This is a genomic window from Alteromonas sp. 009811495, from assembly GCF_028865455.1.
In the GTDB taxonomy this organism is placed as follows: Bacteria; Pseudomonadota; Gammaproteobacteria; order Enterobacterales; family Alteromonadaceae; genus Alteromonas.
Genome location: NZ_CP113972.1, coordinates 3,574,694 through 3,632,364, shown reverse-complemented (window position 1 = coordinate 3,632,364; position 57,671 = coordinate 3,574,694). Strand labels below are relative to the sequence as shown.

At 43.7% G+C, this 57,671-nt stretch carries 44 protein-coding genes, 2 tRNA genes and 3 rRNA genes (2 of these 49 running past the window's edge); 25 read left to right on the top strand and 24 right to left on the bottom strand.

The window, feature by feature from the left end; translation table 11 throughout:
• The 3 genes in view from OZ660_RS16355 to OZ660_RS16345 are tightly spaced (at most 15 nt apart) and all read right to left on the bottom strand, a layout consistent with a single transcriptional unit that may run on beyond the window.
• Positions 1 to 23 carry the beginning of a Rab family GTPase gene (locus OZ660_RS16355; RefSeq protein ID WP_274741657.1) on the bottom strand. Its footprint begins 463 nt before the window's first position, so the window shows 23 of its 486 coding nt (coding positions 1-23); its start codon is at positions 21 to 23; its stop codon lies beyond the left edge, outside the window.
• 15 nt (positions 24 to 38) lie between these two features.
• Positions 39 to 1,799 carry an OmpA family protein gene (locus OZ660_RS16350; protein WP_274741656.1) on the bottom strand — a complete coding sequence of 587 codons (1,761 nt, stop codon included), beginning with the start codon at positions 1,797 to 1,799 and terminating at the stop codon, positions 39 to 41.
• Between the two features lie 3 nt (positions 1,800 to 1,802).
• Positions 1,803 to 2,345 carry a hypothetical protein gene (locus tag OZ660_RS16345; protein WP_274741655.1) on the bottom strand — a complete coding sequence of 181 codons (543 nt, stop codon included), beginning with the start codon at positions 2,343 to 2,345 and terminating at the stop codon, positions 1,803 to 1,805.
• Positions 2,346 to 2,724: 379 nt separating this feature from the next.
• Between OZ660_RS16345 and dusA the strand changes: the two genes are divergently transcribed.
• Positions 2,725 to 3,741: a tRNA dihydrouridine(20/20a) synthase DusA gene (dusA, locus tag OZ660_RS16340; protein WP_274741654.1), complete on the top strand. Its 1,017-nt coding sequence runs from the start codon at positions 2,725 to 2,727 to the stop codon at positions 3,739 to 3,741.
• 193 nt (positions 3,742 to 3,934) lie between these two features.
• Entirely contained in the window at positions 3,935 to 4,222 is a 288-nt protein-coding gene (locus OZ660_RS16335) for a hypothetical protein (RefSeq protein ID WP_202262494.1), read from the top strand.
• Positions 4,223 to 4,246: 24 nt separating this feature from the next.
• Here the strand turns inward: OZ660_RS16335 and OZ660_RS16330 are convergent, their stop codons facing one another.
• On the bottom strand, positions 4,247 to 5,479 hold the full coding sequence (locus tag OZ660_RS16330) for an FG-GAP repeat protein (RefSeq protein WP_274741653.1): 1,233 nt from the start codon (positions 5,477 to 5,479) through the stop codon (positions 4,247 to 4,249).
• A 401-nt stretch (positions 5,480 to 5,880) separates the two neighbouring features.
• On the opposite strand from OZ660_RS16330, the gene pspA reads away from it, so the two are divergent.
• The 8 genes from pspA to OZ660_RS16290 all read left to right on the top strand — a co-directional run bounded on the left by pspA (position 5,881) and on the right by OZ660_RS16290 (position 13,529).
• Positions 5,881 to 6,549, top strand: a complete 669-nt coding sequence (pspA, locus tag OZ660_RS16325; RefSeq protein ID WP_202262492.1) for a phage shock protein PspA — start codon at positions 5,881 to 5,883, stop codon at positions 6,547 to 6,549.
• A gap of 64 nt (positions 6,550 to 6,613) precedes the next feature.
• Positions 6,614 to 6,814 carry a PspC domain-containing protein gene (locus OZ660_RS16320; protein ID WP_159627855.1) on the top strand — a complete coding sequence of 67 codons (201 nt, stop codon included), beginning with the start codon at positions 6,614 to 6,616 and terminating at the stop codon, positions 6,812 to 6,814.
• Positions 6,814 to 7,176: a hypothetical protein gene (locus tag OZ660_RS16315; RefSeq protein WP_159627857.1), complete on the top strand. Its 363-nt coding sequence runs from the start codon at positions 6,814 to 6,816 to the stop codon at positions 7,174 to 7,176. The genes OZ660_RS16320 and OZ660_RS16315 overlap by 1 nt, the downstream gene beginning before the upstream one ends.
• A gap of 153 nt (positions 7,177 to 7,329) precedes the next feature.
• Complete coding sequence (locus OZ660_RS16310; protein ID WP_202262491.1) at positions 7,330 to 8,322, top strand: DUF2333 family protein; 993 nt, start codon at positions 7,330 to 7,332, stop codon at positions 8,320 to 8,322.
• Positions 8,323 to 8,325: 3 nt separating this feature from the next.
• The gene (locus OZ660_RS16305; protein ID WP_159627861.1) at positions 8,326 to 9,081 is read left to right on the top strand and encodes a TIGR04219 family outer membrane beta-barrel protein; all 756 of its coding nucleotides are present in this window, start codon (positions 8,326 to 8,328) and stop codon (positions 9,079 to 9,081) included.
• A 167-nt stretch (positions 9,082 to 9,248) separates the two neighbouring features.
• A complete protein-coding gene (locus OZ660_RS16300; protein WP_274741652.1) occupies positions 9,249 to 11,072 on the top strand; it encodes an assimilatory sulfite reductase (NADPH) flavoprotein subunit in 1,824 nt (607 codons plus the stop codon).
• Complete coding sequence (gene cysI / locus OZ660_RS16295) at positions 11,072 to 12,793, top strand: assimilatory sulfite reductase (NADPH) hemoprotein subunit (RefSeq protein ID WP_274741651.1); 1,722 nt, start codon at positions 11,072 to 11,074, stop codon at positions 12,791 to 12,793. The genes OZ660_RS16300 and cysI overlap by 1 nt, the downstream gene beginning before the upstream one ends.
• Entirely contained in the window at positions 12,783 to 13,529 is a 747-nt protein-coding gene (locus OZ660_RS16290) for a phosphoadenylyl-sulfate reductase (protein WP_159627867.1), read from the top strand. The genes cysI and OZ660_RS16290 overlap by 11 nt, the downstream gene beginning before the upstream one ends.
• A gap of 11 nt (positions 13,530 to 13,540) precedes the next feature.
• On the opposite strand, the gene OZ660_RS16285 is transcribed toward OZ660_RS16290, so the two are convergent.
• Positions 13,541 to 14,446, bottom strand: a complete 906-nt coding sequence (locus OZ660_RS16285; protein ID WP_274741650.1) for a TIGR03899 family protein — start codon at positions 14,444 to 14,446, stop codon at positions 13,541 to 13,543.
• Between the two features lie 138 nt (positions 14,447 to 14,584).
• Here OZ660_RS16285 and OZ660_RS16280 point away from each other — a divergent pair, with 138 nt between their 5' ends.
• Positions 14,585 to 16,810 (top strand): bifunctional diguanylate cyclase/phosphodiesterase, encoded by a 2,226-nt coding sequence (locus OZ660_RS16280; protein ID WP_274741649.1) that lies wholly within the window; start codon positions 14,585 to 14,587, stop codon positions 16,808 to 16,810.
• Here the strand turns inward: OZ660_RS16280 and OZ660_RS16275 are convergent.
• Positions 16,807 to 17,373, bottom strand: coding sequence for a uracil-DNA glycosylase family protein (locus OZ660_RS16275; RefSeq protein WP_274741648.1), 567 nt, complete (start codon positions 17,371 to 17,373; stop codon positions 16,807 to 16,809). The two genes, OZ660_RS16280 and OZ660_RS16275, sit on opposite strands and share 4 nt — an antisense overlap.
• 134 nt (positions 17,374 to 17,507) lie before the next feature.
• Between OZ660_RS16275 and OZ660_RS16270 the strand changes: the two genes are divergently transcribed.
• Positions 17,508 to 17,813, top strand: a complete 306-nt coding sequence (locus tag OZ660_RS16270) for a pyridine nucleotide transhydrogenase (protein WP_159627875.1) — start codon at positions 17,508 to 17,510, stop codon at positions 17,811 to 17,813.
• Positions 17,814 to 17,864: 51 nt separating this feature from the next.
• Here OZ660_RS16270 and sthA read toward each other — a convergent pair whose 3' ends face one another.
• From sthA to OZ660_RS16250, 4 genes are all read right to left on the bottom strand, one after another.
• Positions 17,865 to 19,286 carry a Si-specific NAD(P)(+) transhydrogenase gene (gene sthA / locus OZ660_RS16265; protein WP_274741647.1) on the bottom strand — a complete coding sequence of 474 codons (1,422 nt, stop codon included), beginning with the start codon at positions 19,284 to 19,286 and terminating at the stop codon, positions 17,865 to 17,867.
• Positions 19,287 to 19,470: 184 nt separating this feature from the next.
• Positions 19,471 to 20,598: an acyl-CoA desaturase gene (locus tag OZ660_RS16260; protein ID WP_274741646.1), complete on the bottom strand. Its 1,128-nt coding sequence runs from the start codon at positions 20,596 to 20,598 to the stop codon at positions 19,471 to 19,473.
• A gap of 149 nt (positions 20,599 to 20,747) precedes the next feature.
• Positions 20,748 to 21,692 carry an alpha/beta fold hydrolase gene (locus OZ660_RS16255; RefSeq protein ID WP_274741645.1) on the bottom strand — a complete coding sequence of 315 codons (945 nt, stop codon included), beginning with the start codon at positions 21,690 to 21,692 and terminating at the stop codon, positions 20,748 to 20,750.
• Positions 21,693 to 21,703: 11 nt separating this feature from the next.
• The gene (locus tag OZ660_RS16250) at positions 21,704 to 23,068 is read right to left on the bottom strand and encodes a DsbA family protein (protein ID WP_274741644.1); all 1,365 of its coding nucleotides are present in this window, start codon (positions 23,066 to 23,068) and stop codon (positions 21,704 to 21,706) included.
• A 221-nt stretch (positions 23,069 to 23,289) separates the two neighbouring features.
• On the opposite strand from OZ660_RS16250, the gene fabR reads away from it, so the two are divergent.
• Positions 23,290 to 23,892: an HTH-type transcriptional repressor FabR gene (gene fabR / locus OZ660_RS16245; protein ID WP_159627885.1), complete on the top strand. Its 603-nt coding sequence runs from the start codon at positions 23,290 to 23,292 to the stop codon at positions 23,890 to 23,892.
• Positions 23,893 to 24,006: 114 nt separating this feature from the next.
• Here fabR and trmA read toward each other — a convergent pair whose 3' ends face one another.
• On the bottom strand, positions 24,007 to 25,101 hold the full coding sequence (gene trmA / locus OZ660_RS16240) for a tRNA (uridine(54)-C5)-methyltransferase TrmA (RefSeq protein WP_274741643.1): 1,095 nt from the start codon (positions 25,099 to 25,101) through the stop codon (positions 24,007 to 24,009).
• A gap of 202 nt (positions 25,102 to 25,303) precedes the next feature.
• Here trmA and OZ660_RS16235 point away from each other — a divergent pair, with 202 nt between their 5' ends.
• The gene (locus OZ660_RS16235) at positions 25,304 to 26,620 is read left to right on the top strand and encodes a DUF5610 domain-containing protein (RefSeq protein WP_274741642.1); all 1,317 of its coding nucleotides are present in this window, start codon (positions 25,304 to 25,306) and stop codon (positions 26,618 to 26,620) included.
• A gap of 73 nt (positions 26,621 to 26,693) precedes the next feature.
• On the opposite strand, the gene OZ660_RS16230 is transcribed toward OZ660_RS16235, so the two are convergent.
• Entirely contained in the window at positions 26,694 to 27,158 is a 465-nt protein-coding gene (locus OZ660_RS16230) for an RNA recognition motif domain-containing protein (protein ID WP_202262479.1), read from the bottom strand.
• 488 nt (positions 27,159 to 27,646) lie between these two features.
• Here OZ660_RS16230 and OZ660_RS16225 point away from each other — a divergent pair.
• The 5 genes from OZ660_RS16225 (at position 27,647) to rrf (ending at position 33,026) form a co-directional block, all read left to right on the top strand.
• Positions 27,647 to 29,179: ribosomal RNA gene (locus tag OZ660_RS16225) — 16S ribosomal RNA — on the top strand.
• A gap of 77 nt (positions 29,180 to 29,256) precedes the next feature.
• Positions 29,257 to 29,332: transfer RNA gene (locus OZ660_RS16220), tRNA-Ala, on the top strand.
• Positions 29,333 to 29,376: 44 nt separating this feature from the next.
• Positions 29,377 to 29,453 (top strand) — tRNA-Ile (locus tag OZ660_RS16215).
• A 461-nt stretch (positions 29,454 to 29,914) separates the two neighbouring features.
• Positions 29,915 to 32,790, top strand: a 23S ribosomal RNA gene (locus OZ660_RS16210).
• Between the two features lie 120 nt (positions 32,791 to 32,910).
• Positions 32,911 to 33,026, top strand: a 5S ribosomal RNA gene (gene rrf / locus OZ660_RS16205).
• The 16S, 23S and 5S rRNA genes sit together here with 2 tRNA genes alongside, the layout of an rRNA operon.
• Positions 33,027 to 33,305: 279 nt before the next feature.
• On the opposite strand, the gene OZ660_RS16200 is transcribed toward rrf, so the two are convergent.
• Both OZ660_RS16200 and OZ660_RS16195 read right to left on the bottom strand, forming a co-directional pair.
• On the bottom strand, positions 33,306 to 33,884 hold the full coding sequence (locus OZ660_RS16200; RefSeq protein ID WP_274741641.1) for a hypothetical protein: 579 nt from the start codon (positions 33,882 to 33,884) through the stop codon (positions 33,306 to 33,308).
• A gap of 201 nt (positions 33,885 to 34,085) precedes the next feature.
• Entirely contained in the window at positions 34,086 to 36,482 is a 2,397-nt protein-coding gene (locus OZ660_RS16195) for a DNA polymerase II (protein ID WP_274741640.1), read from the bottom strand.
• 175 nt (positions 36,483 to 36,657) lie between these two features.
• Here OZ660_RS16195 and OZ660_RS16190 point away from each other — a divergent pair, with 175 nt between their 5' ends.
• Positions 36,658 to 37,668 (top strand): MBL fold metallo-hydrolase, encoded by a 1,011-nt coding sequence (locus OZ660_RS16190; RefSeq protein ID WP_274741639.1) that lies wholly within the window; start codon positions 36,658 to 36,660, stop codon positions 37,666 to 37,668.
• A 29-nt stretch (positions 37,669 to 37,697) separates the two neighbouring features.
• On the opposite strand, the gene OZ660_RS16185 is transcribed toward OZ660_RS16190, so the two are convergent.
• The 6 genes from OZ660_RS16185 to OZ660_RS16160 all read right to left on the bottom strand — a co-directional run bounded on the left by OZ660_RS16185 (position 37,698) and on the right by OZ660_RS16160 (position 44,987).
• Positions 37,698 to 38,975 carry a sensor histidine kinase gene (locus OZ660_RS16185; RefSeq protein ID WP_274741638.1) on the bottom strand — a complete coding sequence of 426 codons (1,278 nt, stop codon included), beginning with the start codon at positions 38,973 to 38,975 and terminating at the stop codon, positions 37,698 to 37,700.
• A complete protein-coding gene (locus tag OZ660_RS16180) occupies positions 38,975 to 39,559 on the bottom strand; it encodes a chemotaxis protein CheX (RefSeq protein WP_202262474.1) in 585 nt (194 codons plus the stop codon). The genes OZ660_RS16185 and OZ660_RS16180 overlap by 1 nt, the downstream gene beginning before the upstream one ends.
• Positions 39,556 to 39,921: a response regulator gene (locus OZ660_RS16175; RefSeq protein WP_274741637.1), complete on the bottom strand. Its 366-nt coding sequence runs from the start codon at positions 39,919 to 39,921 to the stop codon at positions 39,556 to 39,558. Before OZ660_RS16175 ends, OZ660_RS16180 begins: the two co-directional genes overlap by 4 nt.
• Before the next feature lie 309 nt (positions 39,922 to 40,230).
• Positions 40,231 to 41,397, bottom strand: a complete 1,167-nt coding sequence (locus OZ660_RS16170) for a pyridoxal phosphate-dependent aminotransferase (protein ID WP_274741636.1) — start codon at positions 41,395 to 41,397, stop codon at positions 40,231 to 40,233.
• A gap of 32 nt (positions 41,398 to 41,429) precedes the next feature.
• Positions 41,430 to 42,251 carry a sulfite exporter TauE/SafE family protein gene (locus tag OZ660_RS16165; protein WP_274741635.1) on the bottom strand — a complete coding sequence of 274 codons (822 nt, stop codon included), beginning with the start codon at positions 42,249 to 42,251 and terminating at the stop codon, positions 41,430 to 41,432.
• Positions 42,252 to 42,338: 87 nt separating this feature from the next.
• Positions 42,339 to 44,987 (bottom strand): TonB-dependent receptor plug domain-containing protein, encoded by a 2,649-nt coding sequence (locus OZ660_RS16160; protein WP_274741634.1) that lies wholly within the window; start codon positions 44,985 to 44,987, stop codon positions 42,339 to 42,341.
• A gap of 416 nt (positions 44,988 to 45,403) precedes the next feature.
• On the opposite strand from OZ660_RS16160, the gene OZ660_RS16155 reads away from it, so the two are divergent.
• The gene (locus OZ660_RS16155) at positions 45,404 to 46,393 is read left to right on the top strand and encodes a LysR family transcriptional regulator (RefSeq protein ID WP_274741633.1); all 990 of its coding nucleotides are present in this window, start codon (positions 45,404 to 45,406) and stop codon (positions 46,391 to 46,393) included.
• A gap of 16 nt (positions 46,394 to 46,409) precedes the next feature.
• Here OZ660_RS16155 and OZ660_RS16150 read toward each other — a convergent pair whose 3' ends face one another.
• Positions 46,410 to 47,138, bottom strand: a complete 729-nt coding sequence (locus tag OZ660_RS16150) for an endonuclease/exonuclease/phosphatase family protein (protein WP_274741632.1) — start codon at positions 47,136 to 47,138, stop codon at positions 46,410 to 46,412.
• Positions 47,126 to 49,342 (bottom strand): VTT domain-containing protein, encoded by a 2,217-nt coding sequence (locus OZ660_RS16145; RefSeq protein ID WP_274741631.1) that lies wholly within the window; start codon positions 49,340 to 49,342, stop codon positions 47,126 to 47,128. The genes OZ660_RS16150 and OZ660_RS16145 overlap by 13 nt, the downstream gene beginning before the upstream one ends.
• Before the next feature lie 256 nt (positions 49,343 to 49,598).
• Between OZ660_RS16145 and OZ660_RS16140 the strand changes: the two genes are divergently transcribed.
• Positions 49,599 to 51,341 (top strand): PAS domain S-box protein, encoded by a 1,743-nt coding sequence (locus tag OZ660_RS16140; protein WP_274741630.1) that lies wholly within the window; start codon positions 49,599 to 49,601, stop codon positions 51,339 to 51,341.
• 95 nt (positions 51,342 to 51,436) lie between these two features.
• Here the strand turns inward: OZ660_RS16140 and OZ660_RS16135 are convergent, their stop codons facing one another.
• Positions 51,437 to 52,033, bottom strand: coding sequence for a porin family protein (locus OZ660_RS16135; protein WP_202262466.1), 597 nt, complete (start codon positions 52,031 to 52,033; stop codon positions 51,437 to 51,439).
• Positions 52,034 to 52,550: 517 nt separating this feature from the next.
• Here OZ660_RS16135 and katG point away from each other — a divergent pair.
• Positions 52,551 to 54,845, top strand: a complete 2,295-nt coding sequence (katG, locus tag OZ660_RS16130; protein WP_274741629.1) for a catalase/peroxidase HPI — start codon at positions 52,551 to 52,553, stop codon at positions 54,843 to 54,845.
• A 266-nt stretch (positions 54,846 to 55,111) separates the two neighbouring features.
• Complete coding sequence (locus OZ660_RS16125) at positions 55,112 to 55,597, top strand: hypothetical protein (protein WP_226434416.1); 486 nt, start codon at positions 55,112 to 55,114, stop codon at positions 55,595 to 55,597.
• A 25-nt stretch (positions 55,598 to 55,622) separates the two neighbouring features.
• Here the strand turns inward: OZ660_RS16125 and OZ660_RS16120 are convergent, their stop codons facing one another.
• Positions 55,623 to 56,948, bottom strand: a complete 1,326-nt coding sequence (locus tag OZ660_RS16120) for a mechanosensitive ion channel family protein (RefSeq protein WP_274741628.1) — start codon at positions 56,946 to 56,948, stop codon at positions 55,623 to 55,625.
• Between the two features lie 585 nt (positions 56,949 to 57,533).
• Here OZ660_RS16120 and OZ660_RS16115 point away from each other — a divergent pair.
• Positions 57,534 to 57,671, top strand: partial view of an HWE histidine kinase domain-containing protein gene (locus OZ660_RS16115; protein ID WP_274741627.1) — the 5' portion only. It continues 2,445 nt past the right edge of the window; the window shows 138 of its 2,583 coding nt (coding positions 1-138); its start codon is at positions 57,534 to 57,536; its stop codon lies off the right edge, out of view.

Sequence of the window (57,671 nt, the reverse complement as noted above, 5' to 3'; positions counted from 1 at the left end):
ATGCATATTTTCTTCTGGATCACGAGAAAGCTTCCTTACTACTGTATATCGGATGTTAAAACGTTAATCATTACAGAGCGCCCCATTGATGGTTTCTTTAATGGGAGTTCGCCCAGACTAACGGCAATCAGTGTGTCGCTTGCAACGCCAAACGAAATTAGCGTATTAACCACATTGTCGGCACGCTTACGACTAAGCACCTTATTACGTGCACTAGAACCTGAGTTGTCACTGGCGCCTAATACTACAATACTTATAAACGTCTTGGTTTTCGCTGCTAACACTTCTAGCTGCACAATGTCACTAGCTAGCGCCTCTAATTTAGCTAACTGTACTGCAGAAATGTTTTCTTGGTTAGTGGCAAAGGGGACACTTTGTGAGGATATTTTGTCTACCAATCGGGCAAGCGCCGCTCGCTGTAGTGTACTATCGTCTATCTCAATAACAGGTATGACTTCAAGTGCATCAATGTCAATACTGAGGTTGTCGATACCTGGTATGGCGTCCATTTGCTGAGAAAGGTGTGCCGCCGTTGACGAAAAAACGCTGCCGCTTATACCAACACTTTCGTTGTCGAGTATCAGCGAAAGTGTTTCTTTTGAACTCAAAGGATACTGGCGAACGAGTTGAGAGAGCTTTTTGGCAACAACAGACGCTTTCAGCGAGGCGAAAGGTTCTTCGATGATGTTGACGTCTTTAGCATTGATATCGTTGGCACTTAGCCATTCACTCACACTCTCAACTGCAGGATCTCTGAGGATTTTAGTGTGTACTTTGCCGTTAGTAATAAATGTGTCTGCCACTAAAATCCCATCGGGCGGAGTAAGGCTTTCAATATCGCTTTTTAAGATACTCAGTGATAGACGCATTGCAGACAGCGCAACAAGTGCGCCTACCAAAACAATTAATAGCACGCCTCCCAATAAGCGTTTGGGCTTTTTCTTTTGCTCTTCTTTTCGCTCGCTTACCAAACAGTCTGACAAAATGGTTTCAGCGCCTTCAAAGGGGGCGTTGTCACCATTGTATTGAGACAGTGGTTGCTGATAGAACTTATGAAATTCTTCTAGGGTAAGCTGAAGTTTCTGGCGTATTGAAGGAGGAATTACACCAGTAACTGCTGCAACCAAAATGGCCTGAGGGCCAATTTTGATAAGCAAGGTAAAATCGCCCGTTTTAATCTCACCAATTTCGTTTTCTGTGGCATCACTACCTTGGCTGAACGCATCTGCGACAAAGTCGTTGATTGCTACAAGCATCGAAGAAATAAGATCGGCATCTTTTTCTTTTTCAGGATCAGATGACAAACCGCGAAGTAACGTACCTGTTTCTCTGTGAATAACGAGCAGTTGTTGAACTTGATATTGATAAATTTGTGAAGCCACAAATTCAGAATATCTCACGCCCGATTGCCAGGCTTTAAATCGCCACGATATGCTCCTTGGACTTAGACTGTTTTCGATGAGCGTGTTCGTGCGCTCAACGAACTCTATGACAAAAGAAGCAAACGCTTTTCTTACTAGCGTGCCCACCAGAGGGTAAAGTGAACCAACAATTTTTTCACTGTTGGCTTCAATTGAACGGTGTAACGATTTTTCAACTAACGGTACGAGTACTTTATTAACTGAGCCGTCTTTATTTTCACGTGTCAATAGTGCTTCGGACACTACGTCAGTAACGTATTGCTTTGCATTGTGCGACAGCTTTTCATCAATATACTTGTCGTCTCTCCCAATAAGTAGTGCTCTTACACTATCAAGAGAGTGATCTGTGCGCTCAGGTGATGGCACCTTGCTTGTCATAATTTAGCTGTCTGTAGCGAGGTTTGTCGCCATGGTTGATAACAAGTTAGCCAGCGTTTTTCTGTCGGTCTTACTTTCAGATAGTTCACTGGTAACCTGTTGCAACTTAGCGAGTAATTCCTGGTGACGCTTGGTAAACAAATTGTCAAGTGACTCCAGCTCTTTAACAACATGCGCTTCAAGTGCGTCATTGTCATTCTTTGCTGTTGTTTCAGCTATTTCCAGCTCGCTTTGCAGTTTATCGGTGGTATTTTGAAGGTGAGCTTGCACATTACCATGATTGTCATTTGCATTGGTGAGCTGTTCAGTCAGTGCCGCTACTTGAGTGTCTATTTGTTTTCGAATTTGGGCAAATTGCACGTCAAGGTGAGCATTGAGTTTACTGAAACTGTCCTCTACCCGTGCTTCCAGTGCCGAAAGATCAGCACGAAAAGCGCGATTAGTTTGACCGAAAAGAATTTCTCTAAGTTGTGATAGTTCATCTGTTTGTTCAACAGACTCGGCAGGAGTCGGTGCTTTCGCATCCTTTTGCTTCTTGTCTTCCATAAATCATCTCCGGCGAGAAAGGCGTGATGTAGGCGCTACTTTGTCTTTCAGTAGTTATTTTAGTCACATTGCTTTTTTTTCCTACAATAACGGTAAATGAGCAACTTTGAAATACTCAAAAAGTATATTAATAGTAAATACGTAGATAATGAAAAAATGCATTTGATTCAGCGTGTTGTAAAACTCAGATAGGATTAAAGTACTGGTGAAAGTTCAACGTGTTGAAGTTGAAGTAGTTAGTGGCACATAAATGCGGTGAAAATATACAATCTCGTCGTTGTTTTTTTAGTGAACATAGGTAGTATACGCGGCTCGCGAAAACGCGCTATAGCTGCATTTCGCTTTGCTTTTGTATTACGTTGTTATTGAGGTTTGTGTTGTGTCTATTACTCCCTTAAATCGCAAGTTATCTGTCGCTCCAATGCTCGATTGGACAGATCGCCATTGTCGCTATTTCTTGCGTCTTATGACTAAACACACCTTGCTTTACACTGAGATGGTTACAACTGGCGCCATTATTTATGGCAAGGGTGACTATCTTGGCTTTAACAACGAAGAGCACCCTGTCGCTGTTCAACTAGGCGGTAGCGATCCAAGTGACATGGCACGCTGTGCGGTATTGTCTCAAGAGCGTGGCTATGATGAGGTTAATATCAACGTTGGTTGTCCCAGTGACAGAGTAAAAAACGGCAGCTTCGGGGCGTGTCTCATGGCGCAACCTGAAGTCGTTGCTGATTGCGTTGCCGCTATGCAAAAAGAAGTCGATATTCCCGTTACCGTTAAATGCCGTATTGGTATTGATGATATGGATGAAGACGAGGATTTTTCGCGCTTCATCAATGTGGTAGCCGATGCCGGATGCGATACTTTTATTGTTCATGCACGAAAAGCGTGGCTACAGGGGTTAAGCCCAAAGGAAAACCGTGAAATTCCACCACTAAATTATCCTCGCGTACATCGCCTGAAGGCAGCTAGACCAGAACTTTCTATCAGCATTAATGGTGGTGTTAAAACGCTAGATGAAACCAAAACGCAACTACTCGACGTGGATGGTGTGATGATGGGGCGTGAGGTTTATGCTAACCCCTACATTTTAGCAAATGTCGACAACGTTATTTTTGGCGATGATCAGAGTGAGATTATCTCTCGTCGAGATCTGGTTATGAAAATGCAAGAATACATAGCACGTCAAGACGATCCGTATTTCAAGCCATGGCATGTGGCGCGTCACATGCTAGGGCTTTATCAAGGCCAAGCAGGCGGACGAATTTGGAGACGTTACTTAAGTCAAAACGGTACAGGAAAGTCTCCCGATCCTGATCTTTTAATGAATGCATTAGATGCAGTGGAAAAAGCACAGAGAGAAGTTGCACAGTACAATGGTCAAAAAGACTAAAGTATTAGTGCTTTTGACTAAAGTTTAATATTTGTACTATTGGCTCTTTTCTCTCGCTGGCAATTTTATTTTTAATAAATTCTTTTAAAACAACATTTTAACGATTTGTTTTGATGTTGGCACGTCTCTCGCTAACTACTAAGTATCGCAACGACAACGTGTTGTTGCACTGACTTAACGTTCGAGGGAAACTATGAAAACTTCACTAATTGCAGCGACTTTACTTTCAGCAAGCATGATGAGCAGCGCAGTGAGCGCGCAAGAGTCAGTGCTTCAAACATTATTAACTGACATGGTAACAACAGCGGTTTCAGTTACTGCAAATGAGATAAGCGCAGACGTTTATCAAACTGTTGCCAATACGTCTTATCACTTCGAATTAGACGGCAAAAATAGCGGCAAGTCAGGTAGCGTAAGCGTAACAGACTTGGTAGTGAGTACTGACGCAGCAGGCTCATCAAATGAAGAAGATGCCGACTAACATCATTGTTGTAAAAAAAGCGCCTTAGGGCGCTTTTTTTACATCTAGTATATAAGCTGCTCCTGATTCAGCGCCATTTTCATCCTTATGCGGCGTACCTACAATGGCCATGTGATCATACAAGGCTACATTCCAGCCGAACCTATCATTTTCTGATGCATCACTCGCTACTGTCTTGAACTTAAAGCGCCATTGTCCATTTTGCTTTTTATATATGTATAAAGCGCCTTGATTAACTGCGCTTACTTCGCTGTGCATAGCACTAATTATTGCCGTACTACTTGTTAAAGCAACGCCACGACCAAATCGGTCATCGGCATGACCATCAGGTGCAGTGATTTTATCTGTCTGTTTCCATACGCCATTGGAGTGTTCAAAAATATAGGCGGAGCCAGCGTCTATACCAACACCTTCAATATCATCTCTTCGCGCAGAAATTAAAGCGGTATTTCCGTTTAGCGCAACTCTTACGCCAAATATATCCGTTTTCTCTCCATCGCTTGCAAGTAACTTCGCCTGTTGATGCCACTGATTGTCATCGAACACAAAAGTATAGGCGGCCCCTGCGTTCTCAGCTTTCGCATCGTGTAGATCAGCACCCACAAGGATCGTATTGCCATCAATGGCAACGCTTATGCCAAATAAGTCACCCTCAGCACCGTCGGTTGCAGTGAGTTTGGTTTGAAATTGCCACTGATTATTCGCTTTTTTATACACGTAAGCTGCACCCGAATCGGTGTACGAACTATCGCTATGCGGCGCGCCAATCACAAGAAATTTTTCAGTTAGTGCAATACTCTGCCCATATGCATCGTCTTCACGTGCATCAACAGCCGTTAACACTTGAGTTTGGCTCCATGTATCGTTTTCTTTTTTGAAGACGAAAACTGCGCCGGCATTTTTCTTTTTGACGTCACTATTTCTCGCCCCTAAAAGTGCAAAACCATGTTTAAGCGCAACGTTTCCTCCCAAAGTATCATGGGGATAGCGCGGTGAGGCGATGAGTTTGGCTTGCTGCTGCCAACCCTCTTTTGTTTTTGCAAAGATATAGGCAGCACCCGCATCTTCACTGTCTCTTGAATCTGCTTTATATGCACCGACTAAGGCAATTTCTTTATCAATAGCAACGCTGTAACCAAAAAAATCCTCAGAGTTACCGTCATCAGGGACCACTTTAATTGGTTGTGCAAAACTATTCGGGGTGAGTAGCAGTAAACCACAAATAGTGAGCCTAATGGTTGTGAGATGTTTTTCCATTACCTTTTCATTCCTTGATTAGAAAGCAAACACACTAGTGGGTATAGCGCACTCCGACAATTCAGAGTCGATGAAATGAAAAATTTCAAAGATGGTTACAGCTCGCCCTTAGATGTAATGGCACTTTATTTACTCATGCTTAGGTGTAAAGACCGCTAATTCACAGTAGTGGTCAAATTCACAAAGTCAGTGGTTAAAAATACCAATTATTAGGTTTAGCTTGTTTTGAATTTACCTCTGTAAAAGTGATTTTTTGAAAAAATGCATACAAAACAATTGTTTAATAATTTGGCACGTTGATTGTAATAGTAATAGGGAATCCAGTAGGAAATCCAGCGAAGCACAATATGACAGTGGTACAGGGCTGGTAACCAAATAACATTCTTAACGGAGAAATAATCATGGGTATGTTTTCGCGTATTAACGATATTGTTCAAGCCAACATCAACGCAATGCTAGACAAGGCTGAGGATCCGGAAAAAATCATTCGTTTGATTATTCAGGAAATGGAAGAAACCTTGGTAGAAGTGCGAACTGATGCTGCGCGATATATCGCGCAACAAAAAACATTAGCGCGCCACATCGATGCAGCAACAAAAGAAATTAATGGTTGGCAAGATAAAGCCCAGCTTGCCATGAACAGCGATAAAGAAACCCTGGCTAAAGCTGCGCTTATCGAAAAGCAAAAGTACGTTGCAAAGCTCGCGTCACTTGAAGAGCAGCAAAAACATTTATCGGAGACGGTAGAGAAAATCCAGCAAGATACTTCGCGCCTTAATAGCAAACTAGCTGAAGCAAAGGCAAAACAGAAAACACTGGTACAGCGCAAAAATTCAGCGCAGACCCGCCTTAAAGTGAAGCAAGCAGACCATGAAAGCAAGATTGATGATGCGATGACGCGTTTTGAAAATTACGAGCAACGTATCGATTATCTAGAAGCGCAAGTTGATGCTTACGATTTGACGAAAACAAACGAAGCTACGTCACTGCAAGCTCAGTTTGACGCAATGGAAGCCGATGAGGCAATTGAGAAAGAATTGGCTGAACTTAAAAAGAATAAGGTCGCTTAAGCGACCTTACCCCAGCCAGTGTAAACCGCATTTAGCAAAGTACAGAATAAGAGTGGAGAAAATCATGAAAATGCCAACACAAAAACGTATGTATAGAGATTTAGATTCAGGCGTTATCTCGGGTGTTTGTGCAGGAGTTGCACGCTACTTTGATATAGACGCGGTATGGGTAAGAGCTGCGGCAGTGGTAAGCCTGTTCGTCGCTACCCCAATTACACTGGTTGCCTATATCGCTGCCGTTATTCTTCTGCCGAGGATGGGCTAATGAAAAATTTCTTGATTGCAGTGGTTATCGCCATTGTTCTTGTAAACTGCTTAGGCAATTTAGTAGACAGCTGGTTAGGAATGCATATCGTCATGGCCGATGAATTGTTAGGGCCATGGGAAAACATAGCGGTGTTATCACTTATAGGTGTGGTTTTGGTTGTGGTGGGCTTTGTCGTGGCAGTGAGCGTATTAGGTACTATCGTGCTTGGTTTGGGTGCGGGCTTACTAGCACTATTTGTTGTAGGCGTCAGCGCGTTTTGGCCCATTATCATTATTGGTATTGCGCTTTATGCTCTGAAAAACCGTAACTCTGCACAGTATAAGCAGCGAAATAGTCACAATATGCACCATACTTTATAGAAAACATAAGCCAAATTAAGTTGTGTTTACGTAGTAAAAGATGATGTTATAGACGCAGCCGTCATAAAGGTTTCGCATTTTTCAGGTAGAGTAAAAAATCATATAGCTGGTGAACGCCGGCTATATGTCATTTAAAAGGAAGGTTGGTGTGATATGAGACAATCAATTAACGCAAAATGGATCGCGATTTTCACTGCGGTAATATTGGTCGTATTCTGGATTATTGGTTGGTATTGGAGTTTTTCACCCGATACGTATGACGTGAGAGAGCGTTTACAGAAAAACTCGTCAATTGAAAATCCAACGAAGATTGCTGGCTACACATTAACCACAACAATGATTGATGTATCAGAAACCTTGCTCGACAAACCGGGTGGTTATCTTTCTAATGACGTTACACCACCGGGACTTTTCTTAGATAACATGCCGGCTTGGGAGTTTGGTGCGCTTGAAATGGTGCGTGACCTGGCATTATCAATGCGCAAAGACTTCAGCCGTTCTCAATCACAGTCAATTGAAAACCCTTATCTTACCAAAGCACATCCCAAATTTAATATGGACCACAAAAGCTGGGCGTTACCCTCTTCAGAGTCCAGTTACGCTGAAGGTATCGCGTTGTTAAAACAATATCGCGACGAGCTTGCCAGTACGCGTAATTCTGACAGTCAGTTTTATACACGTGCCGATAATTTGCGCGAATGGCTTAAACAAGTGGAAAAGCGGCTAGGTAGCTATTCACAAAGGCTTAGTGCCAGCGTAGGATCTGCTCGCATTAATACCGACCTTGCTGGTGACGCCAACGCAAGACAATCTTCACCGGTAGCCAGTCAGCGTGTTGTAAAAACAAGTTGGTGGAAATTAGATGATAACTTCTATGAAGCGCGCGGCGCTACATGGGCACTACTGCACTTTTTAAAAGCAGTAGAGATTGAGTTTTACGATGTGCTAGAAGATAAAAATGCATTGGTGAGTCTGCAGCAAATTATTAGAGAGCTAGAGGCTACTCAACAAACGGTATATAGCCCAATGATTTTAAATGGAAGCGGTTTTGGTATGTTAGCTAATCACTCGTTAGTAATGGCAAACTATATTTCTCGAGCAAATGCCGCTTTAATTGAACTTTCTGAACTGCTCAATCAAGGATAATTAATGAAAAAAGGTCTATTAGCTGCAGCATTAGGTTGCGCATTAGTGTCAACGGCATCTCAAGCTGACACCATTGCAGGTGTATATGTAGGTGCACAAATGTGGCAAACCGATACATCTGGTGGATTTGCTGATAGCAGTAGTACAGCAGACTTTAATTTTGATGATGAAACAAATACTGCGCTTTATATCGCTTTTGAACACCCAGTGCCTTTTGTTCCAAATATTAAAATTAGCCATGCGACATTAGATAACTCCGGCTCTACGGTATTGAACACCAATTTTACCTTTGATGGTGAGTTGTACACTGCAAACAGTGAAGTAAATACAGATGTGGAAATTGATTCAACCGATTTCATTATGTATTACGAGTTGTTTGACAACGACCTCGTTAGCTTCGACTTAGGCATAAATGCCAAGTATATCGATGGTTCTCTAGCGGTTGCAGACAGGTCCAGCAGCACATCGGGGTCTGCGGAGTTCTCTGGTATTATTCCAATGGCATACTCGAAGGTGCAATTGGGCTTGCCGTTTACAGGGCTTTCTGCCTACTTTGAAGGTAGCTATCTGTCATTTGATGATCACGAGTTAAGCGACTATCAAGCTGCAGTGCAGTATTCATTTATCGAAAGTATTGCGATAGACATGACGCTGCAAGTCGGTTACCGAAGCGTAACAGTAGACATTGAAGATCTTGACGATGTATATGCAGATATGGAGTTTGACGGCGTTTTCGCAGGATTAGAACTTCACTTCTAGACTATTTCTACGTATAGAAGAATAGGCGTGACTGAGTTTCAGTTCACGCCTTTTTTATTTCAATATCGCTTTTAAGCACTTTCCGTAATAAAAAAGTTTCATTTATTCTTTTCTCTTCTTGAAGAAAGTCGTTAGCCTTAGCGCCATTGATAAAAGGCTAAAAGACTATGTCACAAGATTCTAATTCGAACTCAGCGCCAGGCGCCGTATTAAACGAACAACAATGGAATGCAATTACGCAGGCCATTGCGGGGTTAAATCGTGATCAACTTACTTGGGTAAGTGGATATGCTGCGGGTATGGCGGCAGCGCAAGGTGGTGCAGTAGCACCAATTATGCAAGCGCAAGCTGCGTCTGCAGGTGATGCGCCAACATTGACCATTTTGTATGGTTCACAAACCGGTAATGCAAAAGGTGTGGCAGCACAGTGCCAAGCAAAAGCAGAAGAAGCAGGGTTTAATAGCAAGCTCGTTAGCATGGCAGACTACAAGCCACGCAACTTGAAAGGTGAAACCCACGTTGCTGTTTTCGTTAGTACGCATGGTGAAGGCGATGCGCCTGATGATGCTATTGAATTGCATGAATTTTTAGCAGGCAAAAAAGCGCCTAAGCTCACCAATACAAAATATGCTGTTTTAGGCTTAGGTGATAGCAGCTATGAGTTTTTCTGCCAAACAGGTAAAGACTTTGATGAGCGCTTGGGCAAGCTTGGCGGTAAAGCCATTGTAGAACGCCTCGATTGTGACGTTGACTATGAAGCTGAAGCCGAAGCATGGCTAAGCAAACTTATCGAGTCGCTTAAAGAAGATTTTAGTGCTGCGTCAGCGCCAGCAGTTGCAGCGCAAACCGGTGCAGCTGTTCACGGTGTAGCTGCACAGACGTACACCAAAAAAGCCCCGTTTAAAGCGTCTCTCATCGAGTCATTGAAGATAACAGGGCGCGACTCTGTAAAAGACATACGCCATATCGAAATTAGTCTTGAAGACTCTGGTATAACGTACCAGCCGGGTGATGCACTTGGTGTATGGTTCAAAAACGCACCATCACTGGTATCTGAGCTTATTAGTCTACTTTCTTTAGACGGCAACGCTGAAGTGGTTGTGGCCGAATCAAGTATGCCTTTGTCTGAAGCACTGACCTCAAAACTTGAGCTTACGTTAAGTTATCCTAATTTTATTAAGTCCTACCAAGCTGCTACAAGCTCTGAAAGTCTAGCGGCATTAATGGAAGACAAAGCGCAGCTGCGTACTTATATGGCTGAACGTCAGATAATTGATATTGTACGAGACCATCCCGGCTCGTTGACTGCTCAGCAGTTAGTCGATGCACTGCGCCCGCTAACGCCACGTTTGTATTCAATTGCATCAAGCCAAGCGGAAGTGGAAGAAGAAGTTCACCTAACCGTTGCACACGTAGATTATGAAGCTTTTGGTCATCGCCATCAGGGTGGTGCATCGGGTTTCTTGTGTGAATACCTTGAAGAAAACGGTGAAGTGGATGTGTTTGTCGAAAACAACGACAACTTCCGTTTGCCTGCAGATCCAAATACCCCAGTCATTATGGTAGGGCCGGGTACAGGTATAGCGCCATTTAGAGCCTTTATGCAAGAGCGCGACGCTCAAGACGCAGAAGGTAAAAACTGGTTGTTCTTTGGAAACCCACACTTTACGCAAGACTTTTTGTATCAAGTCGAGTGGCAGGGTTATGTAAAAGACGGTCTACTGGACAAAATTACATTGGCATTCTCACGTGACCAAGAAGAAAAAGTATACGTTCAACATCGTTTATTAGAAAACGGCAAAGAAGTATACGAATGGCTTGAACAAGGTGCACATTTCTATGTTTGTGGTGATGCTATGCACATGGCAAAAGATGTAGAAAATGCCTTAATTACTATTGTTCAAGAGCACGGTGGAAAATCTGAAGCTGATGCTAAAGCCTATATTGTTGAGTTGCGTAAAGCGAAACGTTATCAGAAGGATGTCTATTAATGAGTAACGAAAAATCACCTTTTATCGTTGAGGGCAAACTGGCTGACAACGAACGTCTTAAGCGTGAGAGTAATAACTTACGTGGTACTATTGAAGCCGATTTAAAAGATGATCTTACCGGCGGATTTACGGCGGATAATTTCCAGCTAATTCGTTTCCACGGTATGTACCAGCAGGACGACCGCGATATTCGCGCAGAGCGCGCTAAACAAAAATTAGAGCCATTGCACAATGTCATGCTTCGTGCGCGTTTGCCTGGCGGTGTTATCACGCCTGATCAATGGTTAGCAATCGATAAATTTGCAGCAGATCACTCTATTTATGGCAGTATTCGTTTAACAACGCGCCAAACATTTCAGTTTCACGGTGTGTTGAAGCCAAAAATTAAGTCGATGCACCAAATGTTAAATAAAGTTGGTATCGATTCAATTGCCACAGCAGGTGACGTTAACCGAAACGTGCTATGTACTTCGAACCCTGTTGAGTCTGCACTTCACGTTGAAGCATTTGAGTGGGCTAAAAAGATCAGTGAGCATTTGCTTCCTAAAACCCGCGCCTATGCTGAAATTTGGCTAGACGGCGAAAAAGTGGAGACCACCGAAAAGCCTGTTGAGCCTATTCTAGGTGATAACTACTTGCCACGTAAGTTTAAAACTACCGTGGTCATTCCACCGCAAAACGACGTAGACGTACATGCTAACGACTTGAACTTTGTAGCTATTGCCGAGAACGGCAAGTTAGTGGGCTTCAATGTACTTGTGGGCGGCGGTCTTGCGATGACACACGGTGACAAGAGCACGTATCCGCGTAAAGCCAGCGACTTTGGTTTCATTGGGCTAGAAAACACCCTAGATGTTGCAGCGGCGGTTGTTACCACTCAGCGCGATTGGGGTAATCGTGTCAATCGTAAAAACGCAAAGACAAAGTACACACTTGAACGTGTTGGTGTGGAAAACTTTAAAGCCGAAGTTGAAAAGCGCGCTGGTGTAACATTCCAAAAAAGTCGTCCGTACGAATTCACTGGGCGCGGTGATCGCATTGGTTGGGTAGAAGGTATCGACGGTAAATATCACCTTACTGTCTTTATCGAAAATGGCCGTATTTTGGATTACCCAAATAAGACCTTGAAAACAGGTTGCGCAGAGATTGCCAAAATCCACAAAGGCGATTTCCGTTTAACCGCAAACCAGAACCTGATTATTGCAGGCGTAGCTCCTGAAGATAAAGACACTATTGAGTCTTTCGCAAGACAGCACGGTTTGATTGCGCCTGAGATTTCTAATCAGCGCCTTGACTCAATGGCATGCGTAGCATTACCTACATGTCCGCTAGCTATGGCAGAAGCAGAGCGTTACTTGCCTGATGCGGTAACCGAACTTGAAGGGTTATTGGCGAAACACGGTCTAGAGCAAGACAGCGTGATCTTTCGTGTAACCGGTTGTCCAAACGGCTGCGGTCGCGCCATGTTGTCAGAAGTAGGCTTGGTGGGTAAAGGTCCAGGTAAATACAACCTTCATTTAGGTGGTAACCGGGAAGGTACACGCATTCCACGTATGTACCGTGAAAATATTAGTGAACAAGAAATCATGGCAGAACTTGATACGCTTTTAGGCCAATGGGCGAAAGAGCGTAATGATGGTGAAGCCTTTGGTGATTTTGTCATTCGCGCTGGTATCGTTAAACCAGTAGTAGACTCCGCACGGGATTTCTATGACGCATAATACAGCTACATCGCAGCAACCATTGTCACTTGATATCAGCAAAGAAGCGTTAGCCGATATCAATGAAACGTTGGAAACCATGACGGCGCAAGAGCGAGTTGCTTGGGCGCTGGAAAACTTGCCGGACACGCACATTGTCTCATCGAGCTTTGGCGCGCAGTCAGCAGTGATGCTGCATATGCTGACGCAAGCACAACCGGATATTCCGGTTGTGCTTACTGATACTGGCTACCTATTCCCAGAAACGTACAAATTTATTGATGAGTTGGTTCAAAAACTGAATCTTAACTTACATGTTTATCGAGCAGATATGTCTTCAGCGTGGCAAGAAGCGCGATTCGGCCGTTTGTGGGAAAAGGGTATAGACGGTATCGAACAGTACAACAAACTGAACAAAGTCGAGCCGATGCAGCGCGCATTGTCTGAACTAAATGCAGGAACATGGTTTGCTGGCTTACGTCGCAGTCAGTCAGACACGCGAGGAAAACTTCCTGTGCTTCAAAAGGTAGGAAAGCAGTTTAAGTTGTATCCTATTATTGATTGGAGCAACAAAGATCTTCACTACTACTTAAAAGAGAACAACCTTGAGTACCACCCATTATGGGAGCAAGGATATGTTTCTATCGGTGATTGGCACACAACGCAATCACTGCAAGAAGGTATGAGTGAGCAAGATACCCGTTTCTTCGGCTTGAAACGTGAATGTGGACTTCACGAATTCGGTGACGGAATTTAAGGTTTAACAACCTAGGTAATACTGAATACTTCGCCCAGAACTGTTTTTAGGGCCGCTAAATACGGTTCATTGGGCGACTTACCTACAAGGGTATATAACTCGCTCCCCACGGGTGTAAATTTATAATACACCAACGCGACACCCGATGTCTGACACGTGAGATCAATGGTGTCATTGACACAACGCAGAGACACTTTCTGGCCTTCTGTATACTCGCCACTCTCAATTTCACTCGCGTAAATGAGTTTCATTTCTTGTAATGACAACAAGTCAGGGTAGCTCAGTCCAATCGATGCTAAGTTTACATGCTCAGGCACAGGGCGTTTCAAAAACGAAAAAAGCCCTTTTCTTCTGTGAAACCCTACTAAAATTTGCGGCACGGGATCATTATTTCTTTTACTTGCCACGCTTACCGCTTTACTGAAAATCTTTGCATCGCGATGGGTGAGGGTTTTCAAGAGCTGTAAGGTGCGCAACGAAAAGCTACCGGGACGTGCTACTTCTACAGCAAAAATTTTTCCCCATAATTCCTGCATAGGCGGGCTGTAAATCACTTCAGCCATAGTACTAAAAGCAAAAAACCAATCTGGGTCAAGATTCTCTGTAGTTTGTTCGTTGATTGTTACATTTAGTGCTATATTTAGGACAGCTTGAAGGTTACTGGCCTTTTGTGTTTCAAGGATTTGTTTTCTGCGTTCGATAGCATGCTTTTGCTTTTTCGGATCAGGCGACAACATCGAAGGGCTAATACCGACGCGCGCAAACCAAGACAGCATTCGTTGACGACTCACGTCTACCTTGGCGTTGACGGTGTTTCGCTCTGTGGGTATGTTGTCTGCAGCGTTTGGTTTAGCTTTTTCCTCAGGTGCAGGTGTCTTATTTACCTGTTGGGAAAAATGCTGTGGCGTAATCTTCATATAAATGTGTTAAGTGATAAATTTAACGGCACTAGGGGAGCACTATTGCATTGCGTAACCCAATTATCAATGTAATCGTTGCCTTTATACAATGAGTAGCGCATTCTAGTATTGTATATGTTGAGGAAATAAGTGGTAATGTCGGCAATGGATTACGATAATGACGAACTCATCTTCTTAGACGATGATGGGTCAACTGACGAACAAGTACTTCTAGGCAAAGACTGGAACATTCTTATTGTAGATGATGATGAAGAAATTCATACCGTCACCCGTCTTGCTTTGTCTGATCTAGTGGTCAATGACCGCAAGCTTAATTTCATCCATGCCTATTCAGGTAAACAAGCCAAGGAATTACTGCACGAATATGGCAATAGCATTGCCATTATTTTACTTGATGTAGTGATGGAAACCGATGATGCCGGTTTTGAAGTGGTCAAGTACATTCGCGAAGATATGAAGCTATTTGAGCCTCGCATAATTTTACGTACAGGCCAGCCCGGTTATGCGCCGGAAGAGCAAGTCATCAAAGTTTACGACATTAACGACTATAAGACGAAAACAGAGCTCACAAGAGCCAAGTTACTTACCACAATTATTGCCTCTCTGCGTTCTTATCAGCAAATCATTACCATAAGTCAAAATCGCGCCGGTTTAGAAAAAATCATTACGTCGTCAGCTAATTTGTTTGAAGAACATTCGGTTAAAGCTTTTTGTGAAGGTGTCGTCACACAAATAAGTTCGCTTATAGGACTGGATTCAGAAGGCTTACTTTGTGCCAGAGCGGGCTCATTGATTGACCGTGAAGATGAAGATGTTTATGTGCTTGGCGCTGCCGGTGAGTATGCAAAGTACATTAACAAGCCTATTGAAGAGCTGCAGAAAGACGAAATTGCAGATAACGTGTCACGCTGCTTACGCCTTAAAAAACACATTTTTGAAGCTGGGTTCTCGGTTTTATTTATTAGCCGAGCAGGCTTTGAAGCCGCAGTCTACGTTCGCCAAACACATGAAATCAGTGACCTTGACCGCGATTTATTAGAAGTGTTTTTATCAAGCATTTCCGTTGGCTACGAAAACGTAAATCTATTCCATGAATTGAGAAATGCAGCATTTAGAGATTGGCTAACGCGTTTACCTAACCGAAATGAATTTATTAATATGCTCGATAAGCCACATAACTTTGCATGCGAAGATTGCTGCGTGGCGCTTATCGATGTAAATCACTTTTCTGATATTAACGATGGACTAGGTCAGGAAGTTGGGAACGATCTGTTACGCGCAATAAGCGACCGTTTTCAAACCGCGTTTGGTGATGACGTTAAAAAAGGGCGAATTGGTGCCGATGTCTTTGGTCTTATAGGGCCAGCAACCTCAGTTTCGCCTGATTCAATCAATGAGATATTTGAATCTTCATTTCAAGTTGGGGATCACACGTTACCTGTTAATGTAACGCTGGGTTTATGCAAGCTCGATAACAAGCGTAATATTGGTATAGAAATTCTCAAGCGAACTAATATCGCGCTTAATCGTGCTAAGAAGAACTTAACCGATAATTTTGAGTATTACGCGAAGGATATTGAAGACCAAACTACGTGGCGACTAGATATGATTAGGCGTTTGCGCAACGATTTTGCTGCACGCAAGCTCGAACTGTGGTTTCAACCTCAAGTAGATTTACTGAGTGAAAAAGTAGTGGGAATGGAGGGGTTATTGCGCTGGCCTGACGGTGACGGCGGCTATATTTCACCCGCAGTATTTGTTCCTTTGGCTGAATACTCTGGCTTGATTGTTGATATAGGTGAGTGGGTATTAGAAGAATCCTGCCGCAGGCTACAGCAACTACGAGAGCTAGATTATGGTCATTTGCGTGTTGCAGTGAATATTTCTATTCCACAATTCAGAGATCGTTTATTTGTCGATAAAGTTAAGCATGCTTTGTCTACCGCTAATTGCGATCCAAGCTTGTTAGAACTGGAGATCACTGAAAGTGTGGTAATGGACGAACCACAAATTGTGATTGATGCACTTAGAGCATTAAAAGAATTTGGTGTGAAAATCGCGATTGATGATTTTGGCACAGGCTTCTCATCTATGAGTTACCTACAGCAATTACCACTGGATCGTTTAAAAGTAGACCGTTCGTTTGTTAAGGACATCAAGCCCGGAGCAAGCGCTGTTCTTGCTGAAACAATCGTGACATTGGGCAACAAATTGGGATTGTTAACTATTGCAGAAGGCGTTGAAAAACGTGAGCAAGCAAGTTACATGATAAAATTGGGATGCGATGAAGCACAAGGGTATCTATATGCTAAACCAATGCCCTTTGACGACCTGCTAGAATTATTGAAAGAGCAAGATTAACTGCGTAATGCCTCGGCTACGTGCTGCTGCAGCCGAGGAACGACATTATTTTCAAACCACGGGTTCTTAGCTAGCCATCGGTTGTTTCGTCCAGATGGATGAGGAAGCACATATTCGTTGGGCTTATTGTGTTTTACCGCTTCTGTTAGTGTCTTGTACTCTTTAACGTAATATTGTTGCGCATAACGGCCGACATAAAGTGTAAGTACTGGTTTTAAGTGTGCAAGAACAGAAGGGTGCCAAGTAGGCGCACAACGTTTGATTGGCGGTGCATCAGCGCCGTTAATTAAGCCAGGAAAGCAGAGCCCCATTGGTAGAATAGCGACATTCTCAGGTTGGTAAAATAATTCAGCACTGATCCCCATCCAATGGCGTAGACGCTCACCGCTTAAGTCGTCGAATGGCTTTTCATTTTTATGGGCTTTTAAGCCTGGTGCTTGACCAATAATAAGGATCTTAGACTTATTATGTAGAGAAAAAATTGGACGCGGCGCATAGGGTAGTTTGTCACTACATAGAGTGCAAGCCTTGATATTTTCTACTAAGTTTCGGAATTCAGACAATTTTTTTCCAAATCTCGTCAAATATTTCACACTGTCATACTTCTGTAACATTACTATGATCTGAATTGACTATCTAACGTATATACAGTATATTTACATTTAACAGTAATGTACTGTAACACAGGAGAAGAGACATGCGTAAAGTAGTACTTGGATTAGCATTATCAGCTGCATTTGGTATTGCGCATGCGGAATCTGGCAGTAACCAGCTTTTCGATTGCATGGATGCGAAAACATTCGAAATGAATAACCAATGTATGGCCGACCAAATCGGTAACAACATTCGTTTCCGTGATGCACAAGCAAAAATGATTGAAGTTGCTAGCGAGAGTCAAGGCGACTACGCCATTGCAACAATGACATTCGATCAAGAAAAAATGCACATTGATATCGTGGCTCATAAAGACGCGTTGAATGCCTTAGCTGCGAACCGTAACTAATTATATAGTTAGCTCAAAAGCCGGCGCTTGATGCCGGCTTTTTTGTGCCTGTTAAAAAATTCTATTTAAGCCATTAATAGCTGCAACACGATAAGCCTCAGCCATCGTTGGGTAGTTAAATGTGGTATTGACGAAGTAGTCAATCGTGTTGCCTTCGCCTTTTTGCTGCATAATTGCCTGACCGATATGTACGATCTCCGATGCACGCTCGCCAAAACAGTGGATCCCAAGGATCTCTTTGGTCTCTCTATGAAACAAAATTTTAAGACTACCTGTTTGAGTAGAAGCAATTTGTGCACGGGCTAAGTGTTTAAACTGGGCGCGGCCTACTTCGTAAGGCACTTTTGCAGCCGTGAGTTCTTGTTCTGTTTTACCAACAGAGCTTATTTCAGGAATGGTATAGATCCCCGACGGAATATCTGCGACCAGTGCGGCATGGGTTTTCTTGTCCAGCATCGCTTCGGCGGCAAAACGACCTTGATTGTAGGCTGCTGATGCCAAGCTAGGATAGCCAATTACATCGCCCACGGCATAGATATTATCGACCTCAGTTTGGTAGTTCTCATTAACGCTTAACTGCCCTCTGCTGTCTGCCTTAAGTCCTACGTTTTCAAGTTTAAGCGTATCGGTATTACCCGTTCGACCGTTTGCAAACAACAAACAATCTGCACGCATTCGCTTACCCGACGCTAGGTTAAGGATCACTGAATCGTCAGTTGCTTCCACCGATGAATAGGTTTCGTTATGGCGAATAAGCACGCCGTTATTCCACAAGTGATAACTCAACGCATCTGAAATTTCGGTATCTAGAAACGACAGTAAACGATCGCGCATATTCACCAAATCAACTTTTACGCCAAGCCCTCTAAATATACTGGCGTACTCAGAGCCGATAACCCCTGCTCCATAAATAATAATGGATTTAGGATCGTGATTTAAAGACAAAATAGTGTCTGAGTTATAAATACGCGGGTGATTGAAGTCGATATCCTTCGGGCAATAAGGGCGAGAGCCCGTAGCAATGGCAATTTGCCCCGCAGTGACAGTATCTCTCGAACCGTCTTTTCGGGTAATTTCTAACGTATGGGCATCAACAAAGCTTGCTTCTCCGTGAAACAAGGTTACGCGATTGCGTTCATAGAATGAGGAGCGCAGTCGAGTTTGGCTTTTAACAACACCACTGGCATGGCGCATAATGTCGGAAAATGTAAGACTCTTACTTAAATGGTTGTCAGCGAAAAGCGGTGACGTATTGTATTCAATTAAGCGACTAACGGAATGGCGCAGCGCTTTAGAGGGTATTGTGCCCCAATGAGTACAGCCTCCACCTACAGCGTCGTAGCGCTCTACTATTGCAACTTTCTTTCCCGCTTTAGCAAGCTGCATTGCCACACCTTCACCGCCAGGGCCTGTTCCGATTACGATCGCATCATAATGGTACGACGGTGCTTTTGTTTTTTGCTTCGTTGCCATGTTTTTCCCAACTCGTTGTTTTTTATTTTAGATAAGCGTGTACCAAGCAAAACCTAGCACGCTCTTATCATAGTATTACCTGACTACCACAGTAATTCCAACCGACTCTAGTCGTAGATAATAAAAAACCACACGAGCCAAAGGCTGGTGTGGTTTTTTTACGCGTATTGTTAACTAAATTGGCTTATGCCATTTGCAAAGACAAGGTTTGCAGTTGTAACCATTTTTCTTTTTGAACAGCAAACGCGTGCTTTAGTTCCTTGTACTTATAAGCTAGCTCTAATCCTTCAATACTGCGCTTCAATGTTTTTTGCTTAATACGCATTACCCGTTTCTTTGTTGAGTAGTAGTCGCTCATACGCTGCATAAGTAAGTCGTATTCTTGCTGAATGGTGTGCATTAACTCTTCAGCATTTGGTAATACAGAGACTTGTTCGCTAGCACGCTGAAGTTGCATAGCTGCCAATGCTTTTTCGATACGTTCTTCAGGTACCTTGCGAAGATTACGTGTTAACCCAAAATAAGAAAGACCTTTAATCAACCACTTGGTTGGATCAAACTGATACCAACGAATCCCGTTGCGATAGTCATACTCAAAGATATGGTGATAGTTATGATAACCTTCACCAAAGGTGAAGAATGCTAGAACACCATTATCTCTTGCTGTGTTCTTGTCGGTATAAGGTTGACTACCCCAAAAATGGGCAAGTGAATTAATAAAGAAGGTGACGTGATGAACCAATACCAGACGAAGAACACCCGCAATTAACATCATGCCAAGCACATCACCATTTAGATATCCTAGCAATCCAGTAATACCAAAATTAGCCGCCAGAACGATAGGGAGATAATAATTGTGTTGCCACATTACGACCTTGTCTTTCTGTAGGTCTTTGCAATTGCTGTAATCATCATAGCGTTTCGCTTGATATTCACGCAGCATCCACCCTATGTGAGCGAACCACAACCCCTTTTTGGCTGAGTAGGGATCTTTGTCATTGTCATCAACGTGACGATGGTGAATGCGGTGATCTGACGACCAGTGCAAAATACTATTTTGCAGTGCCATGGCACCGCCGATTGCGAGTATGACGCGTACCACAACATTGGCGTCATAAGTTTTGTGTGACCACAAGCGATGGTAGCCAGCAGTGATAGACATACCTGTAAAGTAAAATAGGAATATAGCAGTGCCAATTTCGGCCCAATCAATACCTTGATATGCCACCCAAAGTGGAACACCAATAAATGCAATCGCGCCAGATATTAAAAATACCAGCACGTTAGTCAAAATAAGAGGAGGTTTTTTCATTTTATACAACTTGGCTTACAACTGTTCGCTAATTTATCGTTTTACGGAAGTTCAGGCAAGCAAAACCAAGATAAGTTCTGCTTACATGTGTAAAGTTTAATTATAGATTATGCCGTCAAATTCGCGTCGACATTTGAAGTGAAAATCGCTTATTGCTTGTTTATAAAAGAGATGATTGTTTCGCTAACGGCTTCAGGTGCTTCCATTTGAGGGTAATGCCCAACATTTGCGATGCGAACGATATTCTTGCTTGAGACTAATGTCTCATACCGCTCTACCATGTGCTCTCCTGATATGGGATCCGCACTACCGTTGATAATTTGTATTGGGCAAACGGCGTGTGTTAACGCCTCTAACCACCGCTCTCTGTGATATTTGCGTTGTGTCATATACCCGATGAGTTTATGGAAAACCTGCTTTCCTTGGTTGAAATTAATAAGCTGCCACATTTCCTCTAGTTCCTGAACACTTGGTTGAGTATCGTTTCCAAAGACAGATCGCATATTGCTATCAACGCTTTTTTTGCTGATCAACTTAGCGACATAGAAGCCCAGAGGAGAATTCAGCAAAGTTTGAATAAATTTAGGTCGATGAGTTTCAGGAAAGAGTCCGCCGTTAAGGAGTGTCGCGCTTTGTAGGGTAAGTCCTTCATCATTGTGATGAATGTGGGCGTGTCGATAAAGTAACTCTTGCGCAACAGAATCACCGTAGTCATGGGCGATGATATGACATTGCGTTATATTAAGGTGCTTTAACAGTGCTTCGAAAACATTCGCTTGGTTGTGAATTGAATAGTCATACTCGCTTGGTTTATCGGAAAAGCCAAATCCAAGCATATCAAGTGTAATCACTCTAAAGTGCTGACACAGTGAAGGCCATATTTTGTGCCAGTCCCAACTAGCGGTAGGGAATCCATGTATTAAAACTACTGTTGGAGCAACCTGCAAATTATTGGGATGAATCTTTTTTACACCCAATTCACTGTATTTACTGTCCTGGTAAAAGATATTCATTTCGCAATAAGGAAACATTTGGCCAGTTTGCTGCCACTGCTCAATGGATAAATTGGATGCAATATACTTTGTGCTATTCATTTTGACAGTTCTTAATCTAGTTGATGAATTGAGACCGGCGATGTTCTCATTGCGTCTCGTAATTCTCTCTCAATGACATACATTCTGTCCTGACCCCACACCATCGTGTTTTTGTAGCGAAAAATCGGTACACCCCAATTACCAAAGGCGTACATTTCTTGTTGATTTGATACCACTTCCTCTTTCCAGTGACTGTCGCTTAGGTGACATTTTGCTTCGGTCCAATTTAATCCCGCTTGTTCAACAATACGTTTCATTCCCTCATTGGTGTCTGCCCTAATGCCTTTGGCATTTACGCCTTGTGCGAATGCCAAAAGGTATTCAAGGTAGCGTCCTCGTTCGCGAGCAAAACGTAAAAGGGAGTAACAACGCTCAACGCCAGGGCCTAAGGGATCTGCGACAAAACCGTATTCAATGCCCAATTTTCGAGCTTCTCGTGTGGTATCTAAGAATATGTAAAGGGCTTTCTTTTTAGGGACATCTAGTCCCCTCATCATCATAGGTAGGACAGGCTTTACGTTAAGTGGTACACCATACGCGTTGGCAAGGTATATGGCCTTGTAAAGTGCGATATAGGAATAAGGACTGCGTGCTGACCAAAACAGTTCAATAGGGGGGACGTTTTCCACTTTTACAGAGGGTAGTGCGGCGTTATGTATTATTGAGCTTTGAATATTCAAATAACTGCGGTCGAAAACAACGTGGATAGTAGGTAGTTTTCCTAGATTCTCGTGTAACAAACGCTCTTCCAAATGGCAAAGGCGATCTACGCCCCAATACCACTCTCCCTCAAAATAGAGGGTCGCAGGTAGGTAGTGCCCTTGCTGTGATAGGGAATTACTATTTTCTTTGAGCTTTATTTTGAGGGCATCAGCGTTCTTTGATTGTTTCATTTGACGATATGGCTCGTTAGCATTGCGTGATTGCCAGTAATCTTCAAATATACGGAGTAAAGCTTGCCAACTGTCTCCTTGGTCAATTCTATCTTGTAAATGTATTGCGTAGGCGTCGTAATGTGCTACATCAATCGCCGATTGTGACTTGTTGGGGTGTGGTAAAAATTTGAAGTGATAAAGAGAAGCCACATAATTTGCGTCAACTAACGCGTGTTTTGCCCATAATTCTGGTTCGGGAAACATGTCTTCTTGCAATGAATAAATGACGTTAGCACTAAACTCGACATTAAAGCGCTTTTCTATACTGGGGAGCGCCTGCACTAAAAGGTATGAATAGGGATCATCCACTTTCAGATAAACATTAATGCATGCCTTACGATTTGTAAGACGGCGTAGTAAGCGGTGAAATTTGCGCCGTCCATCTCGCAATACGTCACTTGATATCGCTCTTAGTAAGTAGGGTTGAATGACCTTTTTCACAATAAACTAGGCACAATACGCCCCTTGGTTATTTGACAGCAGACTCTATTAAACTACCGTATCACACTCTATTTTCAGTTCTTAACAAAATATTAACTTCGTCACGTTTTAATATCGTCAACATTTGCTTAAGCGAGAATTCACCTTCTTTGTTTCTTTGACGCATACTCTTACGATAGACTACAAAGTCTTATGCTAGGGCCTCTTAATATGGTGTAACTGTGAGCCGACAAGAACAGAAATTAAAAACCCGCCAAAATATCATCCACGCCGCGTTCTCTTTGCTTGATGAAAACCGAAGTCTTTCGGCAATTAGCTTAAGAGAAGTTGCTCGTGAAGCAGGTATTGCTCCTACGTCTTTCTATCGACACTTCAAAGATATGGATGAATTGGGGCTTACATTGGTCGACGAAGCTGGTTTAGCACTTCGACAATTGATGCGGCAGGCCAGGCGACGCATTGCATCTGGCGGCGGTGTTATTCATACCTCAGTAGAAACTTTCATGGAGTTTATCGCAGCGAATAAAAATGTATTTCGTTTATTATTGCGTGAGCACACAGGAACGTCTTCGGCGTATCGTTTAGCAGTTTTTCGAGAAATACAGCATTTTATTGATGAGCTCACCGACTATATTATTGAGCAACAAAGTGTGGAATATGCATGTGCGCAATTGCAAGCTGATGCGATGGTGAGACTTGTTTTCAGTGCGGGGGCTGAAGCACTGGAAGCTGACGATAAATTGCGTGGTGAAATTGGTGAAAAAGTTAAAGCTCAACTGAGGTTTGTGCAGGTGGGCGCAACGACAACTGTAGGTAAGAAATAACGAGAGGGTGTTGATCTTTACCGTAAAACTAAAGCGCAAAAACTAACATTCTCTAATGTAAAAGAGGCCGCTTTTGGCCTCTTTAGTATACTTTTTTTGTATAGAAGCCGTGCTCTATTTTCGTGACAATAGCACACCAGCTTCGACGTGATGTGTAAACGGGAATTGGTCGAATAACGCCGCTGCACTTATTTCGTGAGTTTTGCAAAGTGATTCAAGATTCTGTGCAAGCGTCTCGGGATTACATGAGATATATACAATGTTGTCGTAATCCTGAATCATTTTTAGTGATTCTACATCAAGGCCTGCGCGCGGAGGGTCGACAAGAACCGTTGTAAAGTTGTAATCCTTCAGTTCAATTCCTTCTAACCGACTAAACGTACGTTCGCCTTTCATGGCTTGTGTAAATTCTTCCGCGGCTAATCTAACAATTTTTACGTTATTCAGTTTGTTTTGTTCTATGTTGAACTGTGCAGCTTGAACTGACGGCTTCGCTATTTCAGTTCCAACCACATTGTCGAAATGAAGCGCCAAAGGAAGTGAGAAGTTTCCTGCGCCACAATACATTTCGAGTAGATCACCGGTAAGGGGGGTAACACAGTCAAGAGCCCATTCAATCATGCTGCAATTTACCGAAGCATTTGGTTGGGTAAAGCTATTTTCAATATGTTTGAAAATGAATGTTCTGTCTTTAATTGGTAATCGCTCAATAACGAAGTCATCACCTATAACGCGTTTCTGCTTACGAGCTCGGCCAATGATGTTTACTTTTTTAAACTCAGTTTCAAGTGATTGCTTTAATGCTCTTGCCTGTTGTTCCCATTCGTCGTCGAGTTGACGGTGATATAAGAGGCTTATTACCAATTCTCCTGAAAGCGCAGAAAGGTAATCTATCTGAAAAAGCTTTTTCCTTAAGACTTCTGACGGTCTTACGTGTTCCAGCAACGCGGTCATTGCGCGATTAATGGTCTCGCATGCTGGTGGAAAAGCGTCGACACGGTATTTTTCCTTTGTCTCTTGGTTGAACATGATGTGATATAGGTCGTCACCTTCATGCCAAACCCTAAACTCAGCACGCATACGGTAATGCGTAGGCTGGGAACTAAAAACCTCTAACTTCGGTGCATTAAATGGAGAAAGTAAGTCACCTAGGCGGGTAACTTTTTCGTCAAGCTGAGCTTGATAGTTTTTCAGATCTGGTGCGGTCATATTACTCTCTCCATCACGATTTCGTGGTTAACACCGTTGTTTTGTTTTGCAAGGTCGCGAATTGTAGTCCCTCACAAAATATGTGCAATGCTAAATGGCTTTATAAGCACTTTTATACAAGCAGGGATAAAAAAGGTGTATTAAAATTAAACAATCCTGATTCAGTGCCGATAATAAGAAAGAGGATAGTGAGGATCAAATTATGAACGTGGGTCAAATTAAAGCCTTTATGGGAGACCAAAAGGCTGAGCAAAAGGCATCAGTTCACCCGAATGAGGCGCTGAAAAAGCAATTGCAACAAGATGGGTTGCAACAAGCTGCCGAGTTTTCAAAGCAACAAGCGGCGTCGGTGTCGGTATCAAGCAGTCAGACCAGTATCGGACTACGTGTTGTCAGCAGCAGTCTTAACCAAACACTTGAGGTTGACGGCCAAAAACCACAGGAATCGAAAGACAAAGCGATTGAAGAAAAGTCGACCAGTTTGTTCGATTTTGAAAAGGTGGCGAGGAACGTTCTTAAGTTTGTGGGGGGAGTGATTCGAGGTGCGGCGAATGGTGGGGCTAGTGATGAAAAGCTCACCGGATTATTTAGCCAAGCGAGAGAAGGTGTGAGTCGTGGCTTTGCTATGGCAGAAAAAGATCTTGCGGGGTTTATGAATGACGAAATTCAGCAAGGAATGACAAAAAGCCGTGACTTGATTGATACGGGCATTGACGACCTAGAAACAGACATTTTTGGTCGCAATGAAGCTACTGCGGTGTCATTAACGTCTTTAGAAGCAGTATCAGCGTCAGATGAAAAGTCAGGAAGCCTTTTAATCCGAACCAAAGATGGCGATGAGGTGACATTTAGCTTTGAAAGTCTTCGGTCATTTCAGGCTTCGCAGCAATTGTCATTCACTGCACAAAATTCTGGTACGCAAAACGCGTCAGATGACAACGGCGCTGAAACAAGTAGTGATTCGCAATCGTTTACAGCTGAGCAAACCACTTCTTACCAATATTACGAAAGAAGCGGTATTAGTTTTTCGCTCAAAGGTGAGTTAGATGAAGATGAGCTTCAATCAGTTGCGGATCTCGTTGGGCAAGTTCAGGATCTTGCAGATACGTTTTATAGTGGAGACATAGACAAAGCGTTTGAAGAAGCACTCAGTTTGGGCTTTGATGATAAGGAACTGGTTGGTTACGCGCTTCAACTGAACAGGACAACACAAACAGAAGTCCTAAAGACGTATGAAAATATTCAGCATTATAATGATGAGAAAAGTGACAAATCGCAATTTGGAAATGTTGTGAGTCCAATCTCGCAATACCTAGATAAAATGATGAGCACATTTTCCAATGTAGAAAGTACGTTATCTAGCAATGAAGATTACAATACCTTAATTGCGGGACTAATTAGTAAAATGGAAGACGTTCAGGTGCCTGACTTGGTATCGGCAATAAATAGATTTCATACCTTTAACCAAACTTTGTTGCAAGGACTTCCGCAAAGCACAGAGACAACTGCTAATTCATAATTAGGAAGAGTTTGTAAATATAAAAAAGCCCGGAACGAGTCCGGGCTTTTGTTTATATCAACATGAACATACCTTAAGCGTGTTCGACCTTATCTTTCGCTGGGCGTACTTTTAGCGTACGTTCTTGAAAGATGGAATCGTTAGTTTTATCAATGACGCTATTTAGATCGTCAGTGATCACTTCAATAAAACCATAACCTTTACGCTTACCTGTTTTGCGATCCTTCATTAGGCGGACAGACTGTACTTCTATATAACTGCTAAAGTATTCCTTAACTGCACTCTCGTTTGCACGGTAAGGTAAATTACCTACGTAGAGTGTTTCAATGGAACCTTCTTGAGTGTTATCTCTGGCATCTGAGGAAGATGTGCTTTGAATAAGAGATGCTAGCCATGGTGTGACGATACCGCTAATGAGCAAAGCGGCGGACACGGTCAATGGAACGTGTACATTTAAACTAGCTGAAGAAAATAACAAATAACCTGCAATTGCAAAAATAGCGCTAATAACAGCGCATTGAATAAAGCCTACTTTCATATACCTACCTTTCTATTGTTTATTATGGGTTGGAGGCTGGTCATAGTTTACTCATTTGTAACAAATTGAACAATAAATTGTGAAAAAACTAGTCTAAAGGTGCATTTGATCATATGAAATGATGGAGAAATGAGCGGTTAACACTAAAATTGGGTTAAAATGCAAAAAAAGACAAATTAGCTGTTGATCTTTTCCAGTAGGTATCTATAATGCGCTCCACGTTCTGAGGGGGCTTCAAGTAAAATGAAGTGTTCAAAGAGCTAAGTGCGAAACCAAGTTTTCAAGCAAATAAAAAGTTTAAAAACAAGGTTGACATCAAAAATAAACGATGTAAAATGCGCACCTCACTCGAACAGGGTGAGTCACTAAGAAGCAAAGCTTCTAGTGAATTGCGACGAAGTCGCAACGTTCTTTAAAAATTTAGACAAGACAATCTGTGTGGGCACTCGTTAAGAGTGTCACAACGACGATTCATATTTCGATATATTTAATTGAAGAGTTTGATCATGGCTCAGATTGAACGCTGGCGGCAGGCCTAACACATGCAAGTCGAACGGTAACATTTCTAGCTTGCTAGAAGATGACGAGTGGCGGACGGGTGAGTAATGCTTGGGAACTTGCCTTTGCGAGGGGGATAACAGTTGGAAACGACTGCTAATACCGCATAACGTCTTCGGACCAAACGGGGCTTCGGCTCCGGCGCAAAGAGAGGCCCAAGTGAGATTAGCTAGTTGGTGAGGTAAAGGCTCACCAAGGCGACGATCTCTAGCTGTTCTGAGAGGAAGATCAGCCACACTGGGACTGAGACACGGCCCAGACTCCTACGGGAGGCAGCAGTGGGGAATATTGCACAATGGGGGAAACCCTGATGCAGCCATGCCGCGTGTGTGAAGAAGGCCTTCGGGTTGTAAAGCACTTTCAGTTGTGAGGAAAAGTTGGTAGTTAATACCTGCCAGCCGTGACGTTAACAACAGAAGAAGCACCGGCTAACTCCGTGCCAGCAGCCGCGGTAATACGGAGGGTGCGAGCGTTAATCGGAATTACTGGGCGTAAAGCGCACGCAGGCGGTTTGTTAAGCTAGATGTGAAAGCCCCGGGCTCAACCTGGGATGGTCATTTAGAACTGGCAGACTAGAGTCTTGGAGAGGGGAGTGGAATTCCAGGTGTAGCGGTGAAATGCGTAGATATCTGGAGGAACATCAGTGGCGAAGGCGACTCCCTGGCCAAAGACTGACGCTCATGTGCGAAAGTGTGGGTAGCGAACAGGATTAGATACCCTGGTAGTCCACACCGTAAACGCTGTCTACTAGCTGTGTGTGATTTTAAATCGTGCGTAGCGAAGCTAACGCGCTAAGTAGACCGCCTGGGGAGTACGGCCGCAAGGTTAAAACTCAAATGAATTGACGGGGGCCCGCACAAGCGGTGGAGCATGTGGTTTAATTCGATGCAACGCGAAGAACCTTACCTACACTTGACATGCTGAGAAGTTACTAGAGATAGTTTCGTGCCTTCGGGAACTCAGACACAGGTGCTGCATGGCTGTCGTCAGCTCGTGTCGTGAGATGTTGGGTTAAGTCCCGCAACGAGCGCAACCCTTGTCCTTAGTTGCCAGCATTAAGTTGGGCACTCTAAGGAGACTGCCGGTGACAAACCGGAGGAAGGTGGGGACGACGTCAAGTCATCATGGCCCTTACGTGTAGGGCTACACACGTGCTACAATGGCATTTACAGAGGGAAGCGAGACAGTGATGTGGAGCGGACCCCTTAAAGAATGTCGTAGTCCGGATTGGAGTCTGCAACTCGACTCCATGAAGTCGGAATCGCTAGTAATCGCAGGTCAGAATACTGCGGTGAATACGTTCCCGGGCCTTGTACACACCGCCCGTCACACCATGGGAGTGGGATGCAAAAGAAGTAGTTAGTCTAACCTTCGGGAGGACGATTACCACTTTGTGTTTCATGACTGGGGTGAAGTCGTAACAAGGTAACCCTAGGGGAACCTGGGGTTGGATCACCTCCTTACCATTACGTCGATAGACGCCTTGATGCAGTGCCTACACAGATAGTCTTGTTTAAAATGAAGAACGACACAAGTTTATGGGGCTATAGCTCAGCTGGGAGAGCGCCTGATTTGCATTCAGGAGGTCAGCAGTTCGATCCTGCTTAGCTCCACCATCTACTTGAAAATCTGAGCTTGAAAGCGACAGGTTGTAGACTGAAGGCTTGTAGCTCAGCTGGTTAGAGCGCACCCCTGATAAGGGTGAGGTCGGCAGTTCAAGTCTGCCCAAGCCTACCATTTCTTACTTATACGGCGTTATCGTATCGCTCACGTGCTACTAGCACGCTACGCAATCCGATGCCTTGTCTAAGAAAGAAATAGATGGCAAAAAACGTGTCAAAACGGAATTTAAATCCTAATGAATATTTACTGTTTCAGTAAGCATTGATTAGGGTTTTTTACTCTAAAGTGCAAGGGTGTTGCTTCGCAACCTATACCTTGTGTTGCAATCGGCAAGTCCGATTGCAAGAAAAGTTCTTTAACAATTTGGAAAGCTGATATTAATAGTAATCAATCAAAATTGAGTAACTGAGAAATCGAAAGATGACTTTTTACTCTACTTGACTGAATTGCTTGTTATCAATCGATGATTTGATAGCAAGGCAATTCTTCCGATTAGCTTGTCATGCATACAACATTACCCAACCTGAATTCAAAAGGCGGGTTAAAAGCACAAATGAGGTTTTTTGGGGTTGTATGGTTAAGTGACGAAGCGTATACGGTGGATGCCTTGGCAGTTAGAGGCGATGAAGGACGTGTAAGTCTGCGAAAAGCTGTGGTGAGCCGACAAAATGCATTTGAGCCACAGATGTCCGAATGGGGAAACCCACCTATTTATAGGTATCGTTGCATGAATACATAGTGTAACGAGGCGAACGAGGGGAACTGAAACATCTAAGTACCCTTAGGAAAAGAAATCAACCGAGATTCCCCTAGTAGCGGCGAGCGAACGGGGAGCAGCCCTTAAGCTGTTTAGAATTTAGTGGAATCCTTTGGGAAGAGGAGCGATACAAGGTGATAGCCCTGTACACGACGGATTCTTTACAGTGAAATCGAGTAGGTCGGGACACGTGTTATCTTGACTGAATATGGGGGGACCATCCTCCAAGGCTAAATACTCCTAACTGACCGATAGTGAACCAGTACCGTGAGGGAAAGGCGAAAAGAACCCCTGTGAGGGGAGTGAAATAGAACCTGAAACCGTATACGTACAAGCAGTGGGAGCCCTTCGGGGTGACTGCGTACCTTTTGTATAATGGGTCAGCGACTTATATTTAGTAGCAAGGTTAAGTGAATAACGGAGCCGTAGCGAAAGCGAGTGTTAACTGCGCGTTTAGTTGCTAGGTATAGACCCGAAACCCGGTGATCTAGCCATGGGCAGGTTGAAGGTTGAGTAACATCAACTGGAGGACCGAACCCACTAACGTTGAAAAGTTAGGGGATGACCTGTGGCTGGGGGTGAAAGGCCAATCAAACCGGGAGATAGCTGGTTCTCCCCGAAATCTATTTAGGTAGAGCCTCGGACGAATTCCATTGGGGGTAGAGCACTGTTAAGGCTAGGGGGTCATCCCGACTTACCAACCCTTTGCAAACTCCGAATACCAATGAGAACTATCCGGGAGACACACGGCGGGTGCTAACGTCCGTCGTGGAGAGGGAAACAACCCAGACCGCCAGCTAAGGTCCCAAAATATTGCTAAGTGGGAAACGATGTGGGAAGGCATAGACAGCTAGGAGGTTGGCTTAGAAGCAGCCACCCTTTAAAGAAAGCGTAATAGCTCACTAGTCGAGTCGGCCTGCGCGGAAGATGTAACGGGGCTAAGCAATATACCGAAGCTGCGGCAGCATGTTTACATGCTGGGTAGGGGAGCGTTGTGTAAGTGGATGAAGGTGAGTTGTAAAGCTTGCTGGACATATCACAAGTGCGAATGCTGACATGAGTAACGATAATGGGAGTGAAAAACTCCCACGCCGGAAGACCAAGGTTTCCTGTCCCATGCTAATCAGGGCAGGGTAAGTCGGCCCCTAAGGCGAGGCAGAAATGCGTAGTCGATGGGAAACGGGTTAATATTCCCGTACTTATATAATCAGTGATGGAGGGACGGAGAAGGCTAGGCAAGCTTGGCGTTGGTTGTCCAAGTGAAAGCGAGTAGGCCGAGAACTTAGGTAAATCCGGGTTCTTAAAGCTGAGACGCGAGACGAACTACTACGGTAGTGAAGTTGTTGATGCCCTGCTTCCAGGAAAAGCTTCTAAACTTATGATTATGTGAACCGTACCCCAAACCGACACAGGTGGTCAGGTAGAGAATACTAAGGCGCTTGAGAGAACTCGGGTGAAGGAACTCGGCAAAATTGTACCGTAACTTCGGGAGAAGGTACGCCCCTGTTTGTGAACGCCTTGCGCGGTAAGCAGATGGGGGCCGCAGTGACCAGGTGGCTGGGACTGTTTATTAAAAACACAGCACTCTGCAAACTCGTAAGAGGACGTATAGGGTGTGACACCTGCCCGGTGCCGGAAGGTTAATTGATGGGGTTAGCGTATGCGAAGCTCTTGATCGAAGCCCCGGTAAACGGCGGCCGTAACTATAACGGTCCTAAGGTAGCGAAATTCCTTGTCGGGTAAGTTCCGACCTGCACGAATGGTGTAACCATGGCCACGCTGTCTCCACCCGAGACTCAGTGAAATTGAAATCGCAGTGAAGATGCTGTGTACCCGCACCTAGACGGAAAGACCCCGTGAACCTTTACTACAGCTTGGCACTGAACATTGAACCTACATGTGTAGGATAGGTGGGAGGCTTTGAAGCACAGTCGCTAGATTGTGTGGAGCCGTCCTTGAAATACCACCCTTGTATGTTTGATGTTCTAACATTGGTCCCTTATCGGGATTGTGGACAGTGTCTGGTGGGTAGTTTGACTGGGGCGGTCTCCTCCCAAATAGTAACGGAGGAGCACGAAGGTTAGCTAATCACGGTCGGACATCGTGAGGTTAGTGCAATGGCATAAGCTAGCTTAACTGCGAGACAGACACGTCGAGCAGGTACGAAAGTAGGTCATAGTGATCCGGTGGTTCTGTATGGAAGGGCCATCGCTCAACGGATAAAAGGTACTCCGGGGATAACAGGCTGATACCGCCCAAGAGTTCATATCGACGGCGGTGTTTGGCACCTCGATGTCGGCTCATCACATCCTGGGGCTGAAGTCGGTCCCAAGGGATGGCTGCTGTTCGCCATTTAAAGTGGTACGCGAGCTGGGTTTAGAACGTCGTGAGACAGTTCGGTCCCTATCTGGTGTGGGCGTTGGATGATTGATGGGAGCTGCTCCTAGTACGAGAGGACCGGAGTGGACGAACCGCTGGTGTTCGGGTTGTCATGCCAATGGCATTGCCCGGTAGCTATGTTCGGAACGGATAACCGCTGAAAGCATCTAAGCGGGAAGCCGGCCCAAAGATGAGTCATCCCTGAACTTTAAGTTCTGGAAGGGTTGTTATAGACGATGACGTTGATAGGCAGGGTGTGGAAGCGTTGTAAGGCGTTAAGCTAACCTGTACTAATTGCCCGAGAGGCTTAACCATACAACGCCCAAGAAGCTTTAGGCTTTTGAGTGTTGTAGACAAGCTAAAGTAAGTAGAGTGAAAAGACAGTTACTCACAGATTGAATTAATATCCAGTTTTCTAGATTGTTACCAGTTTTTCCTGGCAGCCATAGCGATACGGTACCACCTGACTCCATTCCGAACTCAGAAGTGAAACGTATTAGCGCCGATGGTAGTGTGGGGCTTCCCCATGTGAGAGTAGGACACTGCCAGGTCCTAATTCTAAAACAAAGAACCCAGCGTAAGCTGGGTTTTTTGTTTTAAGGACTAGCACTAACGTGCTACTCCCGCGGTCAGCCATCCCGAAGGGGGCTCCCATGGTCTCGCAGAGCTCGACCGTTCATCACTTGCCGCATGCCATTAGGCATTCGTCATGCACCTGCGGTGCAGCGTTCTTCACCCCCAAGTGAGCTAGGACACTGCCAGGTCCTAATTAAAGAAACCCGCCTTACGGCGGGTTTTTTGCTTTATGACGTTTAGTAGCGAAGTAAAAGCTATTCCGATTCAATTTCTTCAAAATAGGCACGATATTCCATTCGCGTGATTACTTGGTCATCGTTGTCATCCATTTCATCAAAGTCACCTTGAATTTCTGCAACTTCGATCTCTTTAGTCGTTAGTTTACCGTCGCTGTTGGTATCAATCTGCGTAAATCGATCATCGGCCATCGCTGACATTTCGGTACGAAGCTCTTTATTTTTTTCAGAGACCATCTCACCATCTGCTTTTTCCATTAACGCTACATCGCCGCGTTTAATCAACACCGCATCTGTGGTACTGGTAGTCTTAACTTTAGTAATAATTTCATCGCTGAACATAGACGGCTTTTCATCAACGAATATAGAAAACTCATTACGACTAACCATGTTGTCGCCATCTGTATCCATCATTGCTAACGTTTTGGCTTCAAGTGTGCCTTCAACCTCAGAAGCGACAATGAAACCATCGCTATTTGTGTCCATAGCATTAAAGCTAGTATCAATCTTTGTTTCATGATGGCCAGCAAACGCTGTAGATGAAATAGTTGCTGCCAATACTGCACTCATGATCGTACTAAGTTTTGTAGTCTTCATAATGTAAATCCTTCTATTTGAGAATAAATGTGAGCGATCAATTGCTCATTACTACACAATGAAAAACTATTCACTAGTTGTGCCAATGGTGTATCTAATTGAATATTATAGATATTGCTAGTTTTTAAATGGGTAGGCTTACAATGGCGGTATGTTAATACGTAACAACATTTGAAAGATGTTCATACAAACAAGAATGATTCAGAACAGGTTTAACTGTTGATTAGTGAGCTTGTCGAAATCTGAGCCAATCAACGGCAATATGCTATCTGCAATGGGTTTAATTTGCTTTTCAATATAGTGCTCGTAATCTAAAGGGGCGGAAACTGTGTCTGTCGTTTGAGGCCCTTGCACCGTTATTACGTAAGGTATTGTTGTATTGTTCTGGAATCGTAGTGGTTCTCCTCGCTCTTTATAAAGTGCATCTGCTAGCCTGGCTGCCTTTACATGAGGAGGTATAGACTTTACATACGATGACAATGGCTTTCTCAGTCGTTTCTTATAAACAAGCAACGCATCTACGTTTCCCTGTCGAATGTCAGCTAATGTGTGCAGAATATAATTTTTAACCGGCTCTTTGTTAAACACCTTCTGATACAAAGTGTATTGAAAGTTCTTGGCAAGCTCGGTCCAATCTGAACGTACATTTTCCAGGCCTTTAAATATGAGCGTATTCGTTTCTACTCCATCAATTACTTCACTCTTTAAACCTGCATAACGTTTTTTGCTGCCTTGAGAAGAACCGCGTATTGTTGGCATAAAAAAGGTCGAGAAATGTGATTCAAATTCAATTTCTAAATGGCACTCAATGTGAAATTGCGAACGCAGAAGTTCATGCCACTTTGTATTGATAAGCTCTGCAAGCTGCTTTCCTGTCTCTTTCGGAGTACCAAATGCATTATTGCCTTCAACGTGCACAAAAGTTGAATCTGTATCCCCATAAATAACGGTATATCCCAGTTCTTCTATCCAGCGTGCAGTGGTTTGCATAATTTCGTGACCGCGCAGGGTAATTGAACTGGCTAGCCGGGGGTCGTAAAAAGGACATCCTCCACTACCTAATACACCATAAAATGAATTCATAAGTATTTTAATGGCTTGGGAACGGGGCGCGTCATTTTGTTTTTTCGCCTCATCACGCTGACGCCAAAGGTTTTCAATGATATCTGGGAGAAAGTGTTTGTCGCGACTAAATACAGCGCCCTTAAAGCCCTCAATTGCGCTAGCGGGGTGCTTGAGACCTTCTGCTAACCCCAATGGATCGATTTTAAATGTTCGAATTATAGAGGGGTATAGGCTTTTAAAATCCAGTACCAAAACGTCTTGATACAATCCAGGTTTCGAATGCATCACATAGCCGCCTGGGCTGGCAAGTCCACCATTTTCAGGGCGAACACCAGCAACATAGCGTTCTCGGTGTAATTTGGGTAAATAAACATTGAGAAAGGCCGCGACAGAGCCTCCAGGACGGCTTATATCTAAACCTGTTAGCGTGCCTCGAAGTGCAAGAAAATCGATAAACTGTGTCGCGTGCTGTATTTGATTAACTAACACCGTGTCTTTAAAGTTGTAGTTAGCAAGGGCAATCGGGTCGTTTTGATAGAGTTGTTTGATTGCTTCAAGTTTATTGTGATCTTGGATAAGCTTGTTTTCGCCCAATAGTATTTCTGATACATGATCAAGTGAGAAAGACTCAAATTGATAAGTCATTGTCTTAAGCGACTCTATACCATCAACAACAGCCCTGCCTGGCACATCTACAATCGTTTGGTCTTCCCACTCTCTTACCGAGGCTTCTCTGTCATGCCTACCGATTGCAAAGGGCAGTTTGTTATATTTGGCACGTCTTGCAATCACAGCCATATCAAACTGTTTGACGTTCCAACCTAAAATAATATCGGGGTCGAAAGCGCTAAGTCGTTGAAAAAAGTGTTCAAGCAACGTCGCTTCATCATCAACAACGGTTAACGTGTAATCTGTTTGCGTGGTACTTAATTCAATGTCGCTATTCAAAGTATCAGGCCTTTTCAGTATCACTTCGCTAAGGCCGTCGCCTGCTAGCGCAATACTGAAAAGTGTCTCATGCTCGTCACACTCAATGTCGATGCTAAGAGAAGAGAAAGTAGGGCGATAGTGACCGGGTCTAATTTGCGCATTTTCAATGGTAACGGGTGACGATGAAGATTCACGGTCACTTGGGCTAAGAAATTCAATTGCGCCATAGACAAAGCGTTCCATTAGAAACCTATCTGCAACACGAATATCGGCTTCGTAGAGCGTCACCCCAACTTGCTTTGCGATTTGTCTTAGCTGATGCATGCGGCTTTCTGTGTCAGCTTTAACGGTTACAACTGCAACTTGCTCTAACGTCGTGAAACCATCGTCTGAAAAGGTTATGTGTTTTTGGAGTGTGTCCAGTACTGCCAATAAGTCGTCTTGTTGTGTGGTTGCAACAAAGCAAACGGGCTGCTGAGGCTCAGATATTAGCTTTACTGTTGTTGTGTCTGTCTTTACCCATAATTCCACATACACTTTTCCCGAACGAGTAAACGTGCCCTTACTCAAAATGAAGCCCTGTTTTATTAGCGGTTTTGACATGTTGTGTAATGCAGAGAATGTATTTCAAAAGGCAAATATGTGTATATGTTTCTAAGTATACCCTTTGCTATCACCGACTCCTATAGATCTCTATTCGGCAGATACGTTTGTCTTTATACGATTGACGCGATAGAACACTTATATAGTGTGTGCACCGTTATAGATGGACAGGAAGATGAAATACCTTTTCGACGAACAAGTTGAGCCGGGTCAGTTAATTGAAATTGTTGACGGCGTATTGTGGCTAACAATGCCGCTTCCGTTTGAGCTTGACCACATCAACTTGTACCTCATACGCGCTGAAAATGGGTGGGTAGTAGTTGATACAGGCTTGGGTACATCAAAAACCAAGGCGCTCTGGGAAACAATATTCGCTCAGCTAGATTCTCCAATATGTGGTGTTATTGTGACACATTTACACCCAGATCATATCGGCCTTGCTGGGTGGATCGCTGATAATTACAACGTGCCTTTTTACATGTCTCAAACGGAGTACTTTACTGCTCGTGCATTTGGTGCAGGGAGAAATGGCGCCACCAATGAAAGAGATATTGAGTACTATAAACGGGCGGGGCTTGATTCGACGTTAATTGAACAGCTAACTTCCGGCGGTAACAAAGGTTATAGTAGCGTCGTTTCTCCTGTACCTATCAGCTATACACGTTTAAAACACGATATGCAGCTAACGTTTGGAGGAGACACCTGGAAAGTAATTATCGGTCGTGGCCACTCGCCAGAGCATGTTTGCCTATTCAATAAAGAAAAAAACGTATTGATTTCGGGAGACCACATTTTACCGATCATCACCCCAAACATTGGCGCATACTCTACGGAACCTGAGGCGAGTACACTAGAGGACTACCTAACAACGCTACCTCAATTCAAATTACTTCCTGAAAATACTATTGTATTGCCTGCCCACAAACTGCCCTTTGTGGGGCTTCATCAACGGATCGATGAGTTGATCTGCCATCATCAGGAACATTTATCGGCGCTGGGTGAAGCGTGTAACAAACCACAAACACTAGTTTCATTGCTACCAGTAATGTTTAAAAGGGAGCTGTCGAGTCGAAACATGGTGTTTGCTGTTGCTGAATGTAAGTCGCATCTTAATTATTTGGTGGCAAAAGGTAGGCTTAAAAGGTCGTTAAACAGTCAGGGTATTTATGAGTATGTCACGCACTAATGACAGTAAGAGGTGAATGGAGCTGTTGCTTATATTTCTGCGTCTTGTGCTAAGAAGTACTTAGGAAGAATAATTTCGAAGACAGTACCTTTACCTTCTTTACTACTGACATTTATTTTTCCCTGGTGTTGCTCAACAGCAGTATACGCCACTGAGAGCCCTAAACCTTGGCCTTGCCCCTCTGGTTTTGTGGTAAAGAAAGGATCGAAAATTCGCTTGAGATTTTGTTGTGAAATACCGTGGCCGCTGTCTAAGACTTTCACGTGAATATGTTGGTTCTCTTCCCTTATATAGATTTTCACGAAGCCCTTTTGCGCAGTGGCCTGTGCAGCGTTCAATACAATATTCATCAACGCTTGTTTAATTGGGCCTGGATAGCCCGTGATAGTCACATCTTCGCGCTCATAGTCTAGTTTGTAGAGCGGTTTATTGTATTGCGCAGAGACAAGAGAAATAATTTGTCGGCAGATTTTACATAGGTCAATGTTTTGCACACCTTCTTTTGATTCAATAGAGAAGTTCTTTAAGTTCTCAACAATTTCTTTAACCCGCATCAAACCCTCGGCGGATTCACTAATCAGCTCGTTGATATCTTCTTTTAACAACGCATAGTGGTTAGATTCATAAAGGGAAGTAATTTGTTCGGCAAGCTCTTCGCTAAACGCATTTATCTGTTCCTGTACACCGTCAGCAATATTGATAAGGTGTGATGCGTACTGTGCCAAAGTATTTAAGTTTGCGTTGACAAAGCCAATGGGGTTATTGATTTCATGTGCGATCCCCGCCGCGAGTTGACCCGTAGAGGCCATTTTCTCAGCCTGGATTAATTGGCTTTGTGCGCTGTCGAGTTTTTTGATGAGCTTTCGCTGCGCTTCGTGTTCTTTTTTTAGTGCTTCTGAGAGTTTTTGTTGAGTACGAAAATAGCTCGCTTGAGCAGTGACATCTTGCAGAAAAATGCACGCGAGTCTCTCGCCAGTGTTCGGGTCCTTGACCGGCAAAATTTCCATATTTTGATACATCTGCGTTTCTTCACCCGTAATTGGGCGAGAGCTTTTGAATGGAAAAATATGCGGGCGTTGCTCCCAATAGCTAAAGCTAGGATGTTGTAAAACAAACACCGATTTGAGCCTGCGCTTTAAAAACTTACCTTGGCCTTCAAATAGGTCGGTAACCACTTTTTCTTTATAGTCACCACGCAGCTCATGAGGCAAGCGGTCTAGGAAAAACTCGTTAAGATAGACAACCTGAAAGTTCTCATTTACCACACCAATGCCGACAGGTAATTTACCCACCAGTTGTTCAAACATTATTCAAGTAACTCGTCCAATGTCGTTTTCATTCGAGTGAGAGATTCATCATCTAAACAGAAAACAACACGCATACTGAAAGATGAAATAGCGATAGCAAAGCGAACTTCCATCACCAAACTGTGCTGCCATTTGAGTGCATCAAAATTAGTTTTATCTGGGACAAAAAGCGTTGGCATATTTAAATTAGTCGTTAGTTCTAATTGTTCAGATAAACCGGCTAAACAGGCACCTGCGAGTATGTTGCAAAGCTCAAGAATGATCTCCTGCACATCTTCCTTAGAGAGTGGTTCATCATAATCCATAAGCTCTGCCACTTCAGATAAGCCCGAGCGAGAGAGTACTGACATTACTTCACCGTGAATGTCGCCGAGAAAAGACTGGCGAGTGTAAAATGCGCCAGTTGTTTCAAACAGCAAGCTATACAACTCATTGGGCGTCACTGCTGAAATGGTGGGAATGGAGATGTCAATTTTGGTTTCAATTAATTGTGCCAATGAATTTGCGGCTTGACCCATAGATATATTTAAGAGCTCTTGGAGTGCGTCTCTTTGCTCTTCGTCTAATGGTAATACACTACTCATAAGTACCCCAGTTCGAAAAGTGTCATGGCGAGTTCTTCTTTATCGAGCGGCTTTCGTAAGAATCTCTTAGCACCCAAGGACATCACAATTTTTTGCTTTTCCGGCTGAAAGTCAGCACTTATCACGATAACGTTGGGTTTGTCTTGCTTGTCTTGTAGATATTCTAATACGCCCACACCATCAACGCCTGGCATTGTTAAATCTAGCAGCAGCAAAGCAAAACCTTGCTGAGAGAGCGAATCAATCGCTTCTTGCCCATTGGTTGCTTCTGTTATGTCGTAATCAAGCTCTTCTGGAAGCGAGCGGATTACGCTTCGTCTCGATAACTTTGAGTCGTCAGCAACCAATACAGAAATTGACATGAACAACCTCCTTCCGTCACTTTTTGATTGGTATCAAACGCGCATAAAAAACGGGCCGGAAAATAAGGTTTAGGCCGCTATGCGTTTTTATAAAGTATGTGCAACTTTGGCGTTAGTGCAACCTACTTAGGAAAATACTCAAAGAGCAATGTAACTGCGCTAGCGCCAATGCCTTAAATATATGGCAAAACAGGAAGTTTCGCGTATTAGACTTAAGTGTTGAGTATGCAAGAGATAGAGTAATGGAGAAACAAATCGATGACCTGCAGCAATTGTGCTGCAGGCCAAAATAGAAACACGTATTGTTCATTACGTTTTTTGCAGTGTCGACATCTTTTCAAGTGCGTAGGGCATGGCATCTACATAGCGCTTAACGTCGGCGATTTTACCCATGCTGACGCGTGACCAATTTGTGTAGGTTCGGTAAACGCCTCGAATAAGCACGTCTTTTTCAGCCATGGCTTGTCGAAAGTATTCAGCGTTTCCATCACCCAAATTGACGAATATAAAGTTCGTACTTGATGGTAACGCGGTTAAGCCGTTTGCCTGGACCGCGGCCATTACCATTGCCTTTGCTTCATCTATTTTTTCTTTTGAAAAAGTGAGAAACGCATCGTCGTTATAGCTAGCTATTGCTGCGGCAAGGCCAGCTTGGTTTAACGTGTAGCCCCCCATACCGTATTGATTAATCCATTGCGTATTTTCCTCTGATGCAATGAGGTAACCCACGCGCATTCCTGCTAAGCCGTATATCTTGGAAAATGTTCTTGCCACAATAACGTTGTGACCTGCTTTGACCTGCGGGATCATAGAGTGTTTTGGCGGCTCATCAATTAACTCGTTATACGCTTCGTCTACCAAAACTAACGCTTTTTTAGAGGCCTTAATGCAAAAGGCTTTTAGTTTTTCAGGATCGAGTATTTTCCCAGTTGGATTATTTGGATTACAGATGTGTACCATGCCAACAGATTCATCTAACGCAGCATACATTGCGTCTAAATCAATATCGAGGTCAGGCGTATTTGGCACCCTTACAATCTCAGGTGCGCCTTGCTTTTCTGGCGCTTTCGACGTTGTGTCCCAAAAAAGATCAGGCCCTAGAATTTTGCCTTTATGACTAGCCGCAAGCGCAGCATAAGATAGAATTGGACTGGACCCTGCGCTTAAAGAAATGTTTTCGCGTTTGATACCGTGGCGTTCTGCAATCATGTCTAATAATGTCATTGCAGCAGGGTAGGCATAATAGGCGCCTCCCTCGGCCGATGCTTTGGCAATAGCTTTGAGTGCAAGAGGACTAGGCCCAAACGGGTTTTCATTGGCATTGAGTTTGGCTACGCCGGGTTTAGGACCGTAAGTGACATTATTTACAAGGCTGTCTGCTCCGTTTGCTGCTGTGCTTACCAAGCCGCTTGCGCCTAGGGCTGTAGCTGCGACAGTTCCGCCTAAAAATAAACGTCTTGAGCGATTGTATGTCATGCTGATTTTCCTCTATTTCATTATTTTCGAGTCTACATGGCCTTGTAAAACATGGCGCTTGAGACAATGACCAAGTAAACGCCAAAAAGGCGTTTGAGTTTCTTTTCGCTGAAGTTGTGCGCCATTTTGGCGCCAATAGGAGCCGTAAATATGGCGCCTATACTGATGGCAATTAGGGCGGGTATATTGATAAAGCCAACAGTGCCGAAGGGGAGTGATGCGCTTTCGGGGTGCTTCATAAACAAAAAGCCTATCGCGCCGGGAAGTCCGATAAGAAAGCCGACGCCTGCTGCAGTAGCAACGGCTTGCTGAATAGAGCGTTGGCACATCACCATTGTGATAACGGTGGGTGTACCGCCTCCTATACCGAGCAATGCAGAAAAGCCGCCTAGCACGAACGCGAGTACCGCTTTTCCTAAACCCGTTGGCATGTCAAAAACTAGACCCGGACGAACGACGAATTCAGGAAATAAAAAGTACACAGAATACAACAGCACACCTGCTGCAAATACAACGGTTAGGCCATTAGCACTGGTATTGTTGGCTATGATTACACCGCCACCAACACCTAAAATAAGCCAAATGCTCCAAGAGCGGAGTATGTCAAAATCGACCGCTCCCTTGGCGCGGTGTGCCATTACAGAGCGGGCGCTTGAGACCACTATCGACGCCAAAGAAGTGCCTATAGCGACTTTAACCAAGGCTTCTGATGGAGGCGTAAAAAAAGGAAACACCGCGAGTAGCGCGGGCACAACAACAAAACCTCCACCATTGCCGAAAAGTCCTGCTGTTATTCCCGCGATTGCGCCGGTAATACAAAGTGTCACTACAAACCACAGTAGCTCTATTTCCATCTAATTTTTTCTCCGATGAGCATGGACGAACAACATAGAATTCACTGAAAAAAACAAACACCGGCAAAAGCCGGTGCTAAGTACTAATTAGAATCGAGCTGCTAAGCGTGTGTAGTAATAACCACCTTGCCAATCGACGATAGAATCAGAGCGGTATATTCGCCCACAACAGGTTTCTCCCATGGTGCCTTTATCTGGATAGTTGTCGAATAGGTTTCTAACGCCGACTGACAACGTAAGGTTTTCATTGAAGTGGTAACTACCTTCCATATCAAACATGAACTCAGCGCCAAACTTTTGAATTACCTCTAGTGTGCTGTTGTTCGCATTTTCGTAGTCTGAGTAATAATTTAAGCGACTGACGAGCATCCAATCTTCATAGCTGTGTTTGAGTGACAGCACTCCTCGAACTTCAGGCGTACCATTTTCAAAATCAAATTGATCTTCAGCATTAAAAAATTCACTCGGGTCAGAATCAAACTCGTTGGTGTTATAGTTAACGGAGGCAGTTAGCGTTGTAGCACCATATGTGGTCTCCATGTTATAGGTGGCCACTACATCAACTCCTTCGGTCACGGTATCGAACGCGTTTTGGAAAAAGAACACGCCACCGATTGATTCTGCTCCAACTACACCTGCTCCAGCCAACGCTAAGTAATTTTGGTAGGCATCATAGCCAGATGCATTGGGGTCAGTTACTTCCACTGTAGATACATCAAGGGTAGAGACAGAGTTAACGCGGTCTTCAAGCTTGATGTTGTAGTAGTCGATGGTAAATGTCATATCGCCGTAATTGGCGGTGAGACCTAGGGTGAAGTTGGTAGACTTTTCAGGCCCTAACTCATTGGCGCCTAACGCTTGTGCTACGTCACTTCCAGCTGGGAATAAGCCGGTTGCTACAGGAAAACCATTAGGTAGGCGCGTCGACACATTGGTTGTACCCTGTTGCCCTGGCGTCGGTGCTCTAAAGCCTGTACCAAAAGAGGAGCGAAGGGCCACTTCGTCGGTTATCTGATATATGCCAGCCACTTTATAGACTAATTCAGAGCCAAAATCCGAGTAGTCTTCATAACGAATAGCGCCCTGTGCAAATAGGTTGTCAGTGATATCACCAGACACATCAGCATAAATAGCGTAAGAGTCGCGAGAATAGGTATCTGAAAATTCGGGGGAATAACCCGGAAAACCGTTAGAGCCTACACCTACAACTGTGTAAACAGCGTCTACTCCTTCAAAACCGTCGTCCTCAACGCCATCACCATTGGAATCTACAGAGGTGTAATTACCGCAGTTAAGTGATGAACCATTAGCTATTACACCTAGACCAGCAGCGGTAGCAGTATAATCATCGTTACAAAACATCCACGGATCCGACGTTGCATAAGGACCTGCAAAATAAGAATCTAATTCGCCCTCTTTAATTTCATAGCTCTCATCGAGATAACTCACACCAAATGCAAGAACATAAGATGACAAGTCGTAGGTGAAGTCTGCTTGAAATTGGGTTTCTTCATTGGTTAAGTCACCCGGATTGAATTGTGTTGGCGACATATTTCCCATCGAAGGGTTAATGGTATTTTTTAACGTGTATGAGATTTCATTTGAACCATAACGGCCACTAACGTCATAGCCTAAATCGCCAACCACGCCTTTAATGCCTCCAACAAATGAGTAGTCAGTGACATCGCCAAAGAAGCGTGGTGTGAAACCGCCGGGGAAAAACTCAGTTGGATTCCAAATAGAGCCATCTTCTAGACGAATATCTTCTATGGTGCCGTTGCCTGGATAGCGGTAAAAAAAGGAACCGTCACCTTCACTTTCTGAGTAATTTGCAAAAGCATACAATTCTGCTTCTGAAGATAGTGTGTAGCCTGAATTGACGAAAATACGTGTACCGCTGGTATTGGGTTGCCCCCAAGGCTGTACTTGGTCTGAACCATGTACTTCGTTTGCCATGGCTTGTGCAGCTGCGATGTATTCATCAGATTGCTCGTCTACACAAAACCAGCTTTCACAATATTGCTCTCCGCGAAATGTCGCTTCACTGTCAGAGTACTCAGCAGAAACACTGACAAATCCATCGGTGCCTAGTGCAAAGCCCTTATTGGCGGTAACGGTGATTTGATCACCATCACCCTCATAGTATGTACCATAGTCTGCGGTAAATGAGCCGCCTTCACTGTTATTCTTTAATTGAAAGTTTATTACACCGGCAATAGCATCAGAGCCATACTGTGCAGCAGCACCATCGCGTAAAACCTCAACACTACCGATTGCAGAAGTGGGAATTGTCGCAAGGTCGGGACCTTGTGTACCTGACCCGCCAATTTGTACCAGTGCAGCACGATGTCGCCTTTTAGAGTTGACCAAAACCAGCGTTTTGTCTGTTGGAAGGCCTCGTAAGGTCGCAGGCCTTACAAATGTGCCGCCATCAGAAATTGGTTGTCGAGCCAGTGAGTAAGAGGGAACTAATGTCATTAGTACGTTGTTCATGTCTGTGAACGCTACTGCTTCCATATCTTCTGCACTTAGCACATCAACAGGAACAGGTGAACTCATTACCGAGCGCGGCGCACCGCGTGCACCGACAACTGCGATACGTTCTAAATCTTTCGCTTCTGTAGTTTCTTCTTTTACTTCTTGTGATTCTTGTGCCATCGCAAGATGAGACACGCCAATAAGTGAAAACGTGGTGAGCGCATAGACTATTGCGGTATGTAACTTATTTTTTTTCATGTGTGTTCCTACTCGTGCTTAAACATTGCTTTTATGATGGGCAAGCCGTTACCAACACGCCCTTTTTTGGCACGCACAGGCACCACATTGATGCGGTTAGCATCTTGTAAGAATTGTTCGGATACCTGTGAACAAGAATTAGGCTAAAAACTCTTTTGAGTTAGAGGAAGAAAGAAGAATATTTAGGGATATAAGAAAAATATGTAGCCGCCCAGCAAAGCCTTGTGTATAGCGATTTGTTGGCTTCATGAATTAAAACTATGAATTTTTAAACACTTTCTTACGGTCGTGAATTTTACAATTTTTTCTCATATAACTAATTCGAATGGCATATTCATTGCTGAATTTATGAGGGGAAGTCTGATTCTATCTATCTGACCTGACGAGAAAATTCTAATAAGGGGGGAAAGTGTAAAGTGCATGCCAAACAGCTACATTATTTTGTCGCAGCTGCAAAAAAAGGCAGTATTGCTGCGGCGGCGAGAGCGCTGGACATTGCCCAACCTGCCATTAGTCAGCAACTGGCGAGCCTTGAGCGTGAAACGAAGTCTACCTTGTTTAATAGAAGCTTTTCCGGTGTTACGTTGACGCCAGCAGGGAAACTATTTCTCGAGCATGCGCAGAGCATCTTGAGCCAAATGGAAATGGCTCAAAAAGCACTGGACAGTTTAAATAAAAAGCAAAGTAACATAATTAAAATAGGCATGTTGCCTTCGGTTGGTAACGTGCTCTCGTTACCGTTACTCAACGAAATAACACGTCACCATGCGCCGCTTAAAATCGAAATTAGTACGGGTCCTTCATACACCATTAATGATTGGCTGGCGTCAAAGCAGGTGGACATAGCACTAACCTACGAACAAGCCCTTGACGAGACTTTGATGTCAGTAACACCACTTATTCAAGAAGAAATGCACTTAGTCTTTACTGCTTCAACATCTTCTATTGAGTACACTGCACTCAGGCAGAAACAATCAATTCACTTTTGGGAGATGAGTGATTTACCGTTACTTTCTCCGGGAAAGAAAGATGCGTTGGGGCAATTGATAGACCATTATGAAAAAGCGACCGGTGTATCATTGCAACACGATCTTGTTTATTCAGGACAGCTAATGACTGGGTTGCGGCAAGTAATGCAGGGGGAGGGGGTAATGATACTGCCTACTTCCGCTATTTTTCACCTCAAAGAATCGGGGTTAGTGTCAACGCTCAAAATCACCCAGCCAGAGATGCATCGTAGCGTGTTCGCGGCGGTTAATAAGAGAATTAAAACTGACTCCCATCTTGATTATGTCATCAATATTATTCGTAAGGTTGTCGCACAAGAAAATGCACTGCAGCACTGGTGTGGCACCCTAGAATTTGCTGCTTCAATGTTTAAAAATGTGCCCTTAAGGACATTCTGACCTTGCTAGTTGCAAGCTATATAGCATCGTTCTGCTTGTCTTTTTCTGGCAGCACAATATCCACTTGTATAGGGAGGTGATCAGACATTACTTTCGTACGCGCGTTTTTAACTTTAGTCACTCCCTTTACTTGAATATCACTGGTCACCCAAACCCTGTCTAACGAGAAGATTGGAAAGTGGCTGGGGAAAGTAGCCCCTACTTTGTGTTGAACTAATAATGAGTCGAGGGACGTGAATGCCTTTGAAAAGAACTGCCATTCATTAAAATCTCCCGCCAAAACAAGTGGGGTGGGTTTATCCTCAAGACGCTTGGCTAAGTAGTCGTGCAGTAAAGTAAATTGAGAGCGACGCTCAAGCTTCTTGAGCCCTTTGTGCGTATTAACCACAGTAAGTGGCCCTTTTTCCGTTTGTAACACAACAACTTGTACATTTCTCGGTTGGCGTCCTGTTTGACTTACATCAATGACCTCTTGAGATAGTACCTTAAAACGCGATAACACAGCATTGCCATACCAGCCATGCGCTTCACGAATAGCAGGTGATGGCGCCATTTGAAACACGTGACTGGCGCAAATATCTTCTACGTCCTGCGCCGTTTCTCTTTGTGCAGAGCGGGTATCCATTTCCTGAAGCAACACAACATCGGCACCTGTGTTCGCCAGAAACTGGCCAATGCGTTTGTAATCGTGCTGCTTATCGCGACCTACACCGCTGTGAATGTTGTAGGAAACTATGCGGCACATTTTTCACCTTCGTCTTTCGAACAACTATCCTGACTCTCATTTTCAGCAGATGGCGCCTTTCGAGACTGGTAATAACGGGCGAATTTTTGTGAGCCCCAAATCATCAAGCCCCACAGCACAATGCCGCCTGCAAGATAGCTTATGGTTTCAACTGACGGGTTCTGCCAAATTTGTGCAATTGAATCGCCTACCAGGCCTTTGGCTATCATAGGCGGGAACATGCCCAAAAAGGTGCCAATCAGAAACTGAATAATGCCAATGGATGAAATACCGGCAACTAAGTTAACTAAACTAAAGGGTGCTACAGGAAGCATACGTATTGCCGCGACGCCAACAATACCACTTCGCTTTAACTTCTCATCGACCGCGGCAACTTTAGGGCCGCCAATTTTCCTCAAACCTGCGTTACCTGACACCTTGCCGATACCAAATAAGATGGCAGAACTCAGTAGCGCCCCCATGATGCCGTAGATGGGTCCCCATATGGGACCAAAAATGGCCGCAACTGCTAAAGAAAGTACGGTAACAGGGAAAAATAAGATTCCTCCTATTACGTAAACCAATAACACGGTAGGAAGTGCGAAATAGGTACCGCGACTCTTCTCTAAAAAGGCATTGATACTATCTGAGCTCAACCACTCAATAGATTGGCTTGCCCAGAACATCAAACCACCAAGAACAGCAACAATGGTGACACCTATCATGATCATGATACTGCGTCTTCGAGGGTTCCTCGCCGGTAGTGCCGCACCGTCGAGTGTAGGGACTGAAATAAGCGGCTCTTCAGGGTCGGAAAGTGCACGAAATACATTTTTAACAGAGTGCTCAGTGAAAACTTCATCACGTACTTCAGTTAACACGTAACCGTGAGCAATTTGGTTATGCATGAGTGCTTCTACAGGGTGCTTTGACTCAAAAAGTGCAGGCATATCGTCAAGTGCTCTGCCAGTATGTTCCGCCAGTAAGTCATTTCTCACTTGCGCAATTTTTTCTTGATTTTGCGGCGTATTACCATAGAGAACTGTATCTATTTCAGTATCTAGCGTCATTGACCGATTGCTTAAGTTCGATGAGCCAATGACGAGATATTTGTCGTCTATTGTCATCACTTTAGAGTGGATACGTTTATAGGCTTTTCGGCCTTGCATATCCTCAATCGATGAATAGGTAAGTTTTACGCGGTTAGCGTCAATACCATTTTCTAAGATGGCCTTAAACTCGATACGACTTGCCCAGAATGCCTCACACTCAAACTTTCCTTTCGGTTCGTAAGAGCTCACTATAATGACGCTAAGTTCGGGCTTCAGCTTTAATTGCTTATTAAGCGCTTCAGCTATTTCTTGACGAGTGGTAAATTGGTTTTCGATATAGATTACCGACTCGGCCTCTTTAATGAGATCAAGTAGCATATGGCGAACTTCTTGTGCGGGTTCTACTTCATCCATAAACGGTATGGTACGGGCAAGCGCGCACTGTACATTTTCGAAAAGCGGTGGGTAATCGTCCGGCCACGCTTCGGGCAATGGCGCATCTTCACCGTTTTGGGCTGTTTCGCGAATATCAATGGGTGAGCTATCCGCAACACGTTGCCAACGCCAGCGAACAAGCTTGGCAAAGTCAACGACGACAGGGCCACTCGATACCATTTGCACATCGTGAAGTGGGCCGTATTCACCATCTGGTCCATCGCGTTCTTCAGATATCACAGGGTGATCTCGCGTGTCCCATCGGTTCGTTGACACATCCATACCACCAGAAAAAACTAACTCGTCGTCAATGACAACGATTTTTTGATGCTGACTACCACCCATTGGTATGGTGTCATCTAGTACTGTCTCTACGTTATCGGGCGTTTTCTCTTCCCATACTTCTTTGGCCCACATTTCACGCTGGGCGAAGAACGCTAGAGAAGAATCCCAACGTAGAAGATAAATTTTAATGTCGGGGTTTTGTTCTGCTTTCCACTTTAACAGGTCACTAATTACACTTGGCGCTTCGCTTTGTTGCTCGTCTTTCCCGCGAAGAAGACGTATACGGCTGTCAATGTCCCAGCCTACGATAAATATACTGTGCGAGGCCTTAACAATGGCACTGTGTAATGCTTTGTAGTAGTTCGCACAATCAATCAAAGGAGTAGAAAAGCGGGCTTGGCTTTCTACCCAACAATTTTCACCTGGTTGAAAAATATTATTATTTGATGTCATGGCGACCTACCTAAATTCCTTATTAACTAGCCCGTGATACCTGCAGAAAGTATTCCTTCTTTAAACAGTGTTATGCATAGAGGGTAGGTCTATGAAATTAATGGAATTTAATTTTTCAGAGTAGAGATTAAAAACTACGCTAAAAGCCTACAGTGTAATTATTTCACTGTGTGCTACGACAAATATTCATGCTGGCGAAACTAGAAATTGTCATCTATATAGACTTTTGTCTATATGATCAGAGGAGTTTGTACACATGGGTTTCTTCTCCCGCGACAATGCTGCTGTGCAGGCATTATCTCAATCTATACTGGCTGTTGTGACCATAGACGAGAACAACAATGTTACTTTTTATAACCATGCTGCACAGCAACTGTGGGGCTATTCACCCGATGAAGTTATTGGGAAAAACATTCGAAAACTCGTGCCCACCGAACACCAGGCAAATCACGACAGTTATGTGAATACGCATCGCAGCACAAATAAAAATAAAATTGTGGGCAGCTCTCGTGAAGTCGAATTAGAGACAAAAAGTGGTAATCGAATTTGGGTTCAGCTTGCATTGTCACAAGTGATAGTGGGCGGCAAGAAACACTACACGGCGTTCGTACGGGATGTTACCGAAGAGCGGGAGTCGCGCGAAATTGTTGAGCAAACCCTTGAGCAGGCACTTGATGCCGTGGTGTGTATAGATGAGCACAACAATATAACGCTATTTAATGCATCTGCAGAAAAGTTGTGGGGCTACAAGCGCTCAGAAGTAATTGGTAAGAATGTCAAAATGCTTGTACCTCAAGCTATTCAAAAAGAGCATGATAGCTATGTGAATGCTAATAGAGAAACAGGCCAGGATAAAATCGTTGGTACAAGTCGAGAAGTTAAAATAGAGCGCAAAGACGGTAATACTTTATGGGGAAGATTGTCGCTGTCCAAAGTGAGACTTGCCGATAGAACCTTGTATACAGCATTCATTCGCGATGTAACTGAGGAAGTTGAACAACGCGAGTTACAGCGAATGTTATCGCTGGTCGCAAACGAAACGGATAATGCAGTCATTATTTCAAACGCCGATGGATTAATTGAGTATGTGAATAATGGTTTCTACCGACTTACCGGCTGGAAACTTGATGAAGTGAGAGGCAAAAAGCCTGGTTCTTTCTTACAAGGCGAAGAGACAGATCCCCGCACTGTCGATGTGATCAGGCAGAAACTAAAAAACAGAGAAGCTTTTTACGACGAAATTCTTAATTACAGAAAAGATGGTACGCCTTATTGGACATCGTTATCAATTAACCCAGTGTTTGATGCAGGAAAATTGGTTAACTTCATTGCAGTTCAAGCAGATATAACCCGTGTAAAACAAATGGCGCTAGATTTTACCAACAAACTTAAAGCGATTGGCAGTGCATTGGTGTTACTTGAGATGAAGCCAGATGGCGAAGTTATTGAGGCCAACAAACTATTGAAAGATACGCTTAAAGGGACAATGGACTCTAAAGACTTCGCGCAAGAATTAATGGGGCGTCTTACCAGTGAAGATAAAGATAAACTGTCAGCTTCAGGATTCGTATCGAAAATTGTTGAGTTTAAAGCCAATGGTAATTATTTGGCATTTGACTCTCGGATTAGCGCACTTAAGAACTTTAATGGTCAAATTACACGTTATGTATTTTTTGCGGTCAATATATCTGGTAGAAAACAAGCGGTAAACGATACCCAAGGCGCCATGCAAGAGTTACTTACTACCAGCCAAACTATAAGTACAATTGTCGGTACAATAAATTCGATATCAGAACAAACTAATTTACTGGCACTTAATGCCGCTATTGAAGCTGCTCGTGCTGGAGAGATGGGAAGGGGGTTTGCTGTGGTAGCCGACGAGGTGAGAACACTTGCAGGTAATTCTCAAGCGTCTTCGAATGAAATTGATAACTTGGTAAAAACAACGGTTTCAAAGATAGAAGAGTTGGCGCAATTAATTCAACGTATTGATGGATAATAAAGAAACGCGAAAGTCGTGTTTGCATAAACAAAAGGTCTCCTTAGCTAGCTAAGGAGACCTGTATGAAGTATTACCACTGTCAAAAAAATCGATTAGAAGCGGTATTCAACACCAATACTGGCCTGCTTTAGATCTGTTTCAAAATCAGTGTCGTCGATGTCATCAAATGCTTCGTCAGCATCTAGCTCAGTGTCGTAAACCGTGTATTCGGCATTAACCAAGAAATTACTCGTGATTGCATAGCTTAAGCCCGCACCAACAAACAGACTTTCGTCATCGTTATCTCGGCGAATTGTGCCAATGTTATACTCAGTTTCTGACCACAACTGGCCTGCTTTGGCGTACAGTGAAAAACGCTCTGTTAGCGGTAGAATACCTTTAATTGCCGCTGTGTAGCCGTCAGTTTCAGCGCCGGCTATGTCGTTGCCATAATCACCGAAATCGATATAGCCACCTTCTAGTGCAATCCATTCGTTAAACTTATACCCTACAAGTCCTTGCCACACATCTTTATCGTCATCAAAGTCATCTTCACCTTCAACGCGAAGATAACCGTAATTACCGCCAACATAGAAGCCACTGTCCTTGACTTCTATTTCGCTTGTTTGGGCCTGCGCACCAAAAGCGGCCATTGCACTAATTGATGCTACCGTAGCAATACTTGTCAGTGATTTAAGTGTGTTTTTCATAAGTTCGTCCTCTTACTTCTTTAACAATCCATTGACTTCTCGTATGAAGAAAATGTGCTTTAGTTGGCATTTATGTTTCCCAACTGTGTCCTCCTTTCCTGTTTCAAATGCTATGCCAGCGTAGAAGTTGCAAAAACGTATCGAAAACTACGAAAAAATTTCAAAATCATCAGTTTGGCGTTTTATTTTTAACCACTTTTAGGGAGTGAAAGAATCGTATTTCAGGCGAACAACGTAAAAAATTCGCGCGCTGTGAAATAGATTCATGAAATTCAAGTGGCTTTTTTCTTATTGTGGTTGATTCTTACTTTTGATGTGTCTTTATTTAATTTGTTGAAAATAAAAAACTTTATTGTTGATTGGAAATATCAATCATCTGAATCCATTTAATTGACTGTAAATATGAAGTGTCTCTGTCTATCTTTTTAAACGCACAAGTAAACAAAATGTTAACGCTAGGGTTTGTTGCTTTTTAGCAATCGAACAACGAATAACAATTTAAAGACGGGAAAAGACCATGATCACATCAAGGTTTAAGAAAACCACACTTTCTGCTTTGGTAGCATTGAGTTTAAGTGCCACTGGCGCACTAGCAAATGATCAAATGACTAAGCCTGCTGGCGCAAAAGGCACAGGAATGTCTAAAGCGTTTCAAGCAAAAACGAATCAGTTTTGGTGGCCCAACCAATTGGATCTCTCGCCATTACGCGATCATGACAGTCGCTCAAATCCACTTGGTGAAGATTTTGACTATGCTAAAGCGTTCTCAAAGCTGGACTTAGACCAAGTTAAAAAAGACGTTAATGATCTTCTCACTACTTCGCAAGATTGGTGGCCGGCTGATTTCGGTAATTACGGTCCATTCTTTATTCGCCTTTCTTGGCACAGCGCAGGTACTTATAGAACGCTAGATGGCCGTGGTGGCGGTGATGGTGGTCAAATGCGCTTCGACCCTCTTAACAGCTGGCCTGACAATGGCAATCTAGACAAAGCGCGTCGACTACTTTGGCCAATCAAACAAAAGTACGGTGAAAGCTTGTCATGGGGTGACCTGATGATCTTAGCGGGTACCGTGGGCATGGAGAATATGGGTTTCGATACCTATGGTTTTGCTGGCGGTCGTACCGATGATTGGGAACCTGATATGGTTTATTGGGGCCCAGAAGTTGAAATGTTAGCAAGCGATCGCGAAGAAAAAGACGGCAAGCTTCAGCGTCCACTAGGTGCAACGCATATGGGGTTAATCTATGTTAACCCTGAAGGTCCAAAAGGCGTTCCTGATCCTATGGGGTCGGCTAAGAACATTCGCACCGCGTTTGGCCGTATGGCAATGAACGATGAAGAAACTGTCGCCCTTATCGCGGGTGGTCACACGTTTGGTAAAATGCACGGTGCGCACAAGCCTGCTGATTGTCTAGAGGCAGAGCCCGGTGGCGCTGGCCTTGAGGAACAAGGATTAGGTTGGAAGAACAACTGCGGAAAAGGTAACGCTGAAGATACAGTAACCAGTGGTTTAGAAGGTGCGTGGACACAGCTTCCGACTAAATGGACAAGCTTGTATTTGCAGAATCTTCTTGGTTTTGAGTGGAAGCAAACGCGTAGTCCTGCTGGCGCTATTATTTGGATCCCAACCGACGAAGCGGCACATACGTCTGTACCGGACGCACACGTTGAGGGTAAAAAGAACCCGCCGGTTATGACAACCGCAGACCTGGCGCTTAAGTACGATCCTGAGTATCGCAAAATTGCAGAGCGCTTCTTAGCAGATCCGAAAGAATACCAAACTGCATTTGCAAAAGCGTGGTTTAAGCTAACGCACCGTGACATGGGTCCAAAAGCACGTTATTTGGGTAATGACATACCAAAAGAAAATTTCATTTGGCAAGACCCTGTACCAAAAGCAGATTACAAAGCAATCTCTGACAAAGACGTGAAGAAGCTGAAAAAAGAAATCTTAGATACAGGATTATCAGTTCAACAGCTTGTAAAAACAGCGTGGGCATCAGCGGCTAGCTTCAGAGCATCAGATTATCGTGGTGGTGCTAATGGTGCGCGTATCGCCCTTGAGCCACAAATGAGCTGGGAAGCCAACGAACCAGAAACCGTAAAGGCGGTAGTCACTAAGCTTAAAGAAGTGCAAGAAGAATATAATTCTCGCATGTTCTCTAAGAAGAAAGTGTCGCTTGCAGATTTGATTGTTATTGGTGGTGCGGCAGCTATCGAAAAAGCGGCGTCTGATGCCGGTGTTAAGATAACTGTGCCTGTTGTCCCTGGCAGAACTGATGCGACTCAAGAGCAAACAGATGTGAATTCTTTCTCACTTCTTGAGCCAACAGCAGATGCGTTTAGAAACTACTATAACGCAGAAGCTAGCTACCGCTCTCCTACTGATATGTTGGTTGATAAAGCGGACCAGCTTAGTTTAACTGTGCCTGAAATGACGGTATTGCTAGGTGGCTTGCGTTCACTTGGTGCCAACACAGGTGGCGCAACGCATGGTGTGTTCACAGACAAAGTAGGAACGCTAAATAACGACTTCTTCGTGAAGCTTCTCGATATGGGTATCAAATGGAGAAAAACTGATAATCCTGCAGTTTACGAAGGCGTAAACCGTCAGACTGGCGAAGTGATGTACACAGGTACGCCAGTGGACTTGGTATTCGGTTCAAACAGTGAACTGCGCGCTGTTGCTGAAGCTTACGCTTACGATAATGCTAAGCAACGTTTTGTTGAAGACTTTGTGGATGCATGGACAAAAGTAATGACGTTAGACCGGTTCGATTTACGTCATGACTTGCATGCCGACCTATAGTTGTAAGCATGCGCTATAGCAATGCGCAGCAAAGCAACGAATAAACGGAAAACGGGGCAATAGCCCCGTTTTTTATCTTCCACTTGGGCTTCTGGCCTTTTTAGTACATTTCGCTGCAAAAACATACCGCAACCTTTATCATGCCTTAATTCGTTTAAACAAAGTCACCAAATTTGTCTCACAATATTTAGCAATAGCAGAACACATTCTGTACACTGAATTCTTTTAGACTATCCAGCGATACATTGGCTACGGGCCCTGAGTTAATGGCAACACTACAGCGTATATTAGTGAACTTGGAAATGTTAAGTGATGACATTTCGCTTTTGGAGCCCTCGCAATACAATAATGCTGATCATTTACGCCTTTTACATAGCATTCTTGTGCTATTGAATGAATTAGATAGTCAATCGAAGTATGAAACCGAGGCCGGGTTTCAACATGTTGTGCGCGGCTCTATTTTTGAGGACGTGTTTGAACGTAAACGCATGGTCAATGTGTACAAAAAGCTGGTGGAATATGTGATCACAGCGTGGGAGGCTAGTCAGAAAGCGAGTCTTATTATTGCCGATAGTTTTGACGAGAGCGCTGACAAAAGGCTAGAGTTGCTACAAGTCAAAGCAATCAAAGCTAAATCTCAACTGAAAACAGTGGCTATTGCGATGGGAAAAGCCGACTACGAGAAGTTTACCCGTCTGTTTGGTTTACTTACTCAACAGTGGGAATGGGATACGCTTCGCGCTAGGTTTTAAGCTAGCGCGACATTCAGTACAGTAGTTACGGCGTGGTGTTGCGAATACCTATATCCTGTTCATTAATGACTCGAACTTCCCTCTGTGGGAACGGAATTTCGATATTGTGTTCACGTAACGTTTCAAAAACCGTTAGTAGCAAGTCACCACCTACGCGATTTTTTCCATCATCTACGCCTTCCATCCAAAACTCGACAAACATATTCACACCCGAATCACCAAAGCTATCAATTTCACAATCAGGAAGCTCTTCAAACGGAATATCGTCGCCAGAAATCACTTGAGGATGCGCTGCAACGGCTTCTTTAACAATCTCGACCATGGCGCGAATGTCGGTCTTGTATGCCACTGAAAAATCAATACGGTAGCGCTGTTTTAGATTCTTGTGGGTCCAATTAATTAACGATGAGCTAATAAACTTCTCATTAGGAACCAAAATATCCTTACCATCAAAGGTTTCTAGCACGGCGTAACGCATCTTAAACTCGCGTACTATGCCTTTCTGGCCGTCTTCTAGTTCTACGTAATCACCGACAGTAAGAGACTTGTCTAACAATATAATAATGCCAGATATAAAGTTCGATGCTATAGACTGCAAGCCGAGACCTAAACCCACACCCACGGCACCACCAAATACAGCGAGCGCCGTTAGATTAATACCCATTACATTTAGCAATAGAAGAAATACAACGCAGAACAGGGCAACTTCAAATAACTTTGCAAACACTTCTTTGGTGGATACATCAAGCGACTTGTGATTTCGAATAATATCTTGACCAATCGCATTGGAGCTTCTGCCAAGCCAAAACAACAGGGCACCAAACAACAATACTCGTACGACACCGTAAGCAGAAATTTCTACATTTCCAACCGATATAGCAATTGATTCAAGTGCTGATGTAATAAGCGGTAGCACGCCAATCAGGTGGAGAAACAAAATTGGCAAACCCACCCAGCGCATAATCATTGCGATTGTTTCGTTTACGACAAATCCATTGATGAGTGAATTCACAAAAAGCATAAGCGCAACAACAACAGCAATTTCCAAAAGCCAAGCGTCAAATTGGAATTGAGCCCCAAGTACGGTGGTTAATTTCAGCATGCTAATGGTGATTAACGGAAATAAGGCTTCACCCAAGTTATACATAAAGCCGTGTAATGTGTGAGCCCCTTGAGAGGGCGCTTCGCGTGTAAATTTAAATGGCTTCTTAACTTGTCTTGCAAGCACAAAGGCAACGCTGTAGATAACGAGCATTGTTGCTAGCTGGATAAGAAAACTGTCGGACATAACTGACGCTTTAATAAGCGTAAGTTTTTCCTCTAGATGAAGCGTTATAGTCTCTACATTCATGCTGTCTTTTTAATCCTATAAACCGCCCTCACGGCAGTATAAATTTAATTGAGCGCTTTTTATCCTTTATACCAAATATCGTAAAGCTTTTTTTATTAATTGGTTTGAGTTTCAGTTTCTATTTTCAGCACTGGAGCATTATTTACCGATAATTCGTGTCATTTGATTAGCATGCTCTCAGTACCTCAAAGGTTTTCAAGGTAATGATATTATTTGCTTTTTTTGTTTTTTGAGTACCGTGTTATTCTGAGTTTGAGTTTTGTAGAGAAAAACTTTTTTATCGTCCAGATAGAAATAAATTCAGCTAATTCATCGACTAACTTGAAAAATAAGCAGTTGTCGAAAACACTAATATAAATGGGAAGGGAGGCTCACTATCCCACACGTTAGTTCGCTACATCCACATTTGTTTACGCAATATATAAACTTATTTGCATGAAAATGTGTTATCTGAACATTTTGGTCTACTGTTTAAGAAGCGATAGCAAATTGTTGCATTCCCTTATTGAGTGACTTCAATCATTAACTATTGTGCAGTGTTAGTGGAGGTTGCGTTACTTTTAAAAAGAGCATTGGACATACGTGATGCAAAGTAACTCAGACGATATACAGACACTGATTCAGCAATGTGACAAAGAGCCTATTCATCTACTCGGGCGAATACAACCTACTGGTTTTCTTGTTGCCGTCGACCAACAGGGTATCGTGACTCACGCGAGCACT

Coding starts and splice junctions, on each gene's coding strand:
- OZ660_RS16350 (WP_274741656.1), bottom strand. CDS start 1,799: ATGACAAGCAAGGTGCCATCACCTGAGCGCACAGATCACTCTCTTGAT.
- OZ660_RS16345 (WP_274741655.1), bottom strand. CDS start 2,345: ATGGAAGACAAGAAGCAAAAGGATGCGAAAGCACCGACTCCTGCCGAG.
- OZ660_RS16335 (WP_202262494.1), top strand. CDS start 3,935: ATGAAAACTTCACTAATTGCAGCGACTTTACTTTCAGCAAGCATGATG.
- OZ660_RS16330 (WP_274741653.1), bottom strand. CDS start 5,479: ATGGAAAAACATCTCACAACCATTAGGCTCACTATTTGTGGTTTACTG.
- pspA (WP_202262492.1), top strand. CDS start 5,881: ATGGGTATGTTTTCGCGTATTAACGATATTGTTCAAGCCAACATCAAC.
- OZ660_RS16320 (WP_159627855.1), top strand. CDS start 6,614: ATGAAAATGCCAACACAAAAACGTATGTATAGAGATTTAGATTCAGGC.
- OZ660_RS16315 (WP_159627857.1), top strand. CDS start 6,814: ATGAAAAATTTCTTGATTGCAGTGGTTATCGCCATTGTTCTTGTAAAC.
- OZ660_RS16310 (WP_202262491.1), top strand. CDS start 7,330: ATGAGACAATCAATTAACGCAAAATGGATCGCGATTTTCACTGCGGTA.
- OZ660_RS16305 (WP_159627861.1), top strand. CDS start 8,326: ATGAAAAAAGGTCTATTAGCTGCAGCATTAGGTTGCGCATTAGTGTCA.
- OZ660_RS16300 (WP_274741652.1), top strand. CDS start 9,249: ATGTCACAAGATTCTAATTCGAACTCAGCGCCAGGCGCCGTATTAAAC.
- cysI (WP_274741651.1), top strand. CDS start 11,072: ATGAGTAACGAAAAATCACCTTTTATCGTTGAGGGCAAACTGGCTGAC.
- OZ660_RS16290 (WP_159627867.1), top strand. CDS start 12,783: ATGACGCATAATACAGCTACATCGCAGCAACCATTGTCACTTGATATC.
- OZ660_RS16285 (WP_274741650.1), bottom strand. CDS start 14,446: ATGAAGATTACGCCACAGCATTTTTCCCAACAGGTAAATAAGACACCT.
- OZ660_RS16280 (WP_274741649.1), top strand. CDS start 14,585: ATGTCGGCAATGGATTACGATAATGACGAACTCATCTTCTTAGACGAT.
- OZ660_RS16270 (WP_159627875.1), top strand. CDS start 17,508: ATGCGTAAAGTAGTACTTGGATTAGCATTATCAGCTGCATTTGGTATT.
- sthA (WP_274741647.1), bottom strand. CDS start 19,286: ATGGCAACGAAGCAAAAAACAAAAGCACCGTCGTACCATTATGATGCG.
- OZ660_RS16260 (WP_274741646.1), bottom strand. CDS start 20,598: ATGAAAAAACCTCCTCTTATTTTGACTAACGTGCTGGTATTTTTAATA.
- OZ660_RS16255 (WP_274741645.1), bottom strand. CDS start 21,692: ATGAATAGCACAAAGTATATTGCATCCAATTTATCCATTGAGCAGTGG.
- trmA (WP_274741643.1), bottom strand. CDS start 25,101: ATGACCGCACCAGATCTGAAAAACTATCAAGCTCAGCTTGACGAAAAA.
- OZ660_RS16235 (WP_274741642.1), top strand. CDS start 25,304: ATGAACGTGGGTCAAATTAAAGCCTTTATGGGAGACCAAAAGGCTGAG.
- OZ660_RS16230 (WP_202262479.1), bottom strand. CDS start 27,158: ATGAAAGTAGGCTTTATTCAATGCGCTGTTATTAGCGCTATTTTTGCA.
- OZ660_RS16200 (WP_274741641.1), bottom strand. CDS start 33,884: ATGAAGACTACAAAACTTAGTACGATCATGAGTGCAGTATTGGCAGCA.
- OZ660_RS16195 (WP_274741640.1), bottom strand. CDS start 36,482: ATGTCAAAACCGCTAATAAAACAGGGCTTCATTTTGAGTAAGGGCACG.
- OZ660_RS16190 (WP_274741639.1), top strand. CDS start 36,658: ATGAAATACCTTTTCGACGAACAAGTTGAGCCGGGTCAGTTAATTGAA.
- OZ660_RS16185 (WP_274741638.1), bottom strand. CDS start 38,975: ATGTTTGAACAACTGGTGGGTAAATTACCTGTCGGCATTGGTGTGGTA.
- OZ660_RS16180 (WP_202262474.1), bottom strand. CDS start 39,559: ATGAGTAGTGTATTACCATTAGACGAAGAGCAAAGAGACGCACTCCAA.
- OZ660_RS16175 (WP_274741637.1), bottom strand. CDS start 39,921: ATGTCAATTTCTGTATTGGTTGCTGACGACTCAAAGTTATCGAGACGA.
- OZ660_RS16170 (WP_274741636.1), bottom strand. CDS start 41,397: ATGACATACAATCGCTCAAGACGTTTATTTTTAGGCGGAACTGTCGCA.
- OZ660_RS16165 (WP_274741635.1), bottom strand. CDS start 42,251: ATGGAAATAGAGCTACTGTGGTTTGTAGTGACACTTTGTATTACCGGC.
- OZ660_RS16160 (WP_274741634.1), bottom strand. CDS start 44,987: ATGAAAAAAAATAAGTTACATACCGCAATAGTCTATGCGCTCACCACG.
- OZ660_RS16150 (WP_274741632.1), bottom strand. CDS start 47,138: ATGTGCCGCATAGTTTCCTACAACATTCACAGCGGTGTAGGTCGCGAT.
- OZ660_RS16145 (WP_274741631.1), bottom strand. CDS start 49,342: ATGACATCAAATAATAATATTTTTCAACCAGGTGAAAATTGTTGGGTA.
- OZ660_RS16140 (WP_274741630.1), top strand. CDS start 49,599: ATGGGTTTCTTCTCCCGCGACAATGCTGCTGTGCAGGCATTATCTCAA.
- OZ660_RS16135 (WP_202262466.1), bottom strand. CDS start 52,033: ATGAAAAACACACTTAAATCACTGACAAGTATTGCTACGGTAGCATCA.
- katG (WP_274741629.1), top strand. CDS start 52,551: ATGATCACATCAAGGTTTAAGAAAACCACACTTTCTGCTTTGGTAGCA.
- OZ660_RS16125 (WP_226434416.1), top strand. CDS start 55,112: ATGGCAACACTACAGCGTATATTAGTGAACTTGGAAATGTTAAGTGAT.
- OZ660_RS16120 (WP_274741628.1), bottom strand. CDS start 56,948: ATGAATGTAGAGACTATAACGCTTCATCTAGAGGAAAAACTTACGCTT.